Origin of the sequence: Streptomyces sp. NPDC051320 (genome assembly GCF_040682175.1) — a bacterium.
Lineage (GTDB): Bacteria > Actinomycetota > Actinomycetes > Streptomycetales > Streptomycetaceae > Streptomyces.
Genome location: NZ_JBFBAL010000002.1, coordinates 638927 through 693485, shown reverse-complemented (window position 1 = coordinate 693485; position 54559 = coordinate 638927). Strand labels below are relative to the sequence as shown.

Genomic DNA, 54559 nt, shown 5'->3' with positions numbered 1-54559 from the left:
TGCTCTGCGCCTATACCCACCCCGACTGCGGCGGCCCGGAGCTGTCCCTGGTCACCGACTGGTATGTCTGGGTGTTCTTCTTCGACGACCACTTCCTCGAGGAATTCAAACGCTCCCAGGACCGCCAGGGCGGAAAAGCGTACCTGGACCGGCTCCCGGCCTTCATGCCGATGGATCTGGCCGACGGATTCCCGGAGCCGCAGAACCAGGTCGAGGCCGGCCTCGCCGATCTCTGGGCCCGCACCGTACCGGGCATGTCCCTGGACTGGCGGGCGCGTTTCGCCGAGAACACCGAGAACCTGCTCAATGAATCCCTCTGGGAACTCTCCAACATCAACGCCGGCCGGGTGTCCAACCCGGTCGAGTACATCGAGATGCGCCGCAAGGTCGGTGGCGCGCCCTGGTCGGCCGGTCTCATCGAATTCGCCATCGGCGCCGAAGTCCCGGCCGTCATCGCGCACTCGCGCCCGCTGCGGGTACTCAAGGACACCTTTTCCGACGGTGTGCACCTGCGTAACGACCTGTTCTCCTACGAGCGGGAGATTCAGGAGGAGGGCGAACTCAGCAATGGCGTACTGGTCCTTGAGACGTTCCTGAAATGCACCACGCAGGAGGCGGCGGACGCGGTCAACGACCTGCTCACCGCACGGCTGCACCAGTTCGAGAACACCTTCTTCACCGAACTCGGCCCGCTCTTCGCCGAGTACGGTCTGGACCCGAAGTCCGTCGCCGACACGCTCGCCTACGCGAAGGGCCTCCAGGACTGGCAGTCCGGCGGCCACGAATGGCACATGCGGTCCAGCCGCTACATGAACGACGGCGGGAAGGCGGTGACGGAGCCGGTGCTGCCGCTCGCTCCGGTGGGACCCGGGACGTCCGCCGCCGAGATCAAGAAGCTGCTCGCCGCCTCCGGGGCGGCCCGTCTCCGTCACCACGTCCACGTCCCGCACCAGCGGGTCGGACCGTCCCTGCTGCCCGACTTCGACCTGCCTTTCCCGCTGACCCTCAACCCTCACCTCGGGTCCGCCCGAACCGGTCTGGTCGAGTGGGCGCACCGGATGGGGATGCTGAACAACATCTGGGACGAGCCCCTGTTCATCGGCTACGACTTCCCGATCTGCTCGGCCGGCATCGACCCCGACGGGTCGGCGGAGGAACTGCTGCTCTCCTCGGGCTGGCTGGCCTGGGGTACGTACGGCGACGACTACTTCCCCCAGGTCTACGGGCGGACCGGGGACCTGGCCCGCGCCAAGGCGCAGAACGCGCGGTTCCCGCTGTTCATGCCGGTGGACGACGAGCCGGTTCCGCCGCCCGGGAACACCATGGAGCGCGCCCTGGCGGATCTGTGGGCCAGGACGGCGGCGCCGATGGACGTCGCGGCCCGTCGTACCTTCCGTACCGCCGTCGAGAAGATGACGGCAAGCTGGCTGTGGGAGCTGGCCAACCAGGCGCAGCACCGCGTCCCCGAACCGGTCGACTACATCGAGATGCGCCGACTGACCTTCGGTGCCGACTTCACGATGGCGCTGGCCCGGCTGGGGCATGGTCATAGGATCCCGGACGAGGTGTTCCGCAGCGGCACCATCAAGTCCCTGGAGAGTTCGGCGGCCGACTACGCCGCTCTGCTGAACGACGTGTTCTCCTACCAGAAGGAGATCGAGTTCGAGGGCGAGGTCCACAACGCCGTGCTCGTGGTGCAGACCTTCTTCTCCGTCGACTACCCGACCGCGCTGGCCATGGTCGACGACCTGATGCGGTCGCGCATGCGCCAGTTCCAGCATGTCGCCGAGTACGAACTGCCCGTGCTGTACGAGGACTTCGGCCTGGACGACGAGACCCGTGAGGCCGTGCGGAGCTATCTCCGGGAGCTGCAGGACTGGATGGCCGCCATCCTGAACTGGCACCGGCGGACCCGCCGGTACACGGAGGCCGATCTGCTGGCGGGCGGCCCCGGGCGCCGTTACCTGCCCGCCGCTCCCGACGAGCCGTACCGGTCGGCGCTGCGGGTGCCGTGGCTCGCCGGGCGAGGGCAGTAGGCGGGAAGTCCCCGATGCGTCCTTCCGCGATGCATCGTTCCGCGATGCCACCTGCGCGGCATAAGAGCTATTTACGGCTTATTTCCTATAGTGGGGGCCGATCCCGGTATCCCGATGAGGAGTCAGCCGCATGAGCAATCTGTTCGTCGTCGCCTACAACGATCTCGTCACCGCCAACCAGGTGCGGGACAAGATCTTCTCGCTGAGCCGTGAACATCTCATCGACCTCGAGGACGCGGTCGTCGTCGAGCGCCGGGCGGACAACGGCAAGATCAAACTCCACCAGGCCGTCAACCTCACCACGACCGGCGCGGCCGGCGGCGCGCTGTGGGGCGGCGTCATCGGGCTGCTCTTCCTGGCGCCGCTGCTCGGCGCCGCCGTGGGAGCCGCGGCAGGCGCGGCGGGCGGCGCGGCGGCGGACATCGGGGTGAACGACGACTTCATGCGCCAGGTGAGCTCGAACCTCCGCCCGGGAGCGGCTGCCCTCTTCGTCCTGGCGAAGTCGGAGGCCCGCGACAAGGTCATCCCCGAGCTCGCCCAGTACGGCGGCCAACTGGTGCAGACCTCGCTCTCCGCGGAGGACGAGCAGGCCCTGAAGGAGATGGTCGACGCGGCGCAGCGGACGAACAAGCAGCAGCCCGCGCAGTAGCGGCACCCACCTGCTCCCGGGGCGAACGGGGAGTGCGAAGCAATCAGGCGGGTGGCGCAGAGAGGCCGTGGCGGGAATCGAACCCGCGTAACTCGGTTTGCAGTCGAGCCCCTGAACCACTCGGGCACACGGCCGGGCTGAATCGTGCGGGCCCGGATCGTCGGGCCCGGATTGCTCCGGTACGTCGACAGTAGGGACCCGTGGTGACCCCCTCAAGGGCGTCCGGGGCCCTGCAACACGACTGCCACACGCCGTTCATGGTCGTACGACCAATGGCCGAGCCCGGCTACCCCTCAGGACAGGCCCCAATCCCGCATTCACCCCTTACTCTGGTCGGATGACCGCCCTGGAATCACGCGACGCCGAGGTCGCGCCCGCCATACCGACCGAAGGGCGGGTATCCGCCCCGGAGAGCAGCGGAATTCTCGGCAGTGCGCACCGGGCGCTCAGTATCGGCATCGTCACCGTGGTGCTGCTCATCGCCTTCGAGGCGACCGCGGTCGGCACCGCCATGCCGGTCGCCGCGCGCGAGCTGCACGGCGTGCCGCTCTACGCGTTCGCCTTCTCCGCGTTCTTCACCACCTCGCTCTTCGCCATGGTCCTCTCCGGCCAGTGGGCCGACCGGAACGGCCCGCTGGGGCCGCTCGCCGCCGGGATCGCGGGCTTCGCGGCCGGATTGCTGGTGGCGGGCACGGCGACCAGCATGTGGCTGTTCATCCTGGGGCGGGCCGTCCAGGGGCTGGGCGGCGGGCTGGTCATCGTCGCGTTGTACGTCGTCGTCAGCCGGGCCTACCCGGAGCACCTGCGCCCCTCGATCATGGCCGCCTTCGCGGCGAGTTGGGTGGTCCCCTCGGTGGTCGGGCCGCTGGCCGCCGGAGCGGTTACCCAACATCTCGGCTGGCGCTGGGTGTTCCTCGGCATCCCCGTCCTGGTGGTGCCGCCGCTCGCGCTCGCGCTGCCGGCGATCCGCCGGATGGCCTCCGGCCCGGCCGACACCTCCGGGCCCGCGCCCGCGTTCGACCGGCGCCGGATCCGCCTCGCGCTCGGCATCTCGGTGGGGGCCGGGCTGCTGCAGTACGCGGGCCAGGACCTGCGGTGGCTCGCCCTGATCCCGGCGGTGGCGGGGGCGGTCCTGCTGGTCCCCGCGGTGCTCGGACTGCTTCCGCGTGGCACCTACCGGGCGGTGCGCGGGCTGCCGTCCGTGGTGCTGCTGCGGGGGATCTCGGCCGGGTCGTTCATCGCCGCCGAGAGCTTCGTACCGCTGATGCTGGTCACCCAGCGCGGGCTGTCGCCGACCCTGGCCGGTCTCTCGCTGGCGGCCGGCGGCGGGACCTGGGCGCTCGGCTCGTACGTCCAATCCCGGCCCAGGATGGAGCCATACCGGCAGCGCCTGATGGTGGGCAGCATGATCCTGGTCGCCGCGGCCATCGCGACCGCACCGACCGTGCTGATCCACTCGGTCCCGGTCTGGATCGTCGCGGTCGCCTGGGCCTTCGGCTGCTACGGCATGGGCACGGTCATCGCGTCGACCAGCGTGCTGCTGCTGAAGCTGTCCCCGCCGGAGGAGGCGGGCCTGAACTCGGCGGCCCTGCAGATCTCGGACGGCCTCTCCAACGTCCTGCTGCTCACGGCGGGCGGCGCGGCGTTCGCGGCCCTGGGCGGCGGCGCGGTGGGTGCGCTGCACGACGGCGTGCCGGGCTCCCACCCGGCGGCCTTCGCGGCGGTGTTCCTGCCGATGGCGGGGGTGGCGCTGGTGGGGGCGTGGGTCGCTACGCGGTTGCTGGAGAAGCGGTAAGTGGTACCACTCTGACCCCATTCTTGGTACCGTTTTGGTATGGCTACCAACCTGCGTCTCCGCGACGACCAGACCGACGCCCTCAAGCGGCACGCCGAGCAGGAGGGGACCAGCATGCACGCCATACTGCTGCGTGCTGTGGACGAATACCTGGCCAGGCACGCCCAGGAGGCAATCGTGCGTGAGACGGCCAAGGAGCAGGTGGCCAAGTGGTCCGAGCTGCTGGAGCGGCTCAAGTGACCTGCGTGTACCTGTCGTCCGAAGATGTCCTGTCCATCGCGGAGTCCGCGGTCAATGACCAGGTCGTCGTTGTGCGGGACGCCGGACTTCTGGAGTCGGCGGTGCACCGCCCGTCGGCCTCGATGTTCGGCCAGGAGGCGTACCCCGACCTCTTCGACAAGGCCGCATCGCTCCTTCAGTCCCTGAGCATCAACCGCCCATTCATTGACGGCAACAAACGCACTGCTTGGGCGTCGTGCGTCGTCTTCCTGGCCATGAACGGTGTGCAGTTGCGCCCCGACATCGATGCCGCGGAGCGGCTGGTGATCGGTGTGGCGGCCGGACGGACGGAGGAAGTGAAGACGGTCTCTCAGGAGCTTCGGGCCCTGGCTGAGTGACCAGGGTCTCACCGCTCCGTGATGCGGCGTCGCCCGCCCGTGCCCCCGCCCGCCCCGGTAGGGTGGCCCGGTTGTCGTATCGGCGCCTGCCGACGCCCGTGCACCCGAGAGCCCGCCCGTCACCCACCACCGCCCTGCCCGACGCGCTCCGCGCGACGACTGGATTCATCGGAGACCGTGACTACTACCGCCTCCCACCACCTCTCACCCGCCTTCCCCGGCCGCGCCCCCTGGGGCACGGCCGGCAAGCTGCGTGCCTGGCAGCAGGCGGCTCTCGACCGCTACCTGCAGGAGCAGCCCCGGGACTTCCTCGCGGTGGCGACCCCCGGCGCGGGGAAGACCACCTTCGCGCTGACGCTCGCCTCCTGGCTGCTGCACCACCATGTGGTGCAGCAGATCACCGTCGTGGCGCCCACCGAGCATCTGAAGAAGCAGTGGGCGGAGGCCGCGGCCCGGATAGGCATCAAGCTCGATCCGGATTACAGCGCGGGACCGCTGAGCAAGGAGTACGACGGCGTCGCGGTCACCTACGCGGGCGTCGGCGTACGCCCGATGCTGCACCGCAACCGCTGCGAGCAGCGCAAGACGCTCGTCATCCTGGACGAGATCCACCACGCGGGCGACAGCAAGTCCTGGGGCGAGGCCTGCCAGGAGGCGTTCGACCCGGCGACCCGCCGGCTCGCCCTCACCGGTACGCCGTTCCGCTCGGACACCAACCCGATCCCCTTCGTCGCATACGAGGAGGGCAACGACGGCATCCGACGTTCATCCGCCGACTACACGTACGGCTACGGCAACGCCCTCGCCGACGGTGTCGTCCGCCCGGTCATCTTCCTCTCGTACAGCGGCAACATGCGCTGGCGCACCAAGGCGGGCGACGAGATCGCCGCCCGGCTCGGCGAGCCGATGACCAAGGACGCGATCGGCCAGGCCTGGCGCACCGCGCTCGCCCCCACCGGCGAGTGGATCCCGAACGTGCTGCGCGCCGCCGACCAGCGCCTCACCGAGGTGCGCAAGGGCATCCCGGACGCGGGCGGGCTGGTCATCGCGTCCGACCAGGACACCGCCCGCGAGTACGCCAAGATCCTGCGGAAGATCACCGGTGACCGGCCGGCCGTGGTGCTCTCCGACGAGAAGGCCGCCTCGAAGAAGATCGACAAGTTCGCCGCCGACGGTTCCCGCTGGATGGTCGCGGTCCGGATGGTGTCGGAGGGCGTCGACGTGCCCCGCCTGGCGGTCGGCGTGTACGCCACCACCATCTCGACGCCGCTCTTCTTCGCCCAGGCGGTGGGCCGTTTCGTGCGGTCCCGCAGGCGCGGCGAGACCGCGTCCGTCTTCGTGCCGACGATCCCGATGCTCCTCGACTTCGCAAACGAGATGGAGGTCGAGCGGGATCACGTCCTCGACAAGCCGAAGAAGGGCAGCGACGAGGAGAACCCGTTCGCCGAGGAGGACCAGCTGCTCGCCGACGCCGAGAAGCTGGAGGACGAGGAGACCGAGGAGCAACTCCCCTTCGAGGCCCTCGAGTCCGACGCGGTCTTCGACCGGGTGCTGTACGACGGCGCCGAGTTCGGAATGCAGGCGCACCCCGGCAGCGAGGAGGAGCAGGACTACCTCGGCATCCCCGGCCTGCTGGAGCCGGACCAGGTCCAGCTGTTGCTCCAGAAGCGGCAGACCCGGCAGATCGCACACAGCCGCCAGAAACCGGCCGCCGAGGCGGACCTGCTGGAGAAGGCCGCCGACGCACGTCCGGTGGTCACCCACAAACAGCTGCTCGAACTGCGCAAGCAGCTCAACACCATGGTCTCCGCCTACACCCACCAGAGCGGCAAACCGCACGGCGTGATCCACACCGAGCTGCGCCGGGCCTGCGGCGGGCCGCCGAGCGCGGAGGCGACCGCGGGCCAGCTCAAGCAACGCATCACGAAGGTCCAGGAGTGGGCTACCCGCATGCGGTGACGCCCGACCGGGGGCCCGGTCCGTGCTCCGCGCGGTCGCGACGGACGGCGGTGACAGCCCAGGTGCGGTGGGGCACCGCGAGTACCTCCCCGGGGAAGTCTTCGCGCAGGACCGCCCGCAGTTCCTCGGCGAAACGCTCGACCCGCTCGGGCGTCAGGCTGGCCCCGACACCCGCGCTGGCCCGGATGCGGCCTGTCCAGGCTTCCGGTGTGTAGGGCACTTCGAGGTCGAAGGAGAAGGTCTCGATGTCCGAGAATCCCGCGGTGGCGAGGTCGGTGAGCCAGCGCGGGTGGAGGCCGGTGCCATCGCCCAGGGTCCAGGCGGGATTGAACGAGGCGATCAGCGACTCGGTCGCCTCGACGACGTTGCCCGGAAGCGGGAGCCAGTCGAAGTGTGCGATGACGACCCGGCCGCCCGGGCGGAGCAGGCGGGTGACCTCGGCGGCGGCCCTGGGCGCGTCGAACCAGTGCCAGCACTGTCCGGCCGAGACCACGTCGAACGAGGCAGCAGGCAGACCGGTCTTCTCCGCCGTGGCCTCGTGGTACTCGGTCCGTACTCCTGCTGCCCGGTCCAGTTCCCTGGCCTGCTCCAACAACGGACCGGCCGGATCCACACCGACCGTTTCGGCTCCGACCCGGGCGAACAGCCTGGCCAGGCTCCCGGTCCCGGTGCCCAGGTCGAGTACGCGCTGTCCGGGCACCCCGATCCCGGATCTGTTGAGACGCTCCACCAGACCCGGCGGGAAACCGGCCCGGTGGCGGGCGTAGTCCGTGGCCGTGAGTCCGAAGTCGGGGTCGAATTCCTGGGGAGCCATGCCGCAGATGCTAAAGCTGTGAGCACTTCCCGGTGAGGTGCTCCCTGGGACGTTCAGGATTGAATTCCGGTCACGGGCCACCACGCTTTCGCCAAGATCCGGGCAATCCCGGTCTTGACTGCCCGGATTCTGGACGAGCTCTTCCGCTGAGCGGACCGGCTCGCTACTGTCCCGGAAACGCATACGCCCCGTGGCAGTGTCGCCTCGGAGCGCAGCCGGTGCCATCGGCCCGCCGGCGGCCTCTGCGCGCGTCACCGATGGGACCGGTGGCGCGATCTCCGTGGTTGAGCCGTCGCGGCCACCACTTAAGGAGTGGGCGTCGTGACCGCCGAGACTTCTCAGACGCTCGATCGGGGACTGCGCGTCCTCAAGCTGCTAGCCGACACCGACCACGGGCTGACCGTCACCGAGTTGTCCAACAAACTAGGCGTCAACCGCACCGTCGTCTACCGACTGCTTGCCACCCTCGAACAGCACACTCTGGTCCGCCGGGACCTCGGCGGGCGGGCCAGGGTCGGCCTCGGCGTGCTGCGGCTCGGACGGCAGGTGCATCCGCTGGTACGAGAGGCGGCGCTGCCCGCGCTGCGCTCGCTCGCCGAGGACATCGGGGCCACCGCGCACCTCACCCTGGTCGACGGTTCGGACGCGCTGGCCGTCGCCGTGGTCGAACCGACCTGGACCGACTACCACGTGGCGTACCGGGCGGGCTTCCGCCACCCGCTGGACCGGGGCGCGGCCGGCCGGGCGATCCTGGCCTCGCGCCAGGGGATGCTCGAAGGCCCCGGCTACACGCTGACCCACGGTGAACTGGAGGCCGGCGCGAGTGGCGCGGCCGCTCCGCTGATGGGCGTGACCGGGCTGGAAGGCAGCGTCGGCGTGGTGATGCTCGCCGACTCGGTGCCGGAGCGGGTCGGCGCACGGGTGGTCGACGCGGCCCGGGAGGTCGCGGACGCGTTGCGGTGACCACCGGCCCCGCGGGGCGCCGCGCACCGCCCGATACATTGATTCCGTGTTTCTCCGCCACCCGCGCCACCGCGCCCTCACCGCCTGCACCGTTCTCGTACTCGCCCTCTTCGGCACGGCCGCCTTCGCGCCGCTGCCGTTCTCGGTGGCGCAGCCGGGGCTGACCGCCGACGTCCTGGGAAAGGACAACGGCACGCCGGTGATCACCGTCAGCGGCGTGCCGGTCCGGGCCACCAAGGGGCAACTGCGGATGGTCACCATCGCGGCGACCGGTCCCTCCGCCGACGTGCACCTCGGCCAGGTGATCGACGGCTGGTTCCGGACCGACCGGGCCGTGATGCCCCGCGACGCGGTGTACCCGTCGGGTGGCAGCGACGCCGCGATCGAGCGCCACAACCTCGCGGAGATGAAGGAGTCGCAGGACAGCGCCACCCGGGCCGCTCAGGGCTACCTCGGCGGCGACTCGGCCAAGGCCCGGGTCACCCTGCGGCTGGCCGATGTCGGCGGCCCCAGTGCCGGGCTGCTCTTCTCCCTCGGCATCGTCGACAAACTGCGCGGCGACGGCCACGGCGGCGACCTCACCGGTGGGAAGACCATCGCGGGGACCGGCACCATCAGCGCGGACGGAAAGGTCGGCGCGGTCGGCGGAGTGCCACTGAAGACGCAGTCCGCCGCCCGTGACGGCGCCACCGTCTTCCTGGTGCCGAAGGCCGAATGCGCGGACGCCGAGTCGGAGCTCCCGCACGGACTTCGGCTCGTTCCGGTCACCACGCTGAAGGGCGCGGTGTCGGCGCTCCTTGCCCTGAAGAAGGGTGGCTCGGTTCCGAGCTGCTGATCCCCGTCCACGGTCGGTGTCCACGGTCGGCGTCCACGGTCGGTGCTGCGAAGTCAGAGACCGCCGCCCCGGCTCGCCTGCTCGACCAGCGGGATGATCCGCAGCGGTACCGGGTTCTCCATGACGATCGCCGTGGAGGCGCGGACGATGCCGTCGAACCCCACCACCAGGTCGATCACGCGCTGGAGATCGGCGTTGGACCTGGCGACCAGGCGGCACAGCATGTCGCCGTGTCCTGTCGTGGTGTGCAGTTCCAGTACCTCGGGCACCGAGGTCAGGTGCGAGCGTACGTCCGCCCCCTGGCCCTGTTTGATCTCCAGGGTGGCGAACGCCGTCACCGGATAACCGAGCGCGGCGGGGTCGACGTCCGGTCCGAACCCACGGATGACGCCATGCGACTGGAGCCGGTCCAGCCGGGCCTGCACGGTTCCACGGGCCACGCCGAGCCGCCGGGACGCCTCCAGCACGCCGATCCGCGGCTCCCGCGCCAGCAGCACGATCAGCCGCCCGTCGAGTTCGTCGATGCCCATGGCCCGCTCCCGATGGCTATGAAGGTGGTCACCCTGTACAGATCTACCGCCCGCCCCGGTCAGTGGCTGGGCAGATTGCCCAGCATAATCGCCAACTGTTGCGCACCTTGCGATGTGGGGTGACGCTGCTCCCATGACTGAGACCACCCAGCACACCCCCGAAACCGCGCGCGAGGCCGACCCCTTCCCGGTCAAGGGAATGGACGCGGTCGTCTTCGCCGTGGGCAACGCCAAGCAGGCGGCGCACTACTACGCGACCGCCTTCGGTATGAAGCTCGTCGCCTACTCCGGACCGGAGAACGGCAGCCGCGAGACCGCGAGTTACGTCATGACGAGCGGCTCGGCCCGTTTCGTGTTCACCTCCGTCATCAAGCCCACGACCGACCAGGGCCGCTTCCTCGCCGGCCATGTCGCCGAGCACGGCGACGGCATCGTCGACCTCGCCATCGAGGTCCCCGACGCCCGCGCCGCCTACGCCTACGCCACCGCGCACGGAGCCACCGGCCTGCAGGAGCCCTACGAGCTCAAGGACGACCACGGCACGGTCGTGCTGGCCGCCATCGCCACCTACGGCACGACCCGCCACACCCTGGTGGAACGCGCCGGTTACGACGGCCCGTACCTGCCGGGCTTCATCGCCGCCGACCCGATCGTCGAGCCGCCCGCCCGGCGCACCTTCCAGGCCATCGACCACTGCGTCGGCAACGTGGAACTCGGCAGGATGAACGAGTGGGTGGCGTTCTACAACAAGGTCATGGGCTTCACCAACATGAAGGAGTTCGTCGGCGACGACATCGCCACCGAGTACTCCGCCCTGATGTCCAAGGTCGTCGCCGACGGCACCCTCAAGGTGAAGTTCCCGATCAACGAGCCCGCGGTCGCGAAGAAGAAGTCGCAGATCGACGAGTACCTGGAGTTCTACGGCGGTGCGGGCGTCCAGCACATCGCCCTGGCCACGAACGACATCGTCGCCTCGGTACGTGCCATGCGGGCGGCCGGCGTGCAGTTCCTGGACACCCCCGACTCGTACTACGACACGCTCGGCGAGTGGGCGGGCGAGACCCGCGTCCCCGTCGAGACGCTGCGCCAGGAGAAGATCCTCGTCGACCGCGACGAGGACGGTTACCTGTTGCAGATCTTCACCAAGCCGGTGCAGGACCGGCCGACGGTCTTCTTCGAGATGATCGAGCGGCACGGTTCGATGGGATTCGGGAAGGGGAACTTCAAGGCACTGTTCGAGGCGATCGAGCGGGAGCAGGAGCGGCGCGGGAACCTGTAGGAACGCAGCACCGTGGCGTCCAGCGGCCCTGTTCCCCCCTCCTCAGAGGCGGGAACAGGGCCTGCTGCTTGGGTCACTCCTCCTCTTCGTCCTCGTCCTCCTCTTCGTCCTCGTCCTCGTCCTCGTCTTCGTCCTCCTCGTCCTCTTCGTACTCGTCTTCCGCTTCGTCCTGCGCCTCGTCGTCTTCCGGCTCCTCGTCCGGCTCTTCGTCGTCCCGCTCGTCGTCCTCGATGGCGTCTTCGTGGCTCCGGACGACTTCGCCGTCACGGATTTCGCCGCGCCAGCCTTCGACGTCCTCGTCGTCGGTGAGGGTGGCATGCCGCTGGAAGTGCTTCAGGTCCAGCCGAAGCCGGCGTCCCTGCGCACGCCAGATGTTGCCGGTCTTCTCGAAGAATCCGGACGGGGTGTACTCGACAACGGCGATGACGCGGGTCAGGCTCGGGGCCAGTTCGTGAAAGGTGATGGCGCCGTGCGTCGACCCCTTGCCGCCTTCGGAGGTCCAGACGATGCGGTCGTCGGGTACCTGCTCCTGCACCGTGGCCTTCCAACTACGGTTCGAGAAGGCGATTTTGAGTTTCCAGTCGCTCTCGATCTCGTCCGACTTGGACACGCTGGTGACGCCCTTGGTGAAGGAGTTGAACTCCTCGATCTCGGTCCATCGGTCGTACACCGTACGCAGGGGTTTGCCGACGTCGATGACCTCCACGATGTTGGTCACCTTGGGGTTCCCGGCTTTCCCGCCCCCGCCGCCGAACGCGTTCTTGACCGAATCGACGGCCTTGTCCTTCATCGAGCCGGCCTTCTCGCCGACGAATGCCTTGACCGGGTTCTCGCCCCCGAGCACCCGCTTTCCGACGTTCAGGAGGCCGCCGCCCCCGCCCCCGTCTCCGTCGTCTTCGTCTGAGTCCCCGAGGCCCTGGGCGAGTTCGTTGAGCTTCCCGCCTGCGGAATCCAACAGCCGCTGTCCCTGGGCCCCGACGTAGGCGGACAGTTGCTCCTTGACCTGATCCAGGCCGGACGCACTCTTGTCCGTGGGGTCGTCCTCCTGCTTGGCCATGAGAGCTACCTCCTACGGCTGTCGCGGTTCGCGGATTTCTTCGCAGCGGCCTTTTTCGGCGGGGGTTTCTTGGATGCGGTCTTTTTGGCGGGTGCGGGTGCCTTCTTCTTCGCGGCCGGCTTCTTCGCCGGCGGCTTCTTCGTCGGCGGCTTCTTCGCCGCCGGACGCTTCGCCGGACGACGGCGAGGAGGTTCTTCTTCTTCCTCGTCTTCTTCGTGCTCCGGTTCTTCGTCCTCCGCTTCGTCCTCCGCTTCGTCCTCCGGCTCTTCGTCCTCCGGCTCTTCGTCCTCCTCCTCGTCTCTCTCCTCGTCGTCGGCCGGAGGCTCCAGCAGTGCCTCGGTCCGCTGCTGGAGTGCGTCTGCGACGGCTTCGAGGCGACGGTTGGCTGCCGCCGAGAGCGCTGTGCGTCCGGCATCCACTACGTCACCCCGTGCTTGCTGGATCAGCGGCGCCACCTGGGGATTCTCTGCCAGCTTGCGGGCACCGAGGGCGAGAAGCTCCCGGGGATTGAGCGGTAGCTGCTGTCCTGCTACGAGGGAAGCGAAGCCGAGGGCCAGCTTCCCCTTTTTGGTTCGGCCCAGGACGTAGCCCGCCGCCATAGCTGCGGCTATAGAGACCTTCTTGCTGTTTTCCATGTGTGCCTCCCCTTACCGGACCCGCTCGCTCCGGCTACCGCTGTCCTCGTCGTCGCGCTCGTTGTCCGATCCGGGCAGATGGACGTCGAGCACACTGATGTTGATCTCGACGACTTCCAGTCCTGTCATCGTCTCCACGGCGTCCGTCACCCGACTCCGTATCTCCTTTGCCGCGTCCGCGATGGGTTCGCCGTATTCGACGATGACGTCCAGATCGATCGCGGCCTGTGTCTCGCCGACTTCGACCTTGACGCCCCGGCCGGGATCGGATGATTTGGCGACCCTGTCGCGTACGGATCCCAGCGCTCGCGAAGCGCTGCCGCCCACGGCGTAGATTCCCTGCGTCTCGCGGACCGCGATGCCCGCGACGGTCGCGACGACGGTGTCGGCGATGGTGGTCGTGCCGCGTGTTTCCCGGTCGCCCCTTCTGGTGGCGAGCGGGCTGTTGCCGTTGCTGGTGAAGTCGGTGGCCATCGAAGATCCTCCAGAGAGAAAAGGGAGATGTGTCTGCGAGTGGCAAGGGGATGCTTCAGCGAGCGCTGTTCCCGCATTGCGGTGCGCACCCTGCCTTCCAATGTCCTCCGGCCTTCGGCAAGCCGCCATTCGTGTGGTTCACGGGGACAGCCCGTTCGGTCCATCACCGCATGCGGGGCGGCCGTACGGTCAGCAAACTGACGTACATGCCGGAGCAGCAGGTAAAAGGAGCGGAGGAGGCGGCGGAGCGTGCCGTCAAATCCCTGAAGAGGTTGATCAACCACAGGGCTGAAGGCGTCTCCGCCGTCTCACGGACCGACGACGGCTGGCATGTCGACGTGGATGTGCTGGAACTCCCGCGCATTCCCGATACGACCAGCCTCCTTGCCACATACGAAGTGGATCTCGACAAGGGCGGCGCTCTGCTGCAGTACCGCCGAGTCCGCCGCTACCGCCGCGGTCAGGCAGACACATGAGCGCCCGCCACCAGAGCCAATCCGGAGAGATGGTCATCCCTTGAGTACATACAGCGAGGAGGTTGTCCGCGTTCCGCGCGCCGGAAGCCTCTATGACGTCCTGGAACTCATTCTCGACCGCGGCATGGTCATTGACATCTTCGTGCGCGTATCGCTGGTCGGCATCGAAATCCTGAAGATCGACGCACGGATCGTCGTCGCCAGCGTCGACACCTATCTGCGGTTCGCCGAAGCCTGCAATCGGCTCGATCTGGAAAACGATGAGACCAGCAGGACCGTGCCCGAGCTGTTCGGTGGCGGAATGAGCAGCGTGCGGAAAGCCGGGGCCAAGAAGGCCGCGAGTTCCGTGGGCGACAAGGTGAAGAAGGCCGTCGGAGCGGGTGACGATGACGACGAGGACGCGGCGAAGGAAGCCCGCCCGCGCCGCACCAAGGCATCCCGCTCGCGAAGCACCGACAGCGAACGCACCCGCCGCCACCGAGAGGAACGCTGACCGATGACCGCTTCAGGTGTCTACGTGTACGGCATCGTCGGCAGCGCCCACCCGCTCGACTCCGGCGTCCGGGGCGTCGGCGAGCCGCCGACCCCCGTCCGGCTGCTGCCGGCCGGCGAACTGGCGGTCGTGATCAGCGCGGCTCATCCGGGACTCAGGGCCCGCCGCCGTGACCTGATGGCACACCAGGACGTGCTGCTGAGGCTGGCCCGGTCCGGACCGGTGCTGCCCATGCGTTTCGGCGTGGTCGCGCCGGACGAGGCGACGGTGCTGGCCGATGTCGCGGCGCGCGGTGACGAGCACGCCGCGGTCCTGGAACGGCTGGATGCCCGCATCGAGATGAACGTCAAGGTCACACCGGTGCAGGACAATCTGGCGGCACTGATCCGCGAGGATCCGGTGGTCCGGAGGATGCGGGAGGAAACCCGTCGTCACCCCGGTTACGAAGCCAACGTCCGGCTGGGCGAAGCCGTGGCGGTCGGCCTGCGGCGCAGGGCCGGGCTGGCTGCGGCCAGGTTGCCCGCCGAATTCGCCGAGATCGCCGAAGAGATGCGGACGGGCCCGGACGTGGACGGCTGCGTGCTGAATGCCTCGTTCCTGCTCCGGCGGCGCGACGAGGGGCCTTTCCGTGCCGTCGCCGAGCGATTCGCCGCGGACCACCTGGACCGGCTGGAACTGCGGGTGACCGGGCCATTGCCCTGTTACAGCTTCGTGGGCTCGGAACGCGTACCGGTCAAGGCCTGACATGGGCCTGTTCTCCAGCGTGCTGCTCCTCCCGCTGGCGCCGGTACGCGGCGTGGTCTGGGTGTCCGACCGGCTCATCGACGCGGCGGAGGCGGAGCTCTACGACCCCGGCGTGATCCGCGCGCGGCTCGCTGCGCTGAACCGTTCCCTGGACGACGGTGAGATCGACCTTGCGCAGTTCGAACGCGAGGAAGAGCGGCTGCTGGACCTGCTCGAAAGAAAGACGACCGCACCTGGAGGCGGACCGTGACGGAAGTGGACAACTGGAGCTCGGAGGCCCCGTCGCACGCACCCTCCACCACCAATCTGGCGGAGATCCTGGAACGGGTGCTGGACAAGGGCATCGTCATCGCCGGCGACATCAAGATCGATCTGCTGGACATCGAACTGCTGACGATTCGGCTGCGGCTGTTCATCTCGTCCGTGGAGACCGCGAAGAAGGCCGGCATCGACTGGTGGGAGACCGATCCCGCCCTCTCCTCGCGCGCCGCGCACAACGCCCTCTCCGAGGAGAACCAGCGGCTGCGCGAACGGATCGAGGCTCTGGAGGGCGACGACACCCGAGCAGCGGGCAGCGGAAGGGAACTACGTCACCGATGACCGCGTCGCCAGCCACCTACGTCTTCGCCGTCTGCGGGCCGGACCACCCCCGGGCACTCGGCCCGGCCGGCGGGCACCCGGAGGGCGGACCGCTGCGCTTCCTGACGATCGGCTCCCTGCGGGCCGTGGTCCAGGACGTGCCGGCGGCAGCCTTCGCCGAGGCCGCACTGCGGGAGCGGCTCGCCGACGCGGCCGAACTCGAACGCTGTGCACGAACCCATCACGACGTCGTCAGCGCGGCTGCCGCGGCCGGCCCCGCGGTGCCGCTCCCGCTGGCCACGCTCTACCGCGGCGACGAGCGGGCCGCCGCCGCCCTCGCGGAGAACCAGGAACGGTTCCGTGCGGTGCTCGACCGCATCGCGGGACGCGCGGAATGGGCCGTCAAGGTCTACCTGACGCAGCCCGCACCCCTGGCCCGGCCCGCCCACCCGGACCGGCCCCCCGGGCAGGCGCCGCCCGAGACGTCCGGACGGGCGTACCTGAACCGCCTGCGCAGCCGCCAGCAGTTGCGCGAGCGGCAGCGGGAGGACGCACTGGCCGCGGCCGAGCGGGTGGACAGCGCGGTGCGGCAGATCGCGGCCGGCTCGGTCCGCCGGCGTCCGCACGGCCCCGAGGTGACCGGCCCCGACCGAACCCAGATCCTGAACGCCGCCTATCTGATCGCCCGGGACGGAAGCGACGAGCCTGCCACCACGATCGGGCGGCTGCGCGGCACCCCGGGCTTCGACGACATCGAGATCGACGTGTCCGGGCCCTGGGCCCCATACTCCTTCACGGACGGAGACGATCGTGCCGCGCACCAGTGACCCCGTTCCGTGGCAGGGCCCGGAAGCCACCGCGCCGATCGGCGTTCCGCTGGTCGACCTGCTCGACAGGGTGCTCGGCACCGGCGTGGTCATCAGCGGGGACCTGGTGATCGCCATCGCGGAGGTGCCGCTGGTCCGCCTCTCCCTGCACGCCCTGCTGGCGTCCGTCAGCGAACGCGTCCCCGCGCCGTGGGCCGATGGAGGACCCCTGTGACCGACACCCGGCTGGACCTCGACCCGCACCACGTCGGCCGCGACCTGGCGTCGCTGGTACTGACCGTCGTCGAGCTGCTCAGACAACTGATGGAGCGGCAGGCGATCCGCCGGTTCGACAGTGGAGAGCTGACCGAGGAGCAGGAGGAACGCGTGGGGACCACCCTGATGCTTCTCGACGAGCGGATGACGGAACTGTGCGCGCAGCACGGGCTGCGCCGCGAGGACCTCAACCTGGACCTCGGCCCGCTCGGCACCCTGCTGTCCTACGAAGCCCGGTGACCCCGGTGCCGCCCCGGTCGCCGGCGGCTCCGCCCCTTCCCAGCCGAGCGCCCCGGTGTCACGCTGGGATCATGAACGATCTGCTCGAACAGCTGCGCGCCGGACTTCCCGCGGAAGCCCTGGTCACCGACCCCGACGTGATGACCTCGTACGCCAACGACATGGCCGGCTTCTGCGAGGCCGGCACCCCGGCCGTGGTCGTCCTGCCGCGCACCGTCGAGCAGGTCCAGCATGTGATGCGTACTGCCACCGCCCTCCGGACACCGGTCGTCCCGCAGGGCGCCCGCACCGGGCTCTCCGGCGCGGCCAACGCCAGTGACGGCTGCATCGTGCTGTCGCTGGTCACGATGGACCGGATCCTGGAAATCAGCCCGGTGGACCGGATCGCGGTCGTCGAACCGGGCGTCATCAACGCGGTACTCTCCCGCGCCGTCGCCGAACAGGGCCTGTACTACCCGCCGGACCCGTCCAGCTGGGAGATGTGCACCATCGGCGGCAATATCGGCACGGCGTCCGGCGGCCTGTGCTGCGTGAAGTACGGGGTGACCGCCGAATACGTACTGGGGCTCGATGTGGTGCTCGCCGATGGCCGGCTGCTCAGCACGGGTCGCCGCACCGCCAAGGGAGTCGCCGGTTACGACCTGACCCGCCTCTTCGTCGGCTCCGAGGGCAGCCTCGGCATCGTCGTGCGGGCCGTACTCGCCCTGAAGCCCGCCCCGCCGCAGCAGCTGGTGCTGGCCGCCGAGTTCTCCTCCGCCACGGCCGCCTGCGACGCGATCTGCCGGATCATGGAGGAGGGCCACACGCCGTCACTCCTCGAACTCATGGACCGCACGACCATCCACGCGGTCAACAAGATGGCGCACATGGGTCTCCCCGAGACCACCGAGGCCCTGCTGCTCGCCGCCTTCGACACCCCCGACCCGGCGGCAGACCTGGCCGCGGTGGGCGCGCTCTGTACGGCGGCCGGGGCCACCGAAGTGGTGCCCGCCGAGGACGTGGCCGAGTCCGAACTCCTGCTGCAGGCACGGCGGATGTCCCTCACCGCGCTGGAGACGGTCAAATCGGCCACGATGATCGACGATGTCTGCGTGCCCCGTTCCCAGCTCGGCGCGATGCTCGACGGCACGGCGGCCATCGCCGACAAGTACGGCCTCACCATCGGCGTCTGCGCTCATGCGGGCGACGGGAACACCCATCCGGTGGTCTGCTTCGACCAGGAGAACCCCGACGAGTCGCGCAGGGCCCGCGAATCCTTCGACGAGATCATGGCGCTCGGCCTGCGACTCGGCGGCACGATCACCGGCGAACACGGCGTCGGACTGCTCAAGAAGGAGTGGCTGGCGCGTGAGCTCGGCCCGGTCGGTCTGGAACTGCAACGCGGGGTCAAGCAGGCCTTCGACCCGCTGGGTCTGCTCAACCCCGGCAAGCTGTTCTGACCGCGGCCCCCGGCTCGCGGGCCGCTCACTGGCTCTCGTCGTCGGCGGACTCCTCGGACGGCCACGGGTCGCTCAGCCAGAGATCGTCCGCGGGCAGCGCGCTGAGCAGCGCGGACAGTCCTTCGTCGAGGCCGAGCCGGTCGCCCTCCGACCCCGGCGGCACCGCCCGCAGGGTCCGCTCCAGCCAGGCGGAGACCTGCGCGGCGGGCGCCTCCAGCAGCGCGTTCCCGTCCGGCGATGTCAACGCCATGCAGATGAGGCTCCTGCCGTCCACCTTGGTGGGCCAGATCCGGACGTCACCGTGACCGCACGGCCGGAACACGCCCTCGACGAGCAGTTCCCGGGCGAAGGTCCAGTTCACCGGGGCCTCGGAGCAGATGTGAAAGCTGACGTGCACGGCGTAGGGGTCCTCCGTGCGGTAGGCCAGCCGGGCGGGGACCGGGATGCTGCGCTCCGGCGACAGCACCAGCATGAGTTCCAGTTCACGTTCCACCACGGTGTCCATGGCGTGCCCTTCCTCTCCTTGTCAGGATGGCCCGAAGACGGGCCGCACAGGGTGAGAGCACCTTGCCCCGCAGCTATGACGCGGGTTTCGATGATGATGTGCCGATGACCGGAAAGTGGTCGATGCGGCAGGACCGGTCCGTGGTCGTGCGGCGGTCTGATACATGTGGAGCCCTGCATTGCGGCTCTCGAGGAGATACGGGACCACGGAGATGAGCGCCCCCACCCCGGCCACCGGCGACGGCAGCCCCACACCCGGCTACTACCCGGACCCATCGATCCCCGGATACGTGCGGTACTGGAACGGTGGCTCCTGGGTGCCCGGCACGAGCCGCCCTGCCCCCGAGGGCGGCAGCGCGGACGGCAACCCGGCCATGCCGGTACCGTCCGGCGGCGCCGCGCCTGCGCCTGCTGCTGCCCCTGCTGTGCCCGCTGCGGAGGAGACCGGGCCGGTCTTCTTCGACGAGGAACCGGAGTACGACAGCCGCCAGGAGCCCTCGTCCGCCTGGCAGGCCGACGCCTCACGCCAGACCGGCTTCGGTGGTGAGCGCGACCGCCGGGTCTCCTGGGGCGGCCCGGACCCCCGCACGCCGGCCGAAGCGCCCGCCGCGGAGCAGCCCGCCGGGCCGGAGCAGGGCAGGCCCGCGCTGCCGGCCGGCCGTAAGGAGTCCGGCGTGCCGTCGGACACGGTCGCCCTCCGCGCGCTGCGTCCGCAGGGGCCCGGCGGAACCGGCCGGACGAGCAGGACGGACGGCACGATGTCCATCCGGGCCGTGCGCCCGCAGCCCCAGCAGCAGTCACCCCAGCAGCACCAGCCACCGCAAGCTCAACAGGCCGCCCCGCCGCAGGTCCCGGCCCAACAGCAGGCCCAGCAACCCCAGCAGCAAGCCCGCCAGGCCCCGCAGCCGGCGCCCCCGCAGCCGCAACTGCCCTCGCAGGCACGCCCGCTCGGCACACCGACCACCCCCGGGCCGGGCGGTGGTGCCGCCTCCTGGCCGCAGCAGGTGCAGCAGCTGGCCAGGCCCGGGGCGGAGTCCGATGAGCAGGGGCTGCCGCCCTGGAAGCCGGTGGTCGAGGACCCCTTCCTGCAGGCCGCTCGTGCCCAGGCGTCCGCCCGTCCCGCGAGTCTCGGCAAACGGCTGGTGGCGCGGCTGATCGACGCCGTTCTCCTGGGCGCGGTCGTCGGCGCGGTGGCCGTGCCGTTCCTGACGAAGGCGGCGGACCACATCAGCAGCAAGATCGACGAGGCCAAACTGTCCGGCACCACCGTCACGGTCTGGCTGCTGGACGGGACGACGGCCGGCTGCCTCGGCGTCGTCATCGGCGCCTTCCTGGTGCTCGGGCTGCTCTACGAGGCGCTGCCCACCGCCAAGTGGGGGCGCACCCTGGGGAAGAAGCTGTGCGGCATCCAGGTGCGCGGAATGGAGACCTATGAACCACCGGCCTTCGGAGCCGCGCTGACCCGCTGGCTGGTCTACGGCGTGCTGAGCCTGCTGGTCATCGGTGTGGTCAACGTGCTCTGGTGCCTGTTCGACCGGCCATGGCGGCAGTGCTGGCACGACAAGGCGGCGCGGACCTTCGTGGCGGTCGGCTGACGGGCCGTCACTCGTACGGCCTTGACCGGATGCGGGGCTCTGCCCGGCGCGGTCGACTCGGGCCATGAGCACCGATCCCCCTCCGTCCGGTCCGCCTCCCGAGGACGACCCGTTCCTCAAGAAGCCGCAGGACGACGTTCCGCCGCCGCCGGGCAACCCGTACGACAACCCGCCGCACGGCTCCACGCCGCCCGGTGGCGGCCCGTACGGCGGCGGAGGTCCTCAGCAGCCGCCACCCCCGCCGGGCGGCGGCTCCGACGGTCCCTACGGCGCTCCGCCACCGCCGTACGACCCGAACGCCTACGGCGGCGGCTACGGCGGCAGCGACCCCCTCGCCGGGATGCCGCCGCTCGCGCCGAGCGGTAAACGGGTGCTGGCCCGGATCGTCGACATCGTGATCGTCGCCGTGGTCGTCTGGCTGATCTCCCTGGCGTTCGGCGGGTTCCGGTACAACTACACCTCCGACAATGTGGCGTACGGCCGGGAAGTCGGCCAGAGCATCCTCGCGGCGATTCTCTACGTCGGCTACGACACGTTCATGACGTCTCGGGGCAGCGGCCAGACCTACGGCAAACGGCTGCTCAATCTGCGCACCGCGAACCTCAACGACGGCACCACACCCACTGTGCAGTCGGCGTTCGTCCGGGCTCTGGTGCTGTGGCTGCCCGCGGTCTTCTGCTGTGCCTGCGTTTGGACCGCGATCTGCGGCGGCTGGAGTTTCTTCGACCGGCCCTACAAACAGGGTCTGCACGACAAGGCGGCCAAGACGGTGGTGGTGTCAGCTCCGCAGTGAGTGCCCGCCGACGCGGTCCGCCCGGCCGGTGGGCGCTGTCACGCGTACGGCGGCGGGTGCGCTCGCCGGTACCGAGACGGCGGCCCGGCCGGCGCTGTCCTGGGCCGCGCCGTTCCGGACCCCGGCCTCCGCCGCACGTGCCGCCCTCGGCATGGGCACGGTCATGGCGACCAGGAGCCCGAGGATCCACGCCGCCAGCACGATGACGGCGACTCCGACGCCCGAAGTGGTGCGGGAGAGCAGCAACATCGCCAGCGTGGAGAAGACGACGGTGGCCGAACCATAGGCGAGCTGTGCGGCAGTCGGACGCGGCATGGCGATATCCGTCCTAGGGACAGCGGTGGGCGGTCGATTCGACAGAGCGGACCGGTACCTCTCCCGGCACCGGCACGCCGTCGAAAGACTCTAATCCGACGCATGCCCGAGCGGAACCGGTAGTAAGCGTGACCTAACCCACGGTGCCGATGCACAGGGGGCGCACGGAGTCATTCTGCCGGCCAAGTGCTGGGACGGACGCGCCCGTTGACTGCGTGTGAGGTCGATGGGGAGGGTGAGGCATCCCGACCCCGAGGGCCGTCCGCGGGACGTCCGGGAGTCGTCCGGGAGGCGTCCGCGGCGCGTCCGGATACCGGAAGTCGCGCCCTGCATAGTGCAATTGGAGTGTGCAAGTCAAGGTCTGTCTTTTCTCTCGCACCTTCGATCGAATGTCGTCACTTGCGACTTGTTCGGGGAGGACAGCACCAAGTGAATATCAAGAGACGGGCGACGACCCGCGCGGGCGCCGTACTCGTGGCCATCGCCGCGACCATGGCAACCACCGCGGCGTACGCCACGGCCCAGGCCGACACCAAGGCGCCCACGGCATCCACGACGCCGGCGGCCAAGAAGATCGACCGCCGGGACCCCGGGACCGGGCTCAAGGGCGGGCACGACAACATCCCGAGCGCCCTCAGCCGGCAGCAGGACAAGCAGCACCAGGCAGCGCTCGAGCAGGTCATAGCGGGCCACAAGAAGGTCCAGTCGAAACACGGTTCGCAGGTCGTGCGGCTCGACGACAAGAAGTACGTCGAACTCGGCCGGGAGAAGACCGACAAGATCTTCACGGTCCTGGCGCAGTTCGGCACCAAGGTCGACGACACCACCATGTACGACCCGGACGGCCCCGACGGCCCGAAGCCGCCGGTCAAGAAGTACGGCGGCACACCCGGCCCCGCGCACAACGAGATCGCCCAGCCGGACCGCACGAAGGACAACAGCACGGCCTGGCAGAACGACTACAACCGCGACCACTTCCAGAACCTGTACTTCGGTACGGGCAAGGGCACCGAGTCGCTGAAGACGTTCTACGAGAAGAACTCGTCGGGCCGTTACTCGGTCGAGGGCGATGTCTCCGACTGGGTCACCGTCCCGTACAACGAGGCGCGTTACGGTTCCAACTACTGCGGCTCCACCATCTGCGCCAGCGCCGGCGACCTGGTGCGCGACGGCATCAACGCGTGGGTCGACGCGCAGAAGGCCGCGGGCAAGACGGATGCCGAGATCAAGGCGACGCTGGCCACCTACGACCAGTGGGACCGCTACGACTACGACGGCGACGGCAACTTCAACGAGCCCGACGGCTACATCGACCACTTCCAGATCGTGCACGCCGGCGAGGACGAGTCGGCCGGCGGCGGCGCGCAGGGCACCGACGCCCTCTGGGCGCACCGCTCGTACGTGTACGGCACGGACACCGGCAAGACCGGCCCGGCCGACAACGAGGCCGGCGGCACCCCGATCGGTGACACCGGCATGTGGGTCGGCGACTACACGATGCAGCCGGAGAACGGCGGCCTCGGTGTCTTCGCCCACGAGTACGGCCACGACCTGGGCCTGCCCGACGAGTACGACACCACCAACACCGCCGAGAACTCGGTCGGTTTCTGGTCGCTGATGTCGGCGGGTTCCTGGCTGAGCACGGGTGACAACGCCATCGGCAACATGCCGGGCGACCTGTCCGCCTGGGACAAGCTCCAGCTGGGCTGGCTCAACTACGGCGAGGCCAAGGCCGCGACGTCGTCGACCACCAAGCTGGGCGTCTCGGAGTACAACACCAAGAACAAGCAGGCGCTGGTCGTCTCGCTGCCGGACAAGCCGGTCACCACGACCATCGTCAAGCCGGCCGAGGGCACCAAGCAGTGGTGGAGCGGGATGGGTGACAACCTCTCCAACACGCTGACCCGTTCCGTCGACCTGACCGGCAAGTCCAAGGCATCGCTGGACCTTTCCGGCTGGTGGGACATCGAGAAGGACTACGACTACCTCTACACCGAGGTGTCGACGGACGGCGGCGCCGACTGGACCGCCATCGACGGCAAGGCCGACGGTGCGCAGATCCCGCGCGACGGCGGCGACAAGCCCGCGCTGACCGGTTCGTCCACCGTGTACAAGAACCTCTCGTACCCGCTCGACGCCTACGCGGGCAAGAAGATCGAGCTGCGCTTCCGCTACGCGACCGACGGCGGTGTGGCAGGCAAGGGCTTCGCGGCCGACGCGATCTCGGTGAACGCCGACGGTGCTCCGCTCTTCACGGACAACGCCGAGACGGACGACGCGGGTTGGACCGCTTCGGGCTTCTCGCGCATCGCCGAGTCGTTCACCAAGGACTACCCGCAGTACTACATCGCGGAGAACCGCCAGTACGTCTCGTTCGACCAGACGCTCAAGACGGGCCCGTACAACTTCGGCTTCTCGAAGACCCGCCCGGACTGGGTGGAGTACTACCCGTACCAGCGCGGCCTGATGATCTGGCAGTGGGACACCTCGCAGCCGGACAACAACGTCAGCGCGCACCCGGGCCAGGGCCAGATCCTTCCGATCGACTCGCACGCCAAGCCGCTGAAGTGGTCGGACGGCACGGTCATCCGGAACAAGATCCAGCCCTTCGACGCGCCGTTCAGCTGGTACCCGACGAACGGGTTCACCCTGCACAACGCGGACGTCGCCACCCGGATCCACCCGCAGCTGGGTGTTCCGGTCTTCGACGACCACAAGGGAACGTACTGGTACGAGCAGAACAAGACCGGCAGTGTCCAGGTTACTGACACCAACACCCGGATCACGATCCTGCGGCAGCCGCTGAGCGGCTCCACGATCACGGTCCACGTCGGTCCCTCGCACCACTGACGCACATACCCGCAGGTCAAGACATGATCGGCCGTCGCCCTCTAGCGGGCGGCGGCCGATCGTGTTTAGGTGCGTCTTGCACAGCTCTTATTGACACGAGGTCTCATGGGGGAGATGAACGGTATGCCAGGTGGCGGATTCACCAGACTTCCGAGCGGTAGCGTGGTGGTCGCACTCACCCTGCCGAGCCCGGACCGGCTGACCGAGGTGCGCGTCCTGGTCCGCGCGGCGAACCGCGCCCGCGCGCTGACCCGCCTACGGAATCTGGGCCTCCGCGCGGTGTACCTCCGCGGAAACACCCACCCACCGACTCCCGACGAGATCACCGCCGTCCTGCACCACCCGGACGGCCTCCTGTGGCGCGCGGCCCCCCAGGACCGCGCCGAACTCTGGCACCCCATCGGAGCACTGCTGCGGTAGCCGAGCCTGATTGTTGCCGCACGTCCGATCCACCGTGCGCAAAACCCAGCCCCTCCTGGGGGCCCCTCCGTGGGGGCCCCCCGGACGGGGTCCGGGGGAGGTAGCTGGGGGGAGATCGAGGAGCGGGGTCCGGCGCAGAGCCCCGGAAAGAAGCCGCACCCCCGCTCACACCACCGGCTTGCCCCGCAACTCCGCCCCGGCCGAGCGCATCTCATCCAGCGCCCGTCCCGTCGTCTCCGCCGAGACCCCCGCCGTAAGGTCCAGCAGCACAGTGGTCGTGAGCCCCGCCCCCACCGCGTCCAGCGCCGTGGCCCGCACACAGTGGTCGGTGGCTATGCCGACCACGTCGACCGCGGTGATCTCCCGCGCCCGCAGCCAGTCGGCCAGGGTGACGCCGTTCTCGTCGACGCCCTCGAAGCCGCTGTAGGCCGCCGCGTACGCCCCCTTGTCGAAGACCGCGTCGATCGCCCCCGATGCGACGGCCGGCGCGAAATTGGCGTGGAAGCCCACCCCCTCCGTGCCCGCCACGCAATGCGGCGGCCAGGAGCGGACGTAGTCGGGGTGGGACGAGAAGTGGTTGCCGGGGTCCACGTGGTGGTCGCGGGTGGCCACGACGTGTCGGTAGCAGGCGGGGGCCTGTCCGATCAGTTCCGTGATGGCGGCGGCGACATCCGCCCCACCGGCGACGGCGAGACTTCCGCCCTCGCAGAAGTCGTTCTGCACATCAACGACGATCAAGGCGCGATGCATGACGGATTCCCTTTGTCGCAAGAGTGACAGCGGTAGGAGCAATGACAACGGAGGTATGCCCGTGGTGACTCACGCGTACTCGGTGGGGATGACCGCCTCCCCCCGGGACAGCTGAAGCGCCGACATCGGCAGCGTCGAGCGCACCGCGAGATGCCGCTCGCGCACCCGGTCCAGCGGCTCGCGCTCGATGACCGAGCCGCCCTTGACCAGCTGGACCAGCAATTGCCGGTCGGCCAGTTCGGCCGGCACCGTGCCCGTGCCGATCACCTCCGCCTCGGCGACACCGTCCGCGTCCGTCCGGCGCGCGGCCCACTTGCGGCCGCCCCGTGAGGTCTTGGCGCCCAGCGACTTCTTCGCCACCGGCTGCAGCGGCGCCGCCGGGTCGGCCGACGTGGCGCGGGCCACCAGCTTGTAGACCATGGAGCAGGTGGGGTTCCCGCTGCCGGTGACGAGCTGGGTGCCGACTCCGTACGCGTCCACCGGCGCGGCGGCGAGCGAGGCGATGGCGTACTCGTCCAGATCCGAGGTGACCACGATCTTGGTGTCGGTCGCCCCCAGGGTGTCCAGTTCCTTGCGCACCTTGTGCGCGACCAGCAGCAGGTCCCCCGAGTCGATGCGGACCGCGCCCAGTTCGGGCCCGGCGATCTCGACCGCGGTGCGGACCGCCTCCGCCACGTCGTAGGTGTCGACCAGCAGGGTGGTGCCGCGCCCGAGCGACTCGACCTGCGCGGTGAACGCCTGCCGCTCGTCGTCGTGCAGCAGGGTGAACGCGTGCGCGCTGGTGCCGACGGTGGGGATCCCGTAACGGAACCCGGCCGCCAGGTCGGAGGTCGTCGAGAAGCCGCCGACGTACGCGGCGCGGGAGGACGCCACCGCCGCCAGTTCGTGCGTACGGCGTGCGCCCATCTCGATCAGCGGGCGTTCGCCGGCCGCCGTGGACATCCGGGAGGCCGCGGCGGCGATGGCCGAGTCGTGGTTGAGGATCGAGAGGATGACCGTCTCGAGCAGCACGCACTCGGCGAACGAACCCTCCACCCGCAGGATGGGGGAGCCCGGGAAGTAGACCTCGCCCTCCGGGTAGCCCCAGATGTCGCCGCCGAAGCGGTAGGACGTCAGCCATTCGGCCGTCGGCTCGTCGACGATCTTCTGCTCGTTCAGAAACCGCAGCTGGGTCTCGTCGAACCGGAAGTTCTCCACCGCGTCCAGCACACGCCCGGTCCCGGCGACGACGCCGTACCGCCGTCCCTCGGGCAGCCGCCGGGTGAAGACCTCGAAGACCGAGCGCCGGTCGGCGCTGCCGGCCCGGAGCGCGGCCTGGAGCATGGTGAGCTCGTACTGGTCGGTGAAGAGCGCGGTCGACGGCACATGTACCGGCAGGCCAAGGTCCGAAGTGTTCATATGAGCGATGCTACCCCCTATCTCGTCAGAGTGACGAGATCTATGGGCCGGTGTGTGCGCCGCCACTCCACGGGTGGCAGCATGGGGTACGTGAGTGTCGCCCCCGTAGAGATCGAACGTCCCGAATCGGCCGAGGAGACCTTCGCCGTCCCCGAGCCCGACGTCCCGTGGGTGACGCTCGTCCACAATGACCCGGTCAACCTGATGAGCTACGTCGAATACGTCTTCCGTGCGTACTTCGGCTATTCGAAGGGGAAAGCACACAAACTGATGCTCGACGTGCACCAGAAGGGCCGGGCCGTGGTCTCCAGCGGCAGCCGCGAGGAGATGGAACGCGACGTGCAGGCCATGCACGGATACGGCCTCTGGGCCACACTCACCCAGGACCGCAACTGATGGCCGGTCAGTTCGAACCGGTGAAGGGCGGCGGCGCGGCCGTCGCGCTGGACGAGGTCGAGATCTCCATTCTGCGCTCCCTCGTCGTCCAGTTGCTCGAGTTGGTAGGGCCGGGAGACGAGCCGGCCGACGGCGAGGAGGAGGACCCGCTGGCGTCGCTGTTCGCCGAGGGCCCGACCGAGGCGCCCGCCGACCCGGCGCTGGCCCGGCTCTTCCCCGACGCGTACGACGAGAAGGAGGCGGACTACTCCTCGGAGTTCCGCCGATTCACCGAGAACGATCTGCGCGCCCGGAAGCGCGACGACGCGCTGGTGATGGTGCGGACCCTGGACGAGGCCGCCGCCGCACCGTCGTCCGGCGGCGCGACCCGCGGTGGCCACTGGGGCGGTGGCAGGAAGCGGGCCCGGTCCGGAGCCGCGGTGGTCAGGCTGTCGCCCGAGGACTCGCTGCACTGGCTCGGCGCGCTCAACGACCTCAGGCTGACCATCGGCACCCGCCTCGAGGTCTCCGACGAGGACGAGAACGACGAGCTGTACCGGCTCCCGGACGACGACCCCCGCAAGCCGATGGTGATGGCCTACCTCTGGCTCGGCGCCCTCCAGGAAACCCTCGTCGGCACTCTGGCGGCGTAACGCCATCCCCACCCGGTTGTCCCCGCACCCCAGGATGCCCGTCCGCTCAACGGACGCTCAAATCCGGATAACGATGCTGTCACTAAGGCGGAATACTTTGCTCCGCCTGGTGCTTTTCATCCGGTTCTTCCAGTGGCGTGGATCACATTCGCATCGGACGATCACTGTTGCCGGCGTGATAAATCTGCACGATCACTCGGCGGCGCACCCCGTCCCCGAGGGCGTCAGGGGTGTCCGGGCGACCAGGATCGGCGCAGTCGGTCCGAGCCGCATACGGCCGGGTCGGTGACGGCCGGACCGGCAGGGAGAAAGGCGCATCACCATGACCTCAGTGCAGGTCAACGAGCAGCACGACGGCAGTGAGGCCGGGGCGGCAACGTCCAGCGAGGGTTACCAGCGGGGCCTCGGCTCACGCCAGATCCAGATGATCGCGATCGGCGGCGCCATCGGCACCGGGCTCTTCCTCGGAGCCGGAAAGGCCATCTCCAAGGCCGGGCCGAGTCTCATCCTCGCCTACGCCATCGCGGGACTGGTCATCTTCTTCATCATGCGGGCCCTGGGCGAACTGCTCATGTACCGCCCGGTCTCCGGCTCCTTCTCGGAGTACGCCCGCGAGTTCATCGGCCCCTTCGCCGGCTACGTCACCGGCTGGACGTACTGGCTCTTCTGGGTCGTCACCGGGATCACCGAGGTCACCGCGGCAGCGACCTACATGACGTACTGGTGGGACATCCCCCAGTGGCTCTCCGCCCTGGTCTTCACGATCATCCTCTACGGCGTGAACCTGATCTCGGTGAAACTCTTCGGCGAACTCGAGTTCTGGTTCTCGATGGTCAAGGTCACCGCCATCATCGGCATGATCCTGATCTGCGCCGGCATCCTCACCCTCGGCTTCTCCGACGCCGGCGACACCGCGACCGTCGCGCACCTCTGGGACAACGGCGGATTCTTCCCCAAGGGCATCAAGGGCACCCTGATGACCCTGCAGATCGTGATGTTCGCCTTCCTCGCCGTGGAGCTGGTCGGCGTCACCGCGGGGGAGTCCAAGGACCCGAAGAAGGTCCTCCCCAAGGCCATCAACACCGTGCCGTGGCGCATCGCCGTCTTCTACATCGGCGCGCTGATCATGATCCTGTCGGTCGTCCCGTGGACCGAGTTCCAGCCCGGCGTCAGCCCCTTCGTCGCCGCCTTCCAGAAGATGGGCCTGGGCATCGGCGCCGCCATCGTCAACTTCGTGGTGCTGACCGCGGCCCTCTCCTCCTGCAACTCCGGCATGTACTCCACCGGCCGGATGCTGCGCGACCTGGCACTCAACGGCCAGGGCCCGAAGCTCTTCACCAAGCTGACCCGCAGCGGCACCCCGCTGGTCGGTACCACCGTCTCCGCCGCGCTGATGCTGGTGGGCGTCTGGATCAACTACCAGTGGCCCGGCGAAGCGTTCAACTACGTCGTCTCCTTCGCGACCATCTCCGGCATGTGGGCCTGGATCGTGATCCTCGTCTGTCAGATCCGCTACCGGGCCAAGGCGGACCGCGGTGAACTCCCGCAGTCCAGCTTCCGGGCCCCCGGTGCCCCCTGGACCAGCTGGTTCTCGCTCGCCTTCATCGCACTCGTCATCGTGATGATGGGCATCGACAAGGACACCCGCGTCTCGCTCTACTGCGCGCCGTTCTGGGCCCTGATCCTCGGCGTCTCCTACCTGGTGCTGCGCGCCCGCAACCCGGAGGGCGCGGCCTTCGCCAAGCGGTGACCCCGGCAGGTGACCCTCAGCGGGTCACGGCAGGTAATTCTCAGCATGTGGGCCCGCGCGTACCGCACTCCGGTACGCGCGGGCCGTGCTCTTCGGTCTGTCTGCTTATCCTGATCGGCATGCTGACCCTTACCCAGGCCCTGCACGACCAGATCGTGGCGCACGCCCGCGCCGACCACCCCGACGAGGCATGCGGAGTCGTCGCCGGGCCGGCGGGCACCGACCGCCCGGAACGGTTCATCCCGATGCTGAACGCCGCCCGGTCGCCCACGTTCTACGAGTTCGACTCGGTGGACCTGCTGAAGCTCTACCGCGACATGGACGACCGCGACGAGGAACCGGTGATCGTCTACCACTCGCACACCGCGACCGAGGCCTACCCCTCACGTACGGACGTCAGCTACGCCAACGAGCCCGGCGCGCACTACGTGCTGGTCTCCACGGCGGACACGGACGACGCCGGCCCCTTCCAGTTCCGGTCCTACCGGATCGTCGACGGCGTGATCACCGAGGAAGAAGTGAAGATCGTCCAGTAGTCGGACGCATCGATACCACATGGCGAGATCACACACCGGATCCCGGTCCGGGAATCGATACGATGACCCCATGGTTTCCATCGACGTGAGCGAATCGACGCCGGACCTCCTGCTGGTCTCGCGGCGGCACGTCGATCTGTGCCGCCTTGCCAGCGCGATCTGTCCGCGTCCCGCTGCCGTCTGAGCCACGGCCCCGCGCGCACCAACAGCTCCGCACCGCCCGCACAGCTCCGCACCGCCCGCGCTACGCCGCGTCCTGAGTCCGACCCTTCCGACAGGAGCCCAGCCATGGCCATCGAGGTCCGCATCCCGACCATCCTCCGCACCTACACCGACGGCGCCAAGGCGGTCGAAGGCAGCGGTGACACCCTCGCCGACCTCTTCACCGACCTCGAGTCCCGCCACCACGGCATCCGTGAGCGGATCGTCGACGGTGAACAGCTCCGCCGCTTCGTGAACGTCTATCTCAACGACGAGGACGTCCGCTTCCTGGACGGCATCTCCACCAAGCTGACCGACGGCGACAGCGTCACGATCCTCCCGGCCGTGGCCGGCGGCATGGTCTGAGCCCCTGATGCGATACGACTCCCCGCTGGCGGCGGTGGGCAACACCCCGCTCGTACGGCTTCCGCGCCTTTCCCCCTCCGACAGCGTCCGGATCTGGGCCAAGCTGGAGGACCGGAACCCGACCGGCTCGATCAAGGACCGCCCCGCGCTCCACATGGTCGAACAGGCCGAGAAGGACGGCCGGTTGACACCCGGCTGCACCATTCTGGAACCCACCTCCGGCAACACCGGCATCTCGCTCGCTATGGCGGCCCGGCTGAAGGGCTACCGCATCGTCTGCGTCATGCCGGAGAACACCTCCCAGGAACGGCGCGACCTGCTCACCATGTGGGGCGCGGAGATCATCTCCTCCCCGGCGGCGGGCGGCTCCAACACCGCCGTACGCGTGGCCAAGGAACTCAGTGCCGAGCACCCGGACTGGGTGATGCTCTACCAGTACGGCAACCCCGACAACGCGGGCGCGCACTACGCCACCACCGGCCCCGAGATCCTCGCCGACCTCCCCTCCATCACCCACTTCGTGGCGGGCCTCGGCACCACGGGCACGCTGATGGGCGCCGGCCGCTTCCTGCGCGAGAACGTCGAGGGCATCCACATCGTCGCCGCCGAGCCGCGCTACGACGACCTGGTCTACGGCCTCCGCAACCTGGACGAGGGCTTCGTCCCCGAGCTCTACGACGCGTCCGTCCTGACCACGAGGTTCTCGGTCGGCAGCGCGGACGCGGTGACCCGCACCCGCGAGCTGCTGCAGCAGGAGGGCATCTTCGCCGGTGTCTCGACCGGGGCGGCGCTGCATGCGGCGATCGGGGTGGGCCGGAAGGCCGTCAAGGCCGGTGAGCCCGCCGACATCGTCTTCATCGTCGCCGACGGCGGGTGGAAGTACCTGTCCACCGGCGTGTACACGGCTCCGACGACCGAGGCGGCGATCGAGACCCTGCAGGGCCAGCTCTGGGCGTAGCCCGGGGCTCTCGTCCGCTACTCCGTCTCACCGGGCCCGGCGGACCGGTCGCGGGAACGACCCGCGGTCCGCTCGGGCCCCCGCCCGGCCCGGCGGCCCCGCCGGGGCCGCCGCCCCCGCCCTCGTCCGTCGACGATCGAGGCGACCAGGCCGAGCAGTACGACAGCGATCAGCGCCAGCACCCACGTCGTATCCATGACTCCGACCGTACCGGCGCGCGAGCGCCGTGGGAGCGGCCGCACGCCCACCCGAACCGGTGACAGCGCAGGTGAGTTCGCCCACAACGGCCCACTGTGGAGGAGCGACGGCCGCTCATGCGCCTTACGCTCGACAGACCGCACGACCCCCGTCGCCCGGCCCGTCCACGGAGGTTCCCACTCCATGAAGCTCACCGTCGTCGGCTGCTCGGGGTCGTTCCCATCCGTGGAATCGGCCTGCTCGAGCTACCTCGTAGAGGCCGACGGCTTCCGGCTGCTCCTCGACATGGGCAATGGTGCCTTGGGCGAGCTGCAGCGTTACTGCGGTCTCTACGACCTCGACGCCATCTTTCTCAGTCATCTGCACTCGGACCACTGCATCGACATGTGCGCGTATTTCGTTGCGCGCTACTACCGCCACGACGGAGGCCGCTGCGGAGCCATCCCCGTCTACGCGCCCGACGGCGCCGCCGAGCGCCTGACCGCGGCGTACGCCGACACGCCGTCCTCCTCGTCGATGAGCGAGGTCTTCGACTTCCACACCCTGAAGCCGGGGTCGTTCGAGATCGGCCCGTTCTCCGTGCGTACGGAGAAGGTCTGGCATCCGGTTGAGGCGTTCGGCATCCGTATCGAGCACGGCGGCTCCACCCTGACGTACTCCGGGGACACCGGCGTCTGCGAGCCCCTGCACGAACTGGCCCTCAACAGCGATCTGTTCCTCTGCGAGGCGTCCTTCACGCACGGCAAGGAGGACGTTCCCGGCCTCCATCTGAACGGCCGCGAGGCGGGCGCGCAGGCGGCGCGCGCCCAGGTGGGCCGGTTGGTGCTGACCCACGTCCCGCCGTGGACGGACGGCAAGCGGAATCTGGCGGACGCGCGGGCGGTGTACCAGGGGCCGGCCGAACTGGCCGTGTCCGGTGCGGTGTACGAGTTCTGACCCGCGCCCCGTCCCACGCGAAGGCCCCCCGGAACCCAAGCTTCCGGGGGGCCTTCGTGCGTCGCTGACGCGAGGGTCACGCCTTGGTGAGGTCCTCGATCTCCTCCTCGGGCTCCCGGCCCGGGGTCTTGAGGTCGAACTTGGCGATCGCGAAGCGGAAGACCACGTAGTAGATCGCCGCGAACACCAGGCCGATCGGGATGATCAGCCACGGCCGGGTCGCATGGTTCCAGTTCAGCAGGTAGTCGATGAGCCCGGCCGAGAAGTTGAAGCCGGCATGCACCCCGAGGCCCCAGGTGATGGCCATCGACGCCGCGGTGAGCAGCACGTGGACCACGTAGAGGATCGGCGCGATGAACATGAACGAGAACTCGATCGGCTCGGTCACACCGGTCACGAAGGAGGTCAGCGCGAGGGAGACCATCATGCCCAGAACGGCCTTGCGGCGCTCGGGGCGGGCGGCGTGCGCCATGGCGAGCGCGGCGGCCGGGAGGCCGAACATCATGATCGGGAAGAAGCCCGACTGGAACATACCGGCGGTCGGGTCGCCGGCCAGGAAGCGAGTGATGTCACCGTGCACGACGTCGCCGGCGGAGTTCGTGAAGTCACCGAGCTGGAACCAGGCCACCGTGTTGACGAACTGGTGCATACCGACCGGAATCAGCGCACGGTTCACGCCACCGAAGAGCGCGGCGCCGCCGGAGCCCAGGCCGGTCATCCACTCGCCGAAGTGGGAGATGCCGCTGCCGATGGGCTCCCATATCAGGCCGAAGACGACACCGACGATGAGACCCACGAAGGCCATGATGATCGGGACGAGCCGTCGGCCGTTGAAGAAGCCGAGCCAGTCGACCAGCTTGGTGCGGTGGAACTTCTGCCACAGGACCGCGGAGAGCAGCCCCATGATGATGCCGCCGAGGACGCCCGGGTCGTTGAACGTGGCCGCGACGTCGACGCCCTTGTTGGCGGTCGTGTTCACCACGGCGTCGGTGACCGGGAACGCCTGGAGCACCTTGCTGTAAACGAGGAAGCCGACCACCGCGGCGAGCGCCGTGGAGCCGTCCGACTTTTTGGCGAAGCCGATCGCCACGCCTATGCAGAACAGGATCGGCAGGGCGCCGGTGAGTGCGCCGCCGGCGTTGCCGAAGACGGCGGCGACCTTGTCCCAGCCGAGCCCGTCCTTGCCGAAGACATCGTCCGCGCCGAGGCGGACCATGATGCCCGCCGCGGGAAGGACGGCGATCGGCAGCTGCAGGCTGCGGCCGACCTTCTGCAGGCCCTGGAACAGGCCGGAGCCCCGCTTCTTCGCGGGCGCCGCGGTGGCGGTGGCCGTACTCATTGACTTCCTCCATGTGCCGGTGCTGCCGGAGACCGTCGGGGGACGCGCAGCACAGGTGGTCTACACCACTCAGTGGTGTAGACCAGTTTTAACATGGTGAAGGCGTGATAAGGAACCGTCACTTTCTGTGGCGTGGGCCATAGCGGACCAAGATACCCAAAGCCCCCGGAGCCATCGGCTCCGGGGGCTTTGGGCGACGGCGATGGTCGCTGTACGTCACGCCTTGGTGACGTCCTCTACTTCCTCCTCGGGCTCCCGCCCCGGCGTCCGTACGTTGAAGAAGGTGATCACGAACCGGAAGACCACGTAGTACACCACCGCGAAACACAGCCCGATCGGGATCACCAGCCACGGTTTCGTGTCGAGATGCCAGTTGATGACGTAGTCGATCAGCCCGGCCGAGAAGCTGAAGCCGACATGCGCGCCGAGGGACCAGGTGATCGCCATCGAGGCGCCGGTCAGCAAGGCGTGCAGACCGTAGAGCAGCGGCGCGGCGAACATGAAGGAGAATTCCAGCGGCTCGGTCACCCCGGTCACGAACGAGGTGAGTGCCACCGAGATCATCAGCCCGGTGACCTCCTTGCGCCGCTCGGGCCGCGCGCAGTGCGCGATGGCCAGCGCGGCCGCCGGGAGGCCGAACATCATGATCGGGAAGAAGCCGGACATGAACTGCCCCGCGTGCGGGTCGCCCGCGAAGAACCGGGTCAGGTCGCCCTGCACCAGCTTGCCGTCGGGGTTCTTGAAACTGCCCGCCTGGAACCAGAAGAAGGTGTTCAGGAACTGGTGCATGCCGATCGGGATCAGCAGCCGGTTGGCGACGCCGAAGATCGCCGCACCCCAGGCGCCCAGGTCGATCAGTTGCCGCGCGGCCGAGGTCAGCGCCTCGCCCACCGGGTTCCACAGCAGCCCGAACGCCACCCCGAGGATGACGCCGACGAACGCCATCTGGATCGGGACGAGCCGTCGGCCGTTGAAGAAGCCGAGCCAGTCGACCAGTCTCGTGCGGTGGTAGCGCTGCCAGATGACGGCGGTCAGCAGGCCGATCAGGATGCCGCCGAGCACACCCGGGTTCTGCGGGGTGCCCGCCGGGAGCTCCTTGGTCACCGTGCCGTGGATCGGGTAGACGGCGAGCACACCGTGGTACACCAGGAAGCCGACCACCGCCGCCAGCGCGGTGGAGCCGTCCGCCTTCTTGGCGAAACCGATCGCCACACCGATACAGAAGAGCAGCGGCAGCCCGAAAGCTCCGTCCAGGATCGTGTTGCCGCCCGCCGAGAAGACCTTCGCCGTCTTGTCCCAGAAGGCCCCGTGCAGGTAGGCGGTGAACAGATTGCCGAGGCTGACGAGCAGCCCGGCGGCCGGCAGTACGGCGACCGGCAGCTGCAGGCTGCGGCCGACCTTCTGGAGCCCCTGGAAAAGGCCGTTCCACCACCGCGGCTGCGGTGCGTTCCCGGGTGCGGCCGCGCTGTCGGAGCTCATTCGGCGCCCTCCTGGCATCGGCCTGCTCGGCGGTCGCCGTACACTGGTGTAGACCACTTACGGCGCATACCGGTGCCGGCCCGCGGGGCATGGCATCCGTGTCCGCCATCCTGCGATCCGACGCGGTACCGCGCCCGTATAAGTGCTCCAAACGTGCGTTAACGTGATCAAACGGACCGGATCGCCGGGCCTCGAAGAGACACTCAGGAGTCAGACATGGCCACAAAGGCTGAGAAGATCGTCGCCGGGCTCGGCGGACTCGACAACATCGAAGAGGTCGAGGGCTGCATCACCCGCCTGCGCACCGAGGTGAAGGACCCCTCCCTCGTCAACGACGCCGCACTCAAGGCCGCCGGCGCCCACGGCGTCGTCAAGATGGGCACCGCGATCCAGGTCGTCATCGGCACCGACGCCGACCCGATCGCCGCCGATATCGAAGACATGATGTGACCGTTGAGCCGTGCGTGAAGGGCCCGTTCCCCATCCGTCCGGAACGGGCCCTCCGGTATCCCCGATAGGCTCGCCCCCATGTCTCGTATCGACGGCCGCACCCCCGAAGAACTCCGCCCGGTCACCATTGAGCGCGCCTGGAGCAAGCACGCCGAGGGCTCCGTCCTCATCTCCTTCGGCGACACCAAGGTCTTCTGCACCGCCTCCTTCACCGAAGGCGTACCGCGCTGGCGCAAGGGCAGCGGTGAGGGCTGGGTCACCGCCGAGTACTCGATGCTGCCGCGCTCCACCAACACCCGTGGCGACCGCGAATCCGTACGCGGCAAGATCGGCGGCCGCACGCACGAGATCTCCCGCCTCATCGGCCGCTCGCTGCGGGCCGTCATCGACTACAAGGCGCTGGGCGAGAACACCATCGTCCTCGACTGCGACGTCCTGCAGGCCGACGGCGGCACCCGCACGGCCGCCATCACCGGCGCCTATGTCGCACTCGCCGACGCGGTCGCCTGGGCGCAGGAGAAGAAGCTCATCAGGTCCGGCCGGAAGCCGCTCACCGACACCGTCTCCGCGGTCAGCGTCGGCATCGTCGACGGCGAGCCGCTGCTGGACCTCTGCTACCTCGAGGACGTCCGCGCCGAGACGGACATGAACGTCGTCTGCACCGGCGACGGCCGGTTCGTCGAAGTGCAGGGCACCGCCGAGGCCGAGCCCTTCGACCGCAAGGAGCTCAACGCACTGCTCGACCTCGCCACCGGCGGCTGCGCCGACCTCACCGCCTGCCAGGTCGAGGCACTGGGCAAGTAACGCAGCAACCAAGTACCGCCTCCCCGGCGTCCTAAGGGCCATGGGCGCACGGGCCGAACCCCGTGCGCCCGTCCGCACAGCCGACACGGACCGGGCCGCTGCCGGCCGGGTCACCGGGGGGATTCCATGCGTCGTCGTACCGGCTCCCTGCCGGCCGCCACCGTCACCGCCGTCATCCTGGCCGGGCGGTGGGCTGCGACGCCGTGGACAAGGCCGTGGACTGCGTCCGGACCGCCGACACCGTCACCGGGAACGTCAGCGAACTCAAGCAGGCCGTTTCGAACCTGGAGAACGACACGGGCAGGTGGACCAGGCGCTCAACGACATGGACGCGAGCCTGGACCGGCTCAGGAAGAAGACGGACGACACCGATGTCAGCAAGGCGGTCGACGACCTCGGCACGGCGGTGGAGCACGTCCGCGCGTCCGCCGACAGCGGAGACCGGGCCCCAGACCTCAGCCCGGTCAGTGACGCGGCGAGCGAACTCACCCAGGTCTGCACCTCCTGACCTGACCCGCCCTGGGTGTACGGAGCACCGGCCCGCCGTCCGATACTGACCCCATGACCCGTCTGATCCTCGCCACCCGCAACGCCGGGAAAATCACCGAACTCCACGCGATCCTCGCCGACGCGGGCCTGCCCCACGAACTCGTCGGCACCGATGCGTATCCCGACGTCCCGGACGTCAAGGAAACCGGCGTCACCTTCGCCGAGAACGCGCTGCTCAAAGCCCACGCCATGGCACAGGCCACCGGTCTCCCGGCAGTCGCCGACGACTCCGGCCTCTGCGTGGACGTACTGAACGGCGCCCCCGGCATCTTCTCGGCCCGCTGGTCCGGCCGGCACGGTGACGACGAGGCCAACCTCGGCCTCCTCCTCGCCCAACTCGCCGACATCGACGCTCCCCACCGAGGCGCCCACTTCGCCTGCGCCGCGGCCCTGGCCCTCCCCGACGGCACCGAGCGGGTGGTCGAGGGCCGCCTCACCGGCACCCTCCGCCACACCCCGGCAGGCACCGGCGGCTTCGGCTACGACCCGATCCTCCAGCCGGACGGCGACACCCGCACCTGCGCGGAGCTCACGGCCGAGGAGAAGAACGCGATCAGCCACCGGGGGCAGGCCTTCAGGGCACTGGTTCCGGTGGTGCGGGAGCTGTTGGGCTGACGCAGCAAGGCCCGGCGGTCTTCCGGTGCGGAAGGCCGCCGGGCCTTGTCCCGTCTGGTGCGCCCGATCGGATTCGAACCGACATACACGACCACCTAAAGATCGCCGCTCAACCAGATGGCGTACAGGCGCAGAGCTGAGAAAAGACTACAGCCCTCCGTCCGCCTCGCGAACGGTTTCGCTGCGCGTCTCCGTCCAGCCGGCCGTGGTCCGGTCGGCTGGCGCGGTCCGTCCCGACGGCTGCCCTGGGCGGGCGCGGATCAGAAGCGCGGCTCCGGAGCCTGCGCCTCCACCAGCTCCGCCGCCTCCTCCTTCGTCTCCACCGAGGGCGGGGAGCCGATCAGCGGCTTGTTGGCGGTTTCCCTCATGCAGGCCACCGCGATCACGCCGACCAGCGCGGCCGCCATCGCGTAGTAGGCCGGCATCAGGTTGGTGCCGAAGGCGCTGATCAACGCGGTGATCACCAGGGGTGTGGTGCCGCCGAAGAGCGACGCGGAGAGGTTGTAGCCGACCGACAGGGAGCCGTAGCGGACGTGCGTCGGGAAGATCGCAGGCAGCGCGGCCGACATGGTGCTGAGCATGCAGACCAGCGAGAGGCCGAGCATCAGCATGCCCACGATGATCGCCGGGACCGATCCGTCCCGGATCAGCAGGAAGGCCGGGAGTGACAGCAGAAGGAAGCCCAGCATGCCGGTCATCAGCAGCGGCTTCCGGCCGAAGCGGTCGCTCAGCTTGCCGACCTGGTTGATGATCAGCATCAGGAAGACCATGACGCCCAGCAGGATCAGCAGGCCGTGCGTGTCGCTGTAACCGAGCTCGTCGGAGAGATAGGTCGGCATGTACGACAGCAGCATGTAGTCGGTGATGTTGTACGCGCCGACCAGGGCGATGCAGAGGAGCAGCGAAGGCCAGTACTCCCGGAAGATCCTGCGCAGGTCGCCCTTGGCGGTCGTCTCGACGCCGGTCGCCGCCTCGGCGACGTGGATGTTCTCGCCGCCCTCCAGCTTGAGGAAGGCGGGGGTCTCGTCCAGCCGCAGCCGCAGATAGAGACCGACCAGGCCCAGCGGTCCCGCGACCAGGAACGGGACGCGCCAGCCCCAGGAGTCCATGCCGTGGCTGCCGAGCAGGGCGGTCAGCAGCGTCACCAGTCCGGCCGCGCCGACGTAACCGGCCAGGGTGCCGAATTCCAGGAAGCTGCCGAAGTAACCGCGGCGCTTGTCCGGTGCGTATTCGGCGATGAAGGTCGACGCGCCGCCGTACTCACCACCGGTGGAGAAGCCCTGCACCAGCCGGAAGAAGATCAGCAGGACCGGGGACCAGAAGCCGACCGACGCGTACGACGGGAGGACGCCGATGGCGAAGGTGCCGATCGCCATCAGGATCATGGTCAGGGCGAGGACCTTCTTGCGGCCGATCTTGTCACCCATCGGGCCGAAGACCATGCCGCCGATCGGCCGAACGAGGAATGCGACTGCGAAGGTGGCAAACGACGAGAGCAGCTCGACGGTGTTGCTCCCCGAGGGGAAGAAGACGTGTCCGATGGTGGACGCCAGGTAGCTGTAGATGCCGAAGTCGAACCACTCCATGGCGTTACCGAGCGAGGCCGCTTTGACCGCGCGTTTGATGGCCCGCTCATCGGTCACCGTGATATCGGTACGGCGCAGCCGCGGGTTCTTCCGGCGGGCGACGGTACGGAAGAGCGCGTGGTGGCGCTTCACCGCCTCCGGATCGGTGGCGGTTCGATGGCCGGGATCCTCCATGGCTGGGTCCTCTCACTGGTCGTACAACCCCAAGGAGAACATCTGCACAGCAATGGTGTTCGCAAACCAAGGCCCCGGTGAAAGGGGGCCTTGGTCACGCGTTTCCGGTGGATCGAGGGGGTCAGAGGCCGAGATCCTTGATGATTTTCGCCACGTGGCCGGTGGCCTTGACGTTGTAGAAGGCGCGTTCCACCGTGCCCTGCTCGTCGACGACGACGGTGGAGCGGATGACCCCGTTCACCGTTTTGCCGTAGAGCTTCTTTTCTCCGAAGGCGCCGTACGCGGTGAGGGTCTCCTTGGCCGGGTCGCCGACGAGTGTGACCTTCAGGGACTCCTTCTCGCGGAATTTCGCAAGCTTCTCCGGCTTGTCGGGGGAGACACCGATGACGTCGTATCCCGCACCGGCCAGGAATTCCAGGTTGTCGGTGAAGTCGCAGGCCTGCTTGGTGCATCCGGGGGTAAGCGCAGCCGGGTAGAAGTACAGGATGACCTTGCGGCCCAGGTAGTCGGCGAGGGAGATGTCCTTGCCGTCCGCGTCCGGCAGGGTGAAGGCGGGTGCGGTGTCGCCGGGCTGGAGTCGCTCACTCATCAGGGTCTCCTCGGGAGGATGGGGCGGGTGTGGAATACGGACGGGGCCGAGCGTAATAGGGGTGCCGCAGGGTGCGTTCCCGCGGAAGCTGACAGACTGTCGAGCAAGGACTACCGGACACGACCACGGAGGCAGCGCAGTGTCGGATGCCACGGACGCCACGGATGCCAGGACCCCGGCGCAGATCCAGGCGGACATCAAGAACCGGCGTGCCGGTCTCGCGGAGACGCTGGACGAGATCGGCGTGCGGCTGCACCCGAGCACGATCGTGGGAGACGCGAAGGCGAAGGTCGCGTCGGCCGTGGACCAGACCGCCGGGCGGGCGTTCGTCGCGGTGAACCGGACGGTCGGCACGGTCCGGGCGCAGTTCGTGACCGAGGACGGCGCTCCCCGGCTCGAGCGGGTGATTCCGGCGGCTCTGCTGACGGTGGGCCTGGTCGGTCTGGTGGCGGTGTCCGCGGCGAAGCGGCGCCGGTGCTGACCCTTCGTGAACCCCTTCGTGAACGGCGGCTGCCCGGGCAGGTAGGTTCTGTTTCGTGAGCGAGAAGATCCACGACGACAAGCTGCCCATCCGGATGTTGCACGACCGGGTACTGGTGAAGTCCGACACCCCGGAGGGCGAGCGGCGTTCCGGCGGCGGCATCCTCATTCCGGCGACCGCCGCGGTCGGCAGGCGGCTGGCCTGGGCCGAGGTGGTCGCGGTCGGCCAGAACGTCCGCACGGTGGTGCCGGGGGACCGGGTGCTGTACGACCCGGAGGACCGGGCCGAGGTCGAGGTGCGGGGCGTGGGGTACGTACTGATGCGGGAGCGCGATCTGCATGCGGTGGCGTCCGAGCGGGTCTCCGACGACTCGACGGGGCTGTATCTGTAAGTCCCCGTTTGCTACCTTTGATGGACCCCGACGAGACGCGCCGTACCGGGCAGTGCGAAGACGACGCATTTCTGCTGATCCGTCTCGCGGAGGTTCGTCGTCATGGCATGGGTTCTGCTGGTCGTTGCCGGTCTGCTCGAAGTGGCCTGGTCGATCGGGATGAAGTACACCGAGGGTTTCACCAGGCTGTGGCCCAGCCTCTTCACCGGAGCCGGCATCGTGGCGTCCATGCTGTTGCTGTCGCAGGCCGCGAAGACCCTGCCGATCGGTACGGCGTACGGGCTCTGGGTGGGCATCGGCGCGGCCGGAGCGGCGGTGCTCGGCATGGTCGTACTCGGTGAGCCGGCGACCGCCGCCCGTATCTTCTTCGTCTGTCTGCTGCTGGTCTCCGTGGTCGGCCTGAAGGCGACCTCGGGGCACTGACCGCGCGATCGCGCCCGTCTCTTCGGGCGCGGTCAGCCGATGGCGATCCTCGGGTGGTGCCCCGGGGTGATCCAGCCCATGATCCGGTCCATCGTGGCGCGCGGCACGGAGACGCATCCGGCGGTGGCACCGTTGCCGTTGACGTGCAGGAAGATCCCGGCGCCCCGGCCGGGGGTGGCGGGCCGGCGGTTGAAGTCGATGACCAGCGCCTTGGCGTACTGGGTCGGGTAGTTGACCAGGTGCTCGCTGCCCCGGTCACCGGACTCGGTCAGCGGGAAGTCGCCACCCGACGCACTGTGCATCGAGTTGTAGTACTTCGACTCGGGGTCCTCGACCCACCAGTCGTCGCTGCCGACCACCTTGTACGGCATGGCGGTGCCGCCGGCCTGAACACCGAAGCCTTCGGTGATGGTGTAGGTGCCGGTGGGGGTGGTGTAGGTGCCCTGGTGGCGGGTGGACCCGTTGGTCACCCCGTTGGAGCCGACCCGAGCGGAAGCGGTGCTGAACTGGGCCTTCCAGCCGGCGGATCCCTTGGACCAAGCGGTGACGGTGGCGTACGAACCGCTGGCCTTGACGGTGATGAGCTGAGTGGCGTTGCCGACCGTGACGGGGACGGGGAAGTCGGGGGCGGACGCCGGTGCGCCGCCGCCGGCCTGCGATCCCGATGCCGACCCGGTTCCCGACCCCGTTCCCGATCCGGCCTTCGTGTCCCCGTCCGCCCCTCCCGAAGCCCCGCCGTTCCGCTTGCCGCCCTTGGCGGCGGAGGGCGAGGGGTCGGCGGACGTGGAGGGGCTCGCGGAGTTGGAGGCGGAGGCCGATGGGCTGGGCGAGGCGGAACCGTCCGCGCCGGGTGCGTCGGTGGGCGTGTCCGAGACGGCGACCGAGTCGGAGCCGGCCGCCGATTCCTTGTGCTCCTTCTTCCCTCCGCACCCGGACGTCAGCGCCAGTGCGCCGACGACGGCTGCGGTGACCAGGAACCGACGGGATGGTATGTGCACACTGTGCTCCTTGCTGGGGGCTGCGATGGCGGCCGCCGGACGCACCGAGCGGACGGCGCGCACCACGGGAACGGGCATGTCGAAGTACCGGGGCCCGGGAACGCGGGGCGCCGGAAAAGGACAGCGGTGTGGTTCTAACCACTGGCGGAGCCGAGAATCAAGCGGACGGACATTCCGCCGTGATCAGCGTCAACCGGACGCCGACGGGCGGCCAGCCGTCTGCCGTTGGTCGTTGGTCGTGGCAATCGGAGTCGCGTCAGTGCTCGGCGCGGGCGTGACGTCCGTGCAGGGTCAGGTAGAACGTCTGCAGCGACTCGTCCTGGCCCACCTCATAGCGGTTGACGACCTTGCCCAGCGGATTCCACACCCGGCCGTCCGGCAGCCGCACGCCCACCGGTTGGGTGAAGTAGCCCCGTTGGCCGACGTCGAGGTCCACCCACTCGGCGTTGGCATGCCGGACCAGCACCTCCCCGACGTACGCCCCGAGCCCGAAGAGCATCGCCGCGACCTGCGCGCGCTCCTGCGCGCCCTTGCGCAATCCGTCGATCATGAAGTCCGCCACCCGCAGGCTGGCCACCGAATAGTCCAGTGGCAGCCGGCCACGCGCCGTCCGGGTCCGGACGGCCGTCACCTGCGCCACGAAGTGGGCGGCCTGCCGCCGCATTTCACCGGCCCGAGGCACAGGTCTCTCGCGTTCGTCCATCGCTTCCGGTCCTCCGCCCGACGTCCGGAGAGCCCCGGTGGGCTCTCCCTGATGTCAAGCGGGCCCACGGTCCGGAGTGTCACGGGTACGGACAGTGCGGCTTCTCACACAGCGAATCAACAGACTACGTACAACCTTTGGCGCAACTTGTGCGTCTGATGACCACGCTGTGGTCGATATGCGGGTAAGAGCCCCGAAGGGGTCGTGCGGCCCGCGGCCTACGTGCCGAACTGATCACACTCGGTCCTCTGCGGCGCTCTGCTCGACCAGAACCGTATGTGCCAGATGCGCGCGCACGAAGGCGAGTTGGGCATCGCGATCGAGGAAAATCCGCATGCTCGTGCCCGTTACCCGGCCTGGCTGCGGGCACGGCGGGAGGCCGCCGGTCTCTCACCCAGGAGGCGCTGGTGAACGGGTCATCGTGTCGCGCACGCATATCACCCACATCGAGGCAGGGCGGCGCCCACCCTCCGCCGAGGACGCGCGCCGGCTCGACCAGGTCCAGGGCGCGGCGGCGGCGTCTTCGAGACGTTCCTGCCGTCTGAGCGGCGGCAACTGCCGGGAGATCAGCGCCGCTCACACGGCCCGCGACGATCGCCCGCGAGAAGCGCACTCCGGTGGTGCAGCCGTAGATCAGCAGGCGTAGCATCAGCCACGGATCGTAGGGCGGGTAGCCGCGCTTGTCGGTGTAGTCGGGCCAGGACCGGCCTCAGCTCCAGCTCGCCGTCGACCAGGTCGGCGACGAACCCGGTGCGGATCGAACGCCCGAAAGGTCTTATCCACCACTTCGCAGGTCCCAGCGGCCGCTTCTTCTCGACCGGCTCGACCTCGAACCGCCCATATCCGCCATGCATACCGCGATCAGCCCGCACCAATAGTCACGAATGGTAAGCGGGTTGCCCGTCACTGAGACACGCCCTCCGGGACAACTGGAGCGCCATTGGGGGTCACCGCACCCAGACCAGCGACGAATGCCGAGAACTCAGTCAGCTGCTCGGGGGCGAACGCGCGCTTGGGGATCACGATGAAGAGTCGCGCTGACGGGTGAAGTAGGAAGGCTTCTCTTGTCTCGCGGATCTTGATGATGGCAGCCCACTTGAATTCACCACGCTCAAGATCCGTCTCGATCGTGAACCGATCCACGGTGAGCAGCACTTGCGTGGGCTTGCACACGCGAGAGGCTTGCTTCTTGACTTCCATCCTCGTGCCGAGTGTCAGCAGCAGGACGTACATCACCCCGCCGCCTATGCAAAGGAAGCCAGTGGAATCCGGGCCGTGGCCACTGTGCCCCAGCGTCAGGGCAAGGCCGAGTACGAGAAACACAATCGCGACGGCCCACACGATGATGCGTCTTCGCCGGGCCATCCTGAGGCGGGCGTGCATGAGCTCGTCCGGTTGCACCACGTAGGATAGATCGATGTTCACCATGGCCTCCGGGGTAGCGATGATGCGGCATCCTTCCAGCGTGTGCAGGATGCGATCACGTTTGGACGTCAGCCCGAAAATATCGAATCACCGGACGCTTGCCCACTACCGGCCCACGCTCCCAGGACTGTGGCAGCTCACTGCAGAAGGTCCGGTCGGCCGCTGAGTTCCGTGCGCAGACGGCGCTCCCGTTCTGGTCGCTCGTCTTGTCGACCGTCCCCGTCGCATGGCTGAGGGTGTACTTGGCCGTCCATGCGGCTCCGGTCACCTTCGGTGAACCGCACGTATGCCGTGTGGGTCCCGTCCCCGCTGAGGCCCGAGACCGAATGACGATCGCCCCCAGGAAACCTGGGGGCGATCGCTGTTCACATGTGCTTGCGGATCAGTTCCCGATCAGTCGCTCAGGCCCAGCACCCTCGGGAGGTCGCTGGTGAAGCCCCCGGGCATGCCGCCCACGTGGATGGTCCGCCGGTACACGCCGGCCAGGAACTCGACGGCACCGACCGGGAACTCCGACCAGTCGCCGTTGTCTCCGCGCACCGCCACGGGCCAGGAGTCCGGGTCCGCGGGGCTCGTCTTCCAGTAGAAGGAGTCCCCCGAATTGGACTCCGCCCAGGAGACCAGGTAGTCGGTCGGCACTACGCTGACGTTCGCCTGCGGCCGCTCATTCGTACGCGGCGAACGGCGTTGCGGAGCGGCGGCGATGCACTATCCAACCGGCCAGGGCACAGATGGCCCCTCCCACGGCGAGGAGCGCGCCCAACACCACACCCGGTCCGAGCATCGCCGGTACGGTACTGGTGGCTATCACACGGCCCTGGACCGCGGTCGTCGGTACGGTGCCGGACTCCTCGCTCAGGAAGAAACGTGAGTCCACTGAGTTCTCGCGGTTGTCCCCCAAAAGGAACATGCGCCCCGGCGGCACCTCAACGTCGTACGGACCGGCGCCCATCCCGACGTCTCCGCCCTTCACATACGGCTCCTGAAGCCGCACCCCATTGACGGTCAGCCTCCCGTCGGCGAAGACCACATGGTCACCACCGAGCCCGATGACCCGCTGCAGTACCGCCCGCCCGCTGTACCGACCAGGCATCTTGTACAACACCACGTCACCGCGGTGTACCTCCCTGGCCTTTTCGACAGTCACCCCATCACCTCGCGGGTAAGCGGGCTCCATGGCTCCACTCGAGGTCGTGACCGTGTAGCTGCTCCGGGCGGTCCAGAGCGACCCCATGGTGAGCACGACACCCAGAGCTGCGAGCAAGGTCCCCGATATCAGCAGACCGCGTTCAGCGCGCACCTGTTGGCTCTCCTCATTCTCACTCCAGCACATGCGAGAACGCATTGCTGGCTCAGCTGCCAGTCCCCGTCCTCCCCGTCGGACTGGTCGAGGCATGCATCGATTTGTAGCTATTTAGTCAGGACGGGATGATCCGCCAACATATTTCACCAAGGCTCAAAGGACACCTCGGGAAACAGCCGGGCCACCGAGTAGGGCGAAAAATCGACATCGGTCAGAATTCTCACAACGAATTCAGAGGTCGACATGTCGTACCGATCCCAGTCGGAATCCAGGAACCTGGCAATGATCGGCCATTCGTTTGGATCGCCGGCATCGCTCAGCCAGTAGAATTCGCATTCGTTCTGCGTGAAGGCCCAGGGGATGAGGCCGGCGGGGCGTTGACGTTCGAACACATTGTAGGGGGCGAAAAGCGGGTGCGGGAGGGCCGCATCCGTGCGTTTGTCCGCTGTTTCCGCGCAGGCACGCCACTGCACCAGGATGTCCGGACCGCCCGCTTCGTTCGAACACAAGATGTCGAGATATTCAGAAAATTCTCCAGGGCCGAACGCTTCGCAGACTCGTTTGTAATCCTCCGGGGGGCTCACTCCGAGCTCACTTTCGACCCGAGTCCAGTCCATGTGCAGCCCGAGTGGTTCACGCTGAGTCGCGGAGAGCAGTTGTTCAACCCACATGAAAACTCCCAAAAGCAAAAGATTGTAGAAGTGCATTCGAGTGGGTAGAGGCCGCGATGTGGCCTCTACCCACTCGATCCGGTGATACCTGCCTACTAGCGGTAAACGTTCGGGAGCGTCACCTGGTTTGCGTACATGTCTGCGTTTGTGTCCCCGTTGGTGATGCTCTTCCAGGAGATGGTCACGGAGTCGGGGACGAGGTTTCCTCCAGTGTAGTTCGGGGAGACGGAGTAGTACATCGTCTCCCCCTTCTCGATGCGGCTGGCAATATCCCCTTCGACTGCGCTCATATCAGGGCTGTTTACCTTGGAGTACAAGGGCATGAGGTTTCTCTTGTCGAGGCCGGTTCCGCCAAGAATATTGGCGAGGAGGTGTCCTCGTTGCATATTCTTGCCGAACCCGCGAGGAGTGAGGTCGCTGCTTGGGGGGAACGGTGTGGGGCTGCCGAATATCCAAGAGGAGACGTTCCCCTTGTAGTTGCCCTTCCCGTCCACGGACCCGAAGTCACCCGTGGTGAGACACGCATGCATACCGCTGGCTCGTCCCAGGTTGTCGAGTGGCATGTAGTACGCCGCACTGTTTCCCCTACTGCAGTTGTCGGGGTGGACCGGCCAGGTGTCCCCCTGGGCGTACTCGGCCTCGTAGCCCGGTCGAGTGAGGAGGCCCTTGCTGTAGTCCGGGTGCAGCTGGTCGTACTCGCTCTCCCCCGACCCTCGCGGTGTGGTGTTCCATCCGAGGATATTGCCGAAGATCCGCTTGACGATGGCGCTCTCGTTCTCCGACGCCAACTCACGGCCTATATCCCCTATTTGACCCCAGAACCAGTTGTCGTAGGTGTCATCCGCAGGCGGCTTCCCGTCGCCGGACCTGGAATCGCCGCCCCCGCCCCCGTCGAGGGGCGCCCGCATGTGTCCGTCGAGCTCGACGCTGGATACCGGGTTGCCACCGCAGAAGGCGTAGCGGTTGCTGGTGTAAGGGTCAGTGCCGAGGTTCATGTCGGCGAGCGCGCCGTTGTACATGTCCCGGGTAGTGAAGCGGTTCAGCCCCGGGCTGTAGGAACGGAACCCCATGTCATACGTACCGGACTGGGCATCCCATCGCTTTGCGTTGAAGCGGTAGGGGTTGTACGACTCCTTCGTCGGGTCGGCGGCGTCGGGCTTGTCGATGCCGGTGAACTCGGACTCGTCATCGGTGCCGTAGGCGGTGTAGCCGTAGGTGGCCTTGGTGTCGCCGTTGTTATCGGTGAGGGTTTCGACGTCGGTGTGGCTGTTGTAGCCGTAGTAGCCGTCTTCGGACGTACCGTCACTGTTGTGTTTGACCTGTGACAGGCGTTCGCCCCAGGGGCTGTACTGGTACGACTTGGTCAGCTGACCCGACACTTCCTCGCCGAGTACCTCATTGGACATGCCGAGGTAGTCGTAGTCGGTGGTCTTGCCGTCCGCCGTCTTGGATGCGGTGCGGTCCAGTGGGTCGAATGTGTACGTGGTCGACTTCATCGAGCCCGTGTCGTCCATCTTCTGGGACTCCACGACGTGGTCGAAGCCGTCGTACACGCTCCTCTCGATGACGTTGCCGCCTGCGGTGACCGACTCCTGGCGACCGAACGGATCGTAGTTGTAGCTCGAGTCCTGGCCCCCTGCTGTGGCGCTCAACAGGCGGTTGCGGTCGTAGGCGTAGGTTGTGGTGGTGCCTTGGACCGTCTGGTTGACGACGTTGGAGTTGTCGTCGTGGACGTACGTTTCGGTGCTCGCGCCGTTGCCGGTCTTCGCCGACTTCGCCAGCCGGTCGGCCGGGTCGTAGGTGTAGGCCGTGGTCGACGACAGGTACGCCGCATGGTCGTCGGCGTTCATCTTCTTCGCCACGTCCTGCGACTTGTTGCCGTTGGGGTCGTAGGCGTAGGTGTGCGAGTCGACGAGGGTGCCGTTCGGCTTCTTCTCCGTCGTGGACTTGATCGGGCGATCCAGGAAGTACGTGTAGTCGACGGTGTTGCCGTTGGCCTTGGTTTCCTGGAGCTTCTGGCCACGGTCGGTGTATGTGTACGACGTCAACTTCGGCGAGGTATCCGTGGCCGACGTGCCGACCGAGACCGTCTTCACCAGTTCACGCAGGTCGTACGTGTACTTGGAGAACTGGCCCGGGTGCGTGACCGTGTCCGGGTGACCATTCGCGTCGTACGCGTACGACGTGGACTCCTTCTCCGTGCCTGACAACGACTCGGTCACCTTCTGGACCTGGTTGAGACCCGTGTAGGTGATCGCATACGCATTGATGTTCGCGGTCGACGAGGTGTCGTCGATCTGCGTCAGGTTGCCGTTGAGGTCGTAGGAGTAGGCGAGGTCGGTCTTCTCCGTGTCGGCCGGGTCGCCGCTGGTGTCACGGACGAGCTTCACGCCGTCCGCGACGACCACGCCGCCGCTGTTCTGGAACAACTGCAGTTTGGCGTCGTTGCCCTGCTTGAAGGAGTAGGAGCCCAGCGAGACCCAGGTGTCCTGGTTCGTGGTCGCGTTCTCGTCGATCGTCTTGTCGACCGTTCCGGACGCATGGGTGAGCGTGTACTTCGCCGTCGTCGCGGCGCCCGTTACCTTCGGGAACTTCACGTACGCCGCATACGTGCCGTCCTTGGGGATATTGAGCGTCCACGTGAAGGCGTCCGTACCCGTGCCCGCCGCGTCCGTGGCGTGGTCGTAGCCCTGCTGACCGGTGATGTCCCCCTTCGTCCAGGTACCGGTCGAGGAGGTGCTCTGACTGTCGGAGTTGTCCACCAGGACGACCGACTTGCCCACTGGAACGCCGTCGTCCGACCGTGACTTCAACGAGCCGTCGGGGTAGAACGACCACGACATCGTGCGGTCCGAGGAGCCACCCGCCGAAGTCAGGGTCCGCTTGGTCTGCTGGCCCAGCTCGTTGTAGTCGTAGGTCGTGGCGATGCCCCACGGGTCCGTGGACGACTTCACCGAGCCGTTGTCGAAGTAGTCGTAGGTGACGTCGTTACGGACCGTCTCCCCGTCCGACGGGGGCAGCGAGGTCTTCGCCACCCGACCCACCTTGTCGTAGGTGGTATCCGTGTAGACGTTTGGGTCGTTGTAGCGGGTGTCCGCCGGGTCGTACGGCTGGTACCGCTTGACCGGACGGTTCAGCACGTCGTACTCGGTGCGCTGGGTGAAACCGTCGGTCGTGCCGGCCGCTGTCGCCCGCGGCGAGAGCACCTTGGTGGTATTGCCGACCTGGTCGTACTCGAACTTCGTCGTACGGTACGTGATGGTCGACGTACCGTCGTGCGGGGCCTTGACCTGGGTCTGCTTACCACGCTCGTCATAGCTGATGAGCGTGGTGTTGCTCTCGGCGTCCGTGGTCGACGTGACCAGCGAGTCCTTGTCGTAGCCTCGCTTGCTCGCCTTGCCTGCCGCATCCGTGGCAACCGTGACTCGGTGATCCAGGTCGTAGTCGGTCCTGGTCGTGTAGTCGGTCGTGTCGGGCGTGACGTTCTTCTTCGGGTCGATGACCTTGGTGACGTTGCCGACGTTGTCGTACTCGTACGAGACCTTGTCTCCCTTTGCATTGGTCACGGAGGTGAGCTGATAGATCTCGTCGTAGTAGTTCGTCGTGACGTAGTCGGTCGAATCCGTCGTCGTTACCGTGCCCTTGGGCTCCGTCGTTGACTTCAGGTTTCCGGTCTGGTCATACGTGTACGACGTGGTGCGTGGCGAGGTCTGGTCATTCGCCGGCGCTGTCGCCGACGCGACTTGGTCCGCGTCGTCGTACACCGCCGTCGACACCGCACCGTTCGGCGCCGTCGACGTCGTGACGTTGTCGTTGGCGTCATAGACCGGGGCCGGTGTGCTGATCAGGACACCCGTGTCCTGGTCCTTCGGCACCGTGCTGACCAGTGGGCGTCCGAACGTGTCGTACGTCTGGGTGGTCTTCTTGCCCAGGGCGTCGGTGACCGATTCGACCTGGCCGCGCTCGTCGTACACATACGAGGTGGAGTTGCCGAGCGCGTCGGTGATGGTCCCCGGGTATCCGGTGGGTTCGAAGGCGGAGTTCGTCGTCGGGTTGCCGTTGGCGTCGGTGGCCTTGGTCAGCTCGCCGTAGGAGTCGTAGTCGTACGACGTGGTGTAGTCACCGTCCGTCGCCGTGGCGACGCCCTTCGGGTCGGTGACGGTCTTGAGGTTGCCGAAGGTGTCGTAGCCGAACTGCCAGGCCCGGCCCTCCGGGGACGTCTTGCGGAACAGGTCGGCGGCGTAGCCGTCGGCACGGGTCTGGTACTCGTACTTCGACGCGTCGGCCGGGTAGGTGCCCGGTGCGCAGTCCGAAGCGGCCGGAACACCCGACTTGTTGTTCTCCGCGTCACGTTGCCAGAGCGGGTAGCCCGTCTTCTGGTCGTAGCAGTACGCGGTTTTCGCGCCGTTGTCCTCCTCGAGGTAGGTGACGTTGTTGTCGGCGTCCCAGGACATCTTGGTGGTCTGGGACTTGGCGTTCGTCGTCTGCACCGGGCGGCCGAAGTCGTCCAGGACGTACGCGGTGGCGTGCGACTCGGCGTCGGTCACCGTGGTGTCGGTAAACTTGGTGTTGGTCGTGTCGGCCGCGTAGGTGAAGTCCGTGGCGCCGTCGAGGCGGTCCGTGATGGTCTTCGTCCACCAGTGGTACGCGGGGTCGTCGCCGGTCTTCGGGGCGTAGTACGCCATCGAGGTGGCGTGGCCCCGCGGATCGGTGGCCTTGACCAGCTTGACGTTCTTGTTGCCCTGGGTGGCGTCGTAGGTGAACTTGAACACCTTGGGCTGTGCGGAGCCGTCACCGTCGGTGAACTGCCCGAGCAGGCCCTTGTCGGTGTAGTAGAAGGAGACCTTGCGTCCCGAGATGTCCGTCATGGACTTCACGTGGTCGTAGATCTTGGAGTTGGTCAGCTTGGAGCCGGTGACCTTGGCGCCCGTGTCGTCGATGTAGTCGTAAGACGCGTCGCCCTTCTTGTAGTAGTCGACCGTGAGTGACTGCCGGCCGGCCGGGTCGGTGATGTAGGTGAGGAACTTGGTGGGCTTGTTGTTGGACTTGCGTTCCTCGTAGGTGAACGTCTGGGTGTTGCCGTTCTTGTCGACCGCCGACGTCATATAGCCGTCGCAGCCGAAGAGGAAGCGGGTGCCGTCCGGGCGCAGCAGGGTCCAGGCGTCCGGGATCGGGTCCTTGTCGGGGGTGCAGTCCAGGCCCGGCTTCGGTGTGAGCCGGTAGTGGACGCCCGCCGGGGCCTTCCAGGTGCCGTCGTCCTGCAGGCGGAAGACGTGCGTGGTGCCGTCGCCGTCGGGCAGCCGGACCTCGGTGGGGTGCGGGTTGGGGTGGAAGTCGAGCGGGGCGCCGAGCCGGATAGGCCCGGCGGCCTGTGCGGACCAGCCGCCGCCCAGCACCGTGTCGCTGGTGTCGAGGGAGTTGTAGGAGAACCGGGCGAAGGTGCTCAGGCCGCGGCCCGGGTTGGTGAAGGCGTTGTACGACCAGACGCTGTTGCCGGAGGCGAGGTTGTTCATCAGCGTCGAGCCGGCGCCGGTGTTCTTGCCGGTGTAGGAGTAGAACTTCTCCAGGCCCAGCGCGTTGGAGGTCGGGTCCTCCACCGCCACGTTCTGGCTCAGTGCGGGGATGGCGGAGGTGGCCGACAGCCAGGAGCCGTCGGAGATCTTCCGGACGTCCCAGCCGAGCGCGTAGTCGGTGCGCTTGTTGCCGCTGTCGGAGTTGATCGGCGTGTTGACCTTCGCCTGGATCGTGGCCGACTTGCCCGGCAGCAGGGCCGGGATGGGCGTGGACGTCTGGTTGCCGCCGGTGGTGACGTCCGTGCCGTCGGGGAGCTTCCAGGTGTACGACAGCTCCCGCTCACCGGTCGCCCAGGCGCTGGACGTGGTGTTGGTGACGGTGAAGTCCACCGTGTAGGTGGAGTTCGGCGTCATACGGGAGGGGGTCTGCGGCGCGTAGTACGTGTCGGCCGTGGTGGAGTCGACGTAGATGACGCGCAGCAGCGGGCCGAGTTGCGGGTCGGCGGTCTCCGAGGCGAGGAACAGGCTGCGTTCCTGCGGGCCGGACGCGCTCTCGTCCTTCAGCTTGACCAGGGCGCCGTGGTTGTCGCCGGGTGTACTGATCCAGTCCTGGGTGAGGGAGGTGGCGTCCCACCAGTGGCGGCCGACGTCCGAGACCTGGGGGACGGTGTCGGAGACGGTGGCCGAGTGGTCGCCGCCGGGCTTGGTCCAGGCGGTGGCGGAGGTGGCGTTGTTCCAGGTGGCCGACGTCTCCGCGAAGTCGCGGTTCAGGCCGTGGAGTTCGTAGATCGCGCCGTCGGTGTCGGTGGTGGTCTCGGCGCCCCACAGGTAGAGCTTGCTCTCCAGCACCGTGGCGGTGGTGGGAATGGCGGCCGTGTCGAACTTCAGCGCGGCGCGGGTGGTGCCGTAGGTGCTGGAGTTGTTGCCGACCTCCAGCCACTTCTGCGGCGTGTAGGAGTAGACCGTGTCCTCGTTGGTGGTCGGCTGCCCCGACGACAGGGTGGTGTCGGTGACGCCGGAGGTGCCCTGGACCAGCCGCATGGTGCGGCCGGCCTTGGGTATGCCGACCAGGCGCACCGGGGAGCCGAGGACTTGTCCGTCCTTGGTCTTGACCGCGATCTGGTAGTAGTACGACCGGCCGATCTCGTCCGGGGACGAGTCGGGGGTCGGGGTCGCGGTGGTGTCCGTGTAGGCCGTGGCCCCCTTGTCGATCGGGGCGACGAGGGTGGCGGCGTTCGGGGTGAAGCCCTGCTGCGTGGAGCGGTGCAGCTGGTACTCGGCGATGTCGAGGCCGCTGTCACCGGTGTCGTTCTGGTACGCCTTCCACGTCAGCTCGGGCCCGGTGGAGTGGACGACGGTCGGCGAGTCGAGCGCGGTGCCGACCTTGCCGTAAGTGACGGTCAGCCGCGGGATGGTCGAGGTCTCACCGCCGTAGTCGCCGTCACCGGACTCGTAGCGCGGGCCGCCGAGCGGGGCGGACGCCGATTCGTCGGTGGCCTTGAGGACGAAGCCGTTGTTGGCGGTTCCGTCCAGCCACTGCTGGACGGTGTCCGTGACGGGAAAGTTGTGCCACTGGTTGTACTCGCCCTTGTTCTTGACGATGGACGCCGGGTTGACCAGGCGTACCGCGTCGGCGAGGACGGCCGTCGAGGTGGAGGCGGGCCCGTCCCCGAGGACGACCTTGCCGGCCGTGCCCTTGGCGAAGTTGATCTGCTTTCCGCCGCCCAGCGACGTCCACACGCCGTTGGTGCCCGCCGTCTGGTCGACGGTGT

59 protein-coding genes, 2 tRNA genes, 1 pseudogene and 1 riboswitch (2 of these 63 cut by a window edge) are annotated in these 54559 nt (G+C 68.1%); of the genes and pseudogenes, 38 read left to right on the top strand and 24 right to left on the bottom strand.

Going from position 1 to position 54559, the window contains the following annotated elements; all coding sequences use genetic code 11:
* Together AB0M87_RS07320 and AB0M87_RS07315 are read left to right on the top strand one after the other, a co-directional pair.
* On the top strand, window positions 1-2036 hold the 3' portion of the coding sequence (locus tag AB0M87_RS07320; protein ID WP_365850828.1) for a terpene synthase family protein. Its footprint begins 169 nt before the window's first position; 2036 of the gene's 2205 nt are visible here — the last part of the coding sequence; its start codon lies beyond the left edge, outside the window; its stop codon occupies window positions 2034-2036.
* A gap of 130 nt (window positions 2037-2166) precedes the next feature.
* Window positions 2167-2685, top strand: a complete 519-nt coding sequence (locus AB0M87_RS07315) for a DUF1269 domain-containing protein (protein ID WP_365850826.1) — start codon at window positions 2167-2169, stop codon at window positions 2683-2685.
* Window positions 2686-2747: 62 nt separating this feature from the next.
* On the opposite strand, the gene AB0M87_RS07310 is transcribed toward AB0M87_RS07315, so the two are convergent.
* Window positions 2748-2819: transfer RNA gene (locus tag AB0M87_RS07310), tRNA-Cys, on the bottom strand.
* A 203-nt stretch (window positions 2820-3022) separates the two neighbouring features.
* On the opposite strand from AB0M87_RS07310, the gene AB0M87_RS07305 reads away from it, so the two are divergent.
* The 4 genes from AB0M87_RS07305 (at window position 3023) to AB0M87_RS07290 (ending at window position 7056) form a co-directional block, all read left to right on the top strand.
* Window positions 3023-4480: an MFS transporter gene (locus AB0M87_RS07305; RefSeq protein ID WP_365850824.1), complete on the top strand. Its 1458-nt coding sequence runs from the start codon at window positions 3023-3025 to the stop codon at window positions 4478-4480.
* A 39-nt stretch (window positions 4481-4519) separates the two neighbouring features.
* A complete protein-coding gene (locus tag AB0M87_RS07300) occupies window positions 4520-4720 on the top strand; it encodes a ribbon-helix-helix protein, CopG family (protein ID WP_365850822.1) in 201 nt (66 codons plus the stop codon).
* Window positions 4717-5097 carry a type II toxin-antitoxin system death-on-curing family toxin gene (locus AB0M87_RS07295; protein ID WP_365850820.1) on the top strand — a complete coding sequence of 127 codons (381 nt, stop codon included), beginning with the start codon at window positions 4717-4719 and terminating at the stop codon, window positions 5095-5097. The genes AB0M87_RS07300 and AB0M87_RS07295 overlap by 4 nt, the downstream gene beginning before the upstream one ends.
* A gap of 177 nt (window positions 5098-5274) precedes the next feature.
* Window positions 5275-7056 (top strand): DEAD/DEAH box helicase, encoded by a 1782-nt coding sequence (locus tag AB0M87_RS07290; RefSeq protein WP_365850818.1) that lies wholly within the window; start codon window positions 5275-5277, stop codon window positions 7054-7056.
* Here AB0M87_RS07290 and AB0M87_RS07285 read toward each other — a convergent pair.
* Window positions 7040-7870: a methyltransferase domain-containing protein gene (locus tag AB0M87_RS07285; protein WP_365850816.1), complete on the bottom strand. Its 831-nt coding sequence runs from the start codon at window positions 7868-7870 to the stop codon at window positions 7040-7042. The two genes, AB0M87_RS07290 and AB0M87_RS07285, sit on opposite strands and share 17 nt — an antisense overlap.
* A 321-nt stretch (window positions 7871-8191) precedes the next feature.
* Between AB0M87_RS07285 and AB0M87_RS07280 the strand changes: the two genes are divergently transcribed.
* On the top strand, window positions 8192-8833 hold the full coding sequence (locus AB0M87_RS07280) for a helix-turn-helix domain-containing protein (protein WP_365850814.1): 642 nt from the start codon (window positions 8192-8194) through the stop codon (window positions 8831-8833).
* Between the two features lie 46 nt (window positions 8834-8879).
* A complete protein-coding gene (locus tag AB0M87_RS07275; protein WP_365850812.1) occupies window positions 8880-9668 on the top strand; it encodes a S16 family serine protease in 789 nt (262 codons plus the stop codon).
* Between the two features lie 53 nt (window positions 9669-9721).
* On the opposite strand, the gene AB0M87_RS07270 is transcribed toward AB0M87_RS07275, so the two are convergent.
* A complete protein-coding gene (locus tag AB0M87_RS07270; RefSeq protein WP_365850810.1) occupies window positions 9722-10198 on the bottom strand; it encodes an Lrp/AsnC family transcriptional regulator in 477 nt (158 codons plus the stop codon).
* 133 nt (window positions 10199-10331) lie between these two features.
* On the opposite strand from AB0M87_RS07270, the gene hppD reads away from it, so the two are divergent.
* Window positions 10332-11477: a 4-hydroxyphenylpyruvate dioxygenase gene (gene hppD / locus AB0M87_RS07265; protein WP_365850808.1), complete on the top strand. Its 1146-nt coding sequence runs from the start codon at window positions 10332-10334 to the stop codon at window positions 11475-11477.
* Between the two features lie 73 nt (window positions 11478-11550).
* On the opposite strand, the gene AB0M87_RS07260 is transcribed toward hppD, so the two are convergent.
* Genes AB0M87_RS07260 through AB0M87_RS07250 form a run of 3 tightly spaced genes read right to left on the bottom strand, consistent with a single transcriptional unit; the run spans window position 11551 to window position 13643 of the window.
* Window positions 11551-12534, bottom strand: a complete 984-nt coding sequence (locus AB0M87_RS07260; protein WP_365850806.1) for an SRPBCC family protein — start codon at window positions 12532-12534, stop codon at window positions 11551-11553.
* A gap of 5 nt (window positions 12535-12539) precedes the next feature.
* On the bottom strand, window positions 12540-13169 hold the full coding sequence (locus AB0M87_RS07255) for a hypothetical protein (protein WP_365850804.1): 630 nt from the start codon (window positions 13167-13169) through the stop codon (window positions 12540-12542).
* 12 nt (window positions 13170-13181) lie between these two features.
* The gene (locus AB0M87_RS07250) at window positions 13182-13643 is read right to left on the bottom strand and encodes an Asp23/Gls24 family envelope stress response protein (protein WP_365850802.1); all 462 of its coding nucleotides are present in this window, start codon (window positions 13641-13643) and stop codon (window positions 13182-13184) included.
* Between the two features lie 206 nt (window positions 13644-13849).
* Between AB0M87_RS07250 and AB0M87_RS07245 the strand changes: the two genes are divergently transcribed.
* From AB0M87_RS07245 to AB0M87_RS07205, 9 genes are all read left to right on the top strand, one after another.
* Window positions 13850-14119, top strand: a complete 270-nt coding sequence (locus AB0M87_RS07245; protein ID WP_365850800.1) for a gas vesicle protein — start codon at window positions 13850-13852, stop codon at window positions 14117-14119.
* A gap of 40 nt (window positions 14120-14159) precedes the next feature.
* A complete protein-coding gene (locus tag AB0M87_RS07240) occupies window positions 14160-14612 on the top strand; it encodes a gas vesicle structural protein GvpA (protein WP_365850798.1) in 453 nt (150 codons plus the stop codon).
* Window positions 14613-14615: 3 nt separating this feature from the next.
* Window positions 14616-15356 carry a GvpL/GvpF family gas vesicle protein gene (locus AB0M87_RS07235; protein WP_365850796.1) on the top strand — a complete coding sequence of 247 codons (741 nt, stop codon included), beginning with the start codon at window positions 14616-14618 and terminating at the stop codon, window positions 15354-15356.
* A 1-nt stretch (window position 15357) separates the two neighbouring features.
* Window positions 15358-15606, top strand: a complete 249-nt coding sequence (locus AB0M87_RS07230) for a gas vesicle protein GvpG (protein WP_365850794.1) — start codon at window positions 15358-15360, stop codon at window positions 15604-15606.
* A complete protein-coding gene (locus AB0M87_RS07225) occupies window positions 15603-15956 on the top strand; it encodes a gas vesicle protein (RefSeq protein ID WP_365850792.1) in 354 nt (117 codons plus the stop codon). The genes AB0M87_RS07230 and AB0M87_RS07225 overlap by 4 nt, the downstream gene beginning before the upstream one ends.
* Entirely contained in the window at window positions 15953-16762 is an 810-nt protein-coding gene (locus tag AB0M87_RS07220; protein WP_365850790.1) for a GvpL/GvpF family gas vesicle protein, read from the top strand. The genes AB0M87_RS07225 and AB0M87_RS07220 overlap by 4 nt, the downstream gene beginning before the upstream one ends.
* The gene (locus tag AB0M87_RS07215; RefSeq protein ID WP_365850788.1) at window positions 16746-16976 is read left to right on the top strand and encodes a gas vesicle protein; all 231 of its coding nucleotides are present in this window, start codon (window positions 16746-16748) and stop codon (window positions 16974-16976) included. The genes AB0M87_RS07220 and AB0M87_RS07215 overlap by 17 nt, the downstream gene beginning before the upstream one ends.
* Window positions 16973-17257 (top strand): gas vesicle protein K, encoded by a 285-nt coding sequence (locus tag AB0M87_RS07210; RefSeq protein WP_365850786.1) that lies wholly within the window; start codon window positions 16973-16975, stop codon window positions 17255-17257. The genes AB0M87_RS07215 and AB0M87_RS07210 overlap by 4 nt, the downstream gene beginning before the upstream one ends.
* Window positions 17258-17328: 71 nt before the next feature.
* Entirely contained in the window at window positions 17329-18696 is a 1368-nt protein-coding gene (locus AB0M87_RS07205; RefSeq protein ID WP_365850784.1) for an FAD-linked oxidase C-terminal domain-containing protein, read from the top strand.
* A gap of 25 nt (window positions 18697-18721) precedes the next feature.
* Here AB0M87_RS07205 and AB0M87_RS07200 read toward each other — a convergent pair whose 3' ends face one another.
* Window positions 18722-19201 carry an SsgA family sporulation/cell division regulator gene (locus tag AB0M87_RS07200; protein WP_365850782.1) on the bottom strand — a complete coding sequence of 160 codons (480 nt, stop codon included), beginning with the start codon at window positions 19199-19201 and terminating at the stop codon, window positions 18722-18724.
* 211 nt (window positions 19202-19412) lie between these two features.
* Between AB0M87_RS07200 and AB0M87_RS07195 the strand changes: the two genes are divergently transcribed.
* Both AB0M87_RS07195 and AB0M87_RS07190 read left to right on the top strand, forming a co-directional pair.
* Window positions 19413-20795, top strand: a complete 1383-nt coding sequence (locus tag AB0M87_RS07195; RefSeq protein ID WP_365850780.1) for an RDD family protein — start codon at window positions 19413-19415, stop codon at window positions 20793-20795.
* Window positions 20796-20859: 64 nt separating this feature from the next.
* Entirely contained in the window at window positions 20860-21588 is a 729-nt protein-coding gene (locus AB0M87_RS07190) for an RDD family protein (protein WP_365850778.1), read from the top strand.
* Here the strand turns inward: AB0M87_RS07190 and AB0M87_RS07185 are convergent.
* Window positions 21574-21903 carry a hypothetical protein gene (locus AB0M87_RS07185; RefSeq protein WP_365850776.1) on the bottom strand — a complete coding sequence of 110 codons (330 nt, stop codon included), beginning with the start codon at window positions 21901-21903 and terminating at the stop codon, window positions 21574-21576. The genes AB0M87_RS07190 and AB0M87_RS07185 overlap by 15 nt on opposite strands.
* 492 nt (window positions 21904-22395) lie before the next feature.
* On the opposite strand from AB0M87_RS07185, the gene AB0M87_RS07180 reads away from it, so the two are divergent.
* Window positions 22396-24753, top strand: coding sequence for an immune inhibitor A domain-containing protein (locus AB0M87_RS07180; RefSeq protein ID WP_365850985.1), 2358 nt, complete (start codon window positions 22396-22398; stop codon window positions 24751-24753).
* A 123-nt stretch (window positions 24754-24876) separates the two neighbouring features.
* Complete coding sequence (locus AB0M87_RS07175; protein WP_365850983.1) at window positions 24877-25173, top strand: hypothetical protein; 297 nt, start codon at window positions 24877-24879, stop codon at window positions 25171-25173.
* 165 nt (window positions 25174-25338) lie between these two features.
* Here AB0M87_RS07175 and AB0M87_RS07170 read toward each other — a convergent pair whose 3' ends face one another.
* Window positions 25339-25923: an isochorismatase family protein gene (locus tag AB0M87_RS07170; RefSeq protein ID WP_365850775.1), complete on the bottom strand. Its 585-nt coding sequence runs from the start codon at window positions 25921-25923 to the stop codon at window positions 25339-25341.
* Between the two features lie 69 nt (window positions 25924-25992).
* On the bottom strand, window positions 25993-27321 hold the full coding sequence (locus tag AB0M87_RS07165) for a nicotinate phosphoribosyltransferase (protein WP_365850773.1): 1329 nt from the start codon (window positions 27319-27321) through the stop codon (window positions 25993-25995).
* An 81-nt stretch (window positions 27322-27402) separates the two neighbouring features.
* Between AB0M87_RS07165 and clpS the strand changes: the two genes are divergently transcribed.
* From clpS to AB0M87_RS07130, 7 genes are all read left to right on the top strand, one after another.
* On the top strand, window positions 27403-27717 hold the full coding sequence (gene clpS, locus AB0M87_RS07160; RefSeq protein WP_365850771.1) for an ATP-dependent Clp protease adapter ClpS: 315 nt from the start codon (window positions 27403-27405) through the stop codon (window positions 27715-27717).
* Window positions 27717-28349: a DUF2017 domain-containing protein gene (locus AB0M87_RS07155; RefSeq protein ID WP_365850770.1), complete on the top strand. Its 633-nt coding sequence runs from the start codon at window positions 27717-27719 to the stop codon at window positions 28347-28349. Before clpS ends, AB0M87_RS07155 begins: the two co-directional genes overlap by 1 nt.
* A 322-nt stretch (window positions 28350-28671) precedes the next feature.
* Window positions 28672-30099 (top strand): amino acid permease, encoded by a 1428-nt coding sequence (locus tag AB0M87_RS07150; protein WP_365850768.1) that lies wholly within the window; start codon window positions 28672-28674, stop codon window positions 30097-30099.
* 119 nt (window positions 30100-30218) lie between these two features.
* On the top strand, window positions 30219-30635 hold the full coding sequence (locus AB0M87_RS07145; RefSeq protein WP_365850767.1) for a M67 family metallopeptidase: 417 nt from the start codon (window positions 30219-30221) through the stop codon (window positions 30633-30635).
* 70 nt (window positions 30636-30705) lie between these two features.
* Window positions 30706-30819 (top strand): putative leader peptide, encoded by a 114-nt coding sequence (locus AB0M87_RS07140; RefSeq protein WP_365850765.1) that lies wholly within the window; start codon window positions 30706-30708, stop codon window positions 30817-30819.
* A 104-nt stretch (window positions 30820-30923) separates the two neighbouring features.
* Window positions 30924-31202, top strand: coding sequence for a MoaD/ThiS family protein (locus AB0M87_RS07135; RefSeq protein ID WP_365850764.1), 279 nt, complete (start codon window positions 30924-30926; stop codon window positions 31200-31202).
* A 7-nt stretch (window positions 31203-31209) separates the two neighbouring features.
* Window positions 31210-32160 carry a cysteine synthase gene (locus AB0M87_RS07130; protein WP_365850762.1) on the top strand — a complete coding sequence of 317 codons (951 nt, stop codon included), beginning with the start codon at window positions 31210-31212 and terminating at the stop codon, window positions 32158-32160.
* Between the two features lie 17 nt (window positions 32161-32177).
* Here AB0M87_RS07130 and AB0M87_RS07125 read toward each other — a convergent pair whose 3' ends face one another.
* A complete protein-coding gene (locus tag AB0M87_RS07125) occupies window positions 32178-32357 on the bottom strand; it encodes a hypothetical protein (protein ID WP_365850760.1) in 180 nt (59 codons plus the stop codon).
* 184 nt (window positions 32358-32541) lie between these two features.
* On the opposite strand from AB0M87_RS07125, the gene AB0M87_RS07120 reads away from it, so the two are divergent.
* Window positions 32542-33294, top strand: coding sequence for an MBL fold metallo-hydrolase (locus AB0M87_RS07120; RefSeq protein ID WP_365850759.1), 753 nt, complete (start codon window positions 32542-32544; stop codon window positions 33292-33294).
* Between the two features lie 76 nt (window positions 33295-33370).
* Here AB0M87_RS07120 and AB0M87_RS07115 read toward each other — a convergent pair whose 3' ends face one another.
* Window positions 33371-34633: a PTS transporter subunit EIIC gene (locus tag AB0M87_RS07115; RefSeq protein WP_365850757.1), complete on the bottom strand. Its 1263-nt coding sequence runs from the start codon at window positions 34631-34633 to the stop codon at window positions 33371-33373.
* 216 nt (window positions 34634-34849) lie between these two features.
* Window positions 34850-36112 (bottom strand): PTS transporter subunit EIIC, encoded by a 1263-nt coding sequence (locus AB0M87_RS07110; protein WP_365850755.1) that lies wholly within the window; start codon window positions 36110-36112, stop codon window positions 34850-34852.
* 180 nt (window positions 36113-36292) lie between these two features.
* Between AB0M87_RS07110 and AB0M87_RS07105 the strand changes: the two genes are divergently transcribed.
* The 4 genes from AB0M87_RS07105 to rdgB all read left to right on the top strand — a co-directional run bounded on the left by AB0M87_RS07105 (window position 36293) and on the right by rdgB (window position 38530).
* Window positions 36293-36562 carry a PTS glucose/sucrose transporter subunit IIB gene (locus AB0M87_RS07105; protein WP_365850981.1) on the top strand — a complete coding sequence of 90 codons (270 nt, stop codon included), beginning with the start codon at window positions 36293-36295 and terminating at the stop codon, window positions 36560-36562.
* A 78-nt stretch (window positions 36563-36640) separates the two neighbouring features.
* Window positions 36641-37366, top strand: coding sequence for a ribonuclease PH (gene rph, locus AB0M87_RS07100; RefSeq protein WP_365850753.1), 726 nt, complete (start codon window positions 36641-36643; stop codon window positions 37364-37366).
* 304 nt (window positions 37367-37670) lie between these two features.
* Window positions 37671-37874, top strand: coding sequence for a hypothetical protein (locus AB0M87_RS07095; RefSeq protein WP_365850751.1), 204 nt, complete (start codon window positions 37671-37673; stop codon window positions 37872-37874).
* Between the two features lie 53 nt (window positions 37875-37927).
* Window positions 37928-38530 (top strand): RdgB/HAM1 family non-canonical purine NTP pyrophosphatase, encoded by a 603-nt coding sequence (gene rdgB, locus AB0M87_RS07090; RefSeq protein ID WP_365850750.1) that lies wholly within the window; start codon window positions 37928-37930, stop codon window positions 38528-38530.
* 55 nt (window positions 38531-38585) lie between these two features.
* Here rdgB and AB0M87_RS07085 read toward each other — a convergent pair.
* The 3 genes from AB0M87_RS07085 to bcp form a co-directional block, all read right to left on the bottom strand.
* Window positions 38586-38662, bottom strand: a tRNA-Leu gene (locus tag AB0M87_RS07085).
* A gap of 128 nt (window positions 38663-38790) precedes the next feature.
* Window positions 38791-40290, bottom strand: coding sequence for a glycine betaine/L-proline transporter ProP (gene proP, locus AB0M87_RS07080; RefSeq protein ID WP_365850748.1), 1500 nt, complete (start codon window positions 40288-40290; stop codon window positions 38791-38793).
* Window positions 40291-40411: 121 nt separating this feature from the next.
* On the bottom strand, window positions 40412-40879 hold the full coding sequence (gene bcp, locus AB0M87_RS07075; RefSeq protein WP_365850747.1) for a thioredoxin-dependent thiol peroxidase: 468 nt from the start codon (window positions 40877-40879) through the stop codon (window positions 40412-40414).
* 139 nt (window positions 40880-41018) lie between these two features.
* Here bcp and AB0M87_RS07070 point away from each other — a divergent pair, with 139 nt between their 5' ends.
* The 3 genes from AB0M87_RS07070 to AB0M87_RS07060 all read left to right on the top strand — a co-directional run bounded on the left by AB0M87_RS07070 (window position 41019) and on the right by AB0M87_RS07060 (window position 42174).
* Window positions 41019-41360, top strand: a complete 342-nt coding sequence (locus AB0M87_RS07070) for a DUF3618 domain-containing protein (RefSeq protein WP_365850745.1) — start codon at window positions 41019-41021, stop codon at window positions 41358-41360.
* A gap of 55 nt (window positions 41361-41415) precedes the next feature.
* Window positions 41416-41751: a co-chaperone GroES gene (locus tag AB0M87_RS07065; RefSeq protein WP_365850744.1), complete on the top strand. Its 336-nt coding sequence runs from the start codon at window positions 41416-41418 to the stop codon at window positions 41749-41751.
* Window positions 41752-41757: 6 nt separating this feature from the next.
* Window positions 41758-41821: riboswitch (guanidine-III (ykkC-III) riboswitch) on the top strand.
* 32 nt (window positions 41822-41853) lie between these two features.
* On the top strand, window positions 41854-42174 hold the full coding sequence (locus AB0M87_RS07060; RefSeq protein WP_365850742.1) for a multidrug efflux SMR transporter: 321 nt from the start codon (window positions 41854-41856) through the stop codon (window positions 42172-42174).
* Between the two features lie 32 nt (window positions 42175-42206).
* Here the strand turns inward: AB0M87_RS07060 and AB0M87_RS07055 are convergent, their stop codons facing one another.
* Together AB0M87_RS07055 and AB0M87_RS07050 are read right to left on the bottom strand one after the other, a co-directional pair.
* A complete protein-coding gene (locus AB0M87_RS07055; protein ID WP_365850741.1) occupies window positions 42207-43172 on the bottom strand; it encodes a L,D-transpeptidase family protein in 966 nt (321 codons plus the stop codon).
* Window positions 43173-43428: 256 nt separating this feature from the next.
* Window positions 43429-43875: a hypothetical protein gene (locus AB0M87_RS07050; RefSeq protein ID WP_365850739.1), complete on the bottom strand. Its 447-nt coding sequence runs from the start codon at window positions 43873-43875 to the stop codon at window positions 43429-43431.
* Between the two features lie 178 nt (window positions 43876-44053).
* Between AB0M87_RS07050 and AB0M87_RS07045 the strand changes: the two genes are divergently transcribed.
* Window positions 44054-44521, top strand: a complete 468-nt coding sequence (locus tag AB0M87_RS07045) for a helix-turn-helix transcriptional regulator (protein WP_365850979.1) — start codon at window positions 44054-44056, stop codon at window positions 44519-44521.
* Here the strand turns inward: AB0M87_RS07045 and AB0M87_RS07040 are convergent.
* The 6 genes and pseudogenes from AB0M87_RS07040 to AB0M87_RS07015 all read right to left on the bottom strand — a co-directional run.
* Window positions 44468-44621, bottom strand: a pseudogene (locus AB0M87_RS07040) (IS1182 family transposase); the annotation flags it as partial. The gene AB0M87_RS07045 and the pseudogene AB0M87_RS07040 sit on opposite strands and share 54 nt — an antisense overlap.
* A 157-nt stretch (window positions 44622-44778) precedes the next feature.
* Window positions 44779-45303: a YcxB family protein gene (locus AB0M87_RS07035; RefSeq protein WP_365850738.1), complete on the bottom strand. Its 525-nt coding sequence runs from the start codon at window positions 45301-45303 to the stop codon at window positions 44779-44781.
* 390 nt (window positions 45304-45693) lie between these two features.
* Complete coding sequence (locus AB0M87_RS07030) at window positions 45694-45939, bottom strand: hypothetical protein (protein ID WP_365850737.1); 246 nt, start codon at window positions 45937-45939, stop codon at window positions 45694-45696.
* Window positions 45940-45964: 25 nt separating this feature from the next.
* Window positions 45965-46600, bottom strand: a complete 636-nt coding sequence (gene lepB, locus AB0M87_RS07025; protein ID WP_365850735.1) for a signal peptidase I — start codon at window positions 46598-46600, stop codon at window positions 45965-45967.
* 146 nt (window positions 46601-46746) lie between these two features.
* Window positions 46747-47310, bottom strand: coding sequence for a hypothetical protein (locus tag AB0M87_RS07020; protein WP_365850734.1), 564 nt, complete (start codon window positions 47308-47310; stop codon window positions 46747-46749).
* A 59-nt stretch (window positions 47311-47369) separates the two neighbouring features.
* Window positions 47370-54559 carry the 3' portion of a DNRLRE domain-containing protein gene (locus AB0M87_RS07015; protein WP_365850733.1) on the bottom strand. It continues 1363 nt past the right edge of the window, so only the last 7190 of its 8553 coding nucleotides appear in the window; the start codon falls outside the window, past its right edge — the gene reads right to left on this strand; the stop codon is at window positions 47370-47372.

Excerpts from the sequence above, each read along its gene's own strand:
- hppD (WP_365850808.1), top strand. The coding sequence starts at position 10,332 with ATGACTGAGACCACCCAGCACACCCCCGAAACCGCGCGCGAGGCCGAC.
- AB0M87_RS07140 (WP_365850765.1), top strand. The coding sequence starts at position 30,706 with ATGGTTTCCATCGACGTGAGCGAATCGACGCCGGACCTCCTGCTGGTC.
- AB0M87_RS07060 (WP_365850742.1), top strand. The coding sequence starts at position 41,854 with ATGGCATGGGTTCTGCTGGTCGTTGCCGGTCTGCTCGAAGTGGCCTGG.
- AB0M87_RS07270 (WP_365850810.1), bottom strand. The coding sequence starts at position 10,198 with ATGGGCATCGACGAACTCGACGGGCGGCTGATCGTGCTGCTGGCGCGG.
- AB0M87_RS07245 (WP_365850800.1), top strand. The coding sequence starts at position 13,850 with ATGCCGGAGCAGCAGGTAAAAGGAGCGGAGGAGGCGGCGGAGCGTGCC.
- AB0M87_RS07260 (WP_365850806.1), bottom strand. The coding sequence starts at position 12,534 with ATGGCCAAGCAGGAGGACGACCCCACGGACAAGAGTGCGTCCGGCCTG.
- clpS (WP_365850771.1), top strand. The coding sequence starts at position 27,403 with ATGGGGTACGTGAGTGTCGCCCCCGTAGAGATCGAACGTCCCGAATCG.
- AB0M87_RS07115 (WP_365850757.1), bottom strand. The coding sequence starts at position 34,633 with ATGAGTACGGCCACCGCCACCGCGGCGCCCGCGAAGAAGCGGGGCTCC.
- AB0M87_RS07285 (WP_365850816.1), bottom strand. The coding sequence starts at position 7,870 with ATGGCTCCCCAGGAATTCGACCCCGACTTCGGACTCACGGCCACGGAC.
- proP (WP_365850748.1), bottom strand. The coding sequence starts at position 40,290 with ATGGAGGATCCCGGCCATCGAACCGCCACCGATCCGGAGGCGGTGAAG.
- AB0M87_RS07035 (WP_365850738.1), bottom strand. The coding sequence starts at position 45,303 with ATGGTGAACATCGATCTATCCTACGTGGTGCAACCGGACGAGCTCATG.
- AB0M87_RS07120 (WP_365850759.1), top strand. The coding sequence starts at position 32,542 with ATGAAGCTCACCGTCGTCGGCTGCTCGGGGTCGTTCCCATCCGTGGAA.
- AB0M87_RS07150 (WP_365850768.1), top strand. The coding sequence starts at position 28,672 with ATGACCTCAGTGCAGGTCAACGAGCAGCACGACGGCAGTGAGGCCGGG.
- rph (WP_365850753.1), top strand. The coding sequence starts at position 36,641 with ATGTCTCGTATCGACGGCCGCACCCCCGAAGAACTCCGCCCGGTCACC.
- AB0M87_RS07165 (WP_365850773.1), bottom strand. The coding sequence starts at position 27,321 with ATGAACACTTCGGACCTTGGCCTGCCGGTACATGTGCCGTCGACCGCG.
- AB0M87_RS07135 (WP_365850764.1), top strand. The coding sequence starts at position 30,924 with ATGGCCATCGAGGTCCGCATCCCGACCATCCTCCGCACCTACACCGAC.
- AB0M87_RS07155 (WP_365850770.1), top strand. The coding sequence starts at position 27,717 with ATGGCCGGTCAGTTCGAACCGGTGAAGGGCGGCGGCGCGGCCGTCGCG.
- AB0M87_RS07250 (WP_365850802.1), bottom strand. The coding sequence starts at position 13,643 with ATGGCCACCGACTTCACCAGCAACGGCAACAGCCCGCTCGCCACCAGA.
- AB0M87_RS07220 (WP_365850790.1), top strand. The coding sequence starts at position 15,953 with ATGACCGCGTCGCCAGCCACCTACGTCTTCGCCGTCTGCGGGCCGGAC.
- AB0M87_RS07050 (WP_365850739.1), bottom strand. The coding sequence starts at position 43,875 with ATGGACGAACGCGAGAGACCTGTGCCTCGGGCCGGTGAAATGCGGCGG.
- AB0M87_RS07145 (WP_365850767.1), top strand. The coding sequence starts at position 30,219 with ATGCTGACCCTTACCCAGGCCCTGCACGACCAGATCGTGGCGCACGCC.
- AB0M87_RS07255 (WP_365850804.1), bottom strand. The coding sequence starts at position 13,169 with ATGGAAAACAGCAAGAAGGTCTCTATAGCCGCAGCTATGGCGGCGGGC.
- rdgB (WP_365850750.1), top strand. The coding sequence starts at position 37,928 with ATGACCCGTCTGATCCTCGCCACCCGCAACGCCGGGAAAATCACCGAA.
- AB0M87_RS07170 (WP_365850775.1), bottom strand. The coding sequence starts at position 25,923 with ATGCATCGCGCCTTGATCGTCGTTGATGTGCAGAACGACTTCTGCGAG.
- AB0M87_RS07185 (WP_365850776.1), bottom strand. The coding sequence starts at position 21,903 with ATGCCGCGTCCGACTGCCGCACAGCTCGCCTATGGTTCGGCCACCGTC.
- AB0M87_RS07190 (WP_365850778.1), top strand. The coding sequence starts at position 20,860 with ATGAGCACCGATCCCCCTCCGTCCGGTCCGCCTCCCGAGGACGACCCG.
- AB0M87_RS07110 (WP_365850755.1), bottom strand. The coding sequence starts at position 36,112 with ATGAGCTCCGACAGCGCGGCCGCACCCGGGAACGCACCGCAGCCGCGG.
- AB0M87_RS07315 (WP_365850826.1), top strand. The coding sequence starts at position 2,167 with ATGAGCAATCTGTTCGTCGTCGCCTACAACGATCTCGTCACCGCCAAC.
- AB0M87_RS07175 (WP_365850983.1), top strand. The coding sequence starts at position 24,877 with ATGCCAGGTGGCGGATTCACCAGACTTCCGAGCGGTAGCGTGGTGGTC.
- AB0M87_RS07045 (WP_365850979.1), top strand. The coding sequence starts at position 44,054 with ATGCGGGTAAGAGCCCCGAAGGGGTCGTGCGGCCCGCGGCCTACGTGC.
- AB0M87_RS07195 (WP_365850780.1), top strand. The coding sequence starts at position 19,413 with ATGAGCGCCCCCACCCCGGCCACCGGCGACGGCAGCCCCACACCCGGC.
- AB0M87_RS07200 (WP_365850782.1), bottom strand. The coding sequence starts at position 19,201 with ATGGACACCGTGGTGGAACGTGAACTGGAACTCATGCTGGTGCTGTCG.
- AB0M87_RS07020 (WP_365850734.1), bottom strand. The coding sequence starts at position 47,310 with ATGCACTTCTACAATCTTTTGCTTTTGGGAGTTTTCATGTGGGTTGAA.
- AB0M87_RS07300 (WP_365850822.1), top strand. The coding sequence starts at position 4,520 with ATGGCTACCAACCTGCGTCTCCGCGACGACCAGACCGACGCCCTCAAG.
- bcp (WP_365850747.1), bottom strand. The coding sequence starts at position 40,879 with ATGAGTGAGCGACTCCAGCCCGGCGACACCGCACCCGCCTTCACCCTG.
- AB0M87_RS07305 (WP_365850824.1), top strand. The coding sequence starts at position 3,023 with ATGACCGCCCTGGAATCACGCGACGCCGAGGTCGCGCCCGCCATACCG.
- AB0M87_RS07230 (WP_365850794.1), top strand. The coding sequence starts at position 15,358 with ATGGGCCTGTTCTCCAGCGTGCTGCTCCTCCCGCTGGCGCCGGTACGC.
- AB0M87_RS07130 (WP_365850762.1), top strand. The coding sequence starts at position 31,210 with ATGCGATACGACTCCCCGCTGGCGGCGGTGGGCAACACCCCGCTCGTA.
- AB0M87_RS07205 (WP_365850784.1), top strand. The coding sequence starts at position 17,329 with ATGAACGATCTGCTCGAACAGCTGCGCGCCGGACTTCCCGCGGAAGCC.
- AB0M87_RS07125 (WP_365850760.1), bottom strand. The coding sequence starts at position 32,357 with ATGGATACGACGTGGGTGCTGGCGCTGATCGCTGTCGTACTGCTCGGC.
- AB0M87_RS07180 (WP_365850985.1), top strand. The coding sequence starts at position 22,396 with ATGGCAACCACCGCGGCGTACGCCACGGCCCAGGCCGACACCAAGGCG.
- AB0M87_RS07235 (WP_365850796.1), top strand. The coding sequence starts at position 14,616 with ATGACCGCTTCAGGTGTCTACGTGTACGGCATCGTCGGCAGCGCCCAC.